This window comes from Acinetobacter sp. YH1901141, assembly GCF_013416935.1.
In the GTDB taxonomy this organism is placed as follows: domain Bacteria; phylum Pseudomonadota; class Gammaproteobacteria; order Pseudomonadales; family Moraxellaceae; genus Acinetobacter; species Acinetobacter towneri.
Genome location: NZ_VPEY01000016.1, coordinates 1 through 57,158, shown reverse-complemented (window position 1 = coordinate 57,158; position 57,158 = coordinate 1). Strand labels below are relative to the sequence as shown.

General features: G+C 42.8%; 60 protein-coding genes and 1 pseudogene (1 of these 61 running past the window's edge). 21 read left to right on the top strand and 40 right to left on the bottom strand.

The annotated features are described in order from the left end of the window. The 14 genes and pseudogenes from ssuC to ubiG form a co-directional block, all read right to left on the bottom strand. Positions 1–460: the 5' portion of an aliphatic sulfonate ABC transporter permease SsuC gene (ssuC, locus tag FTV52_RS09940; protein ID WP_131261248.1), read on the bottom strand. The gene continues 356 nt to the left of window position 1, outside the view; 460 of the gene's 816 nt are visible here — the first part of the coding sequence; its start codon is at positions 458–460; the stop codon falls past the left edge of the window. Further along, complete coding sequence (gene ssuD, locus FTV52_RS09935; protein ID WP_131261247.1) at positions 457–1,635, bottom strand: FMNH2-dependent alkanesulfonate monooxygenase; 1,179 nt, start codon at positions 1,633–1,635, stop codon at positions 457–459. Before ssuD ends, ssuC begins: the two co-directional genes overlap by 4 nt. Before the next feature lie 23 nt (positions 1,636–1,658). After that, complete coding sequence (locus FTV52_RS09930) at positions 1,659–2,654, bottom strand: aliphatic sulfonate ABC transporter substrate-binding protein (protein WP_179990746.1); 996 nt, start codon at positions 2,652–2,654, stop codon at positions 1,659–1,661. Positions 2,655–2,675: 21 nt separating this feature from the next. Next, positions 2,676–3,659, bottom strand: coding sequence for a sulfonate ABC transporter substrate-binding protein (locus FTV52_RS09925; RefSeq protein WP_179990745.1), 984 nt, complete (start codon positions 3,657–3,659; stop codon positions 2,676–2,678). A gap of 353 nt (positions 3,660–4,012) precedes the next feature. Beyond that, positions 4,013–5,359, bottom strand: a complete 1,347-nt coding sequence (argA, locus tag FTV52_RS09920) for an amino-acid N-acetyltransferase (protein ID WP_131261244.1) — start codon at positions 5,357–5,359, stop codon at positions 4,013–4,015. A gap of 144 nt (positions 5,360–5,503) precedes the next feature. After that, positions 5,504–5,887: an RcnB family protein gene (locus tag FTV52_RS09915; RefSeq protein ID WP_179990744.1), complete on the bottom strand. Its 384-nt coding sequence runs from the start codon at positions 5,885–5,887 to the stop codon at positions 5,504–5,506. A 236-nt stretch (positions 5,888–6,123) separates the two neighbouring features. Next, a complete protein-coding gene (locus FTV52_RS09910) occupies positions 6,124–6,447 on the bottom strand; it encodes a hypothetical protein (RefSeq protein WP_179990743.1) in 324 nt (107 codons plus the stop codon). Positions 6,448–6,844: 397 nt separating this feature from the next. Next, positions 6,845–7,234, bottom strand: coding sequence for an RcnB family protein (locus tag FTV52_RS09905; RefSeq protein ID WP_179990742.1), 390 nt, complete (start codon positions 7,232–7,234; stop codon positions 6,845–6,847). Between the two features lie 243 nt (positions 7,235–7,477). Next, a complete protein-coding gene (locus FTV52_RS09900) occupies positions 7,478–7,633 on the bottom strand; it encodes a hypothetical protein (RefSeq protein WP_179990741.1) in 156 nt (51 codons plus the stop codon). A 139-nt stretch (positions 7,634–7,772) separates the two neighbouring features. After that, positions 7,773–8,192, bottom strand: a complete 420-nt coding sequence (locus FTV52_RS09895) for a hypothetical protein (RefSeq protein ID WP_179990740.1) — start codon at positions 8,190–8,192, stop codon at positions 7,773–7,775. Between the two features lie 326 nt (positions 8,193–8,518). Beyond that, positions 8,519–9,085 (bottom strand): annotated as a pseudogene (gene msuE, locus FTV52_RS09890) (FMN reductase); the annotation flags it as partial. Between the two features lie 311 nt (positions 9,086–9,396). Next, positions 9,397–10,143 carry a YciK family oxidoreductase gene (locus tag FTV52_RS09885; RefSeq protein ID WP_131261239.1) on the bottom strand — a complete coding sequence of 249 codons (747 nt, stop codon included), beginning with the start codon at positions 10,141–10,143 and terminating at the stop codon, positions 9,397–9,399. Positions 10,144–10,224: 81 nt separating this feature from the next. Next, on the bottom strand, positions 10,225–10,932 hold the full coding sequence (locus FTV52_RS09880) for an HAD family hydrolase (RefSeq protein WP_131261238.1): 708 nt from the start codon (positions 10,930–10,932) through the stop codon (positions 10,225–10,227). Beyond that, positions 10,929–11,645 (bottom strand): bifunctional 2-polyprenyl-6-hydroxyphenol methylase/3-demethylubiquinol 3-O-methyltransferase UbiG, encoded by a 717-nt coding sequence (gene ubiG, locus FTV52_RS09875; protein ID WP_004974063.1) that lies wholly within the window; start codon positions 11,643–11,645, stop codon positions 10,929–10,931. The genes FTV52_RS09880 and ubiG overlap by 4 nt, the downstream gene beginning before the upstream one ends. 181 nt (positions 11,646–11,826) lie before the next feature. On the opposite strand from ubiG, the gene FTV52_RS09870 reads away from it, so the two are divergent. Continuing rightward, positions 11,827–12,447 carry a thiol:disulfide interchange protein DsbA/DsbL gene (locus FTV52_RS09870; protein WP_004974070.1) on the top strand — a complete coding sequence of 207 codons (621 nt, stop codon included), beginning with the start codon at positions 11,827–11,829 and terminating at the stop codon, positions 12,445–12,447. A gap of 114 nt (positions 12,448–12,561) precedes the next feature. On the opposite strand, the gene FTV52_RS09865 is transcribed toward FTV52_RS09870, so the two are convergent. Further along, a complete protein-coding gene (locus FTV52_RS09865) occupies positions 12,562–13,218 on the bottom strand; it encodes a TetR family transcriptional regulator (RefSeq protein ID WP_136144683.1) in 657 nt (218 codons plus the stop codon). 204 nt (positions 13,219–13,422) lie between these two features. Here FTV52_RS09865 and rph point away from each other — a divergent pair, with 204 nt between their 5' ends. Together rph and FTV52_RS09855 are read left to right on the top strand one after the other, a co-directional pair. Next, entirely contained in the window at positions 13,423–14,139 is a 717-nt protein-coding gene (rph, locus tag FTV52_RS09860; protein WP_004974074.1) for a ribonuclease PH, read from the top strand. 177 nt (positions 14,140–14,316) lie between these two features. Next, positions 14,317–14,508: a hypothetical protein gene (locus FTV52_RS09855; protein ID WP_179990738.1), complete on the top strand. Its 192-nt coding sequence runs from the start codon at positions 14,317–14,319 to the stop codon at positions 14,506–14,508. Between the two features lie 106 nt (positions 14,509–14,614). Here the strand turns inward: FTV52_RS09855 and nadC are convergent, their stop codons facing one another. Further along, positions 14,615–15,460, bottom strand: coding sequence for a carboxylating nicotinate-nucleotide diphosphorylase (nadC, locus tag FTV52_RS09850; protein WP_179990737.1), 846 nt, complete (start codon positions 15,458–15,460; stop codon positions 14,615–14,617). 177 nt (positions 15,461–15,637) lie between these two features. On the opposite strand from nadC, the gene ampD reads away from it, so the two are divergent. Together ampD and murJ are read left to right on the top strand one after the other, a co-directional pair. Further along, entirely contained in the window at positions 15,638–16,237 is a 600-nt protein-coding gene (gene ampD / locus FTV52_RS09845) for a 1,6-anhydro-N-acetylmuramyl-L-alanine amidase AmpD (RefSeq protein ID WP_004974083.1), read from the top strand. Positions 16,238–16,287: 50 nt separating this feature from the next. Next, positions 16,288–17,838, top strand: coding sequence for a murein biosynthesis integral membrane protein MurJ (gene murJ, locus FTV52_RS09840; protein ID WP_171287394.1), 1,551 nt, complete (start codon positions 16,288–16,290; stop codon positions 17,836–17,838). Positions 17,839–17,915: 77 nt separating this feature from the next. Here the strand turns inward: murJ and FTV52_RS09835 are convergent, their stop codons facing one another. The 10 genes from FTV52_RS09835 to FTV52_RS09790 form a co-directional block, all read right to left on the bottom strand. Further along, positions 17,916–18,605: an FKBP-type peptidyl-prolyl cis-trans isomerase gene (locus tag FTV52_RS09835; protein ID WP_004974089.1), complete on the bottom strand. Its 690-nt coding sequence runs from the start codon at positions 18,603–18,605 to the stop codon at positions 17,916–17,918. 56 nt (positions 18,606–18,661) lie between these two features. Continuing rightward, positions 18,662–19,366 carry an FKBP-type peptidyl-prolyl cis-trans isomerase gene (locus FTV52_RS09830; protein WP_004974091.1) on the bottom strand — a complete coding sequence of 235 codons (705 nt, stop codon included), beginning with the start codon at positions 19,364–19,366 and terminating at the stop codon, positions 18,662–18,664. 607 nt (positions 19,367–19,973) lie between these two features. Continuing rightward, entirely contained in the window at positions 19,974–20,996 is a 1,023-nt protein-coding gene (locus FTV52_RS09825; protein WP_004974093.1) for an NAD(P)-dependent alcohol dehydrogenase, read from the bottom strand. Positions 20,997–21,070: 74 nt separating this feature from the next. Further along, positions 21,071–21,640 carry a DNA-3-methyladenine glycosylase I gene (locus tag FTV52_RS09820; RefSeq protein ID WP_179990736.1) on the bottom strand — a complete coding sequence of 190 codons (570 nt, stop codon included), beginning with the start codon at positions 21,638–21,640 and terminating at the stop codon, positions 21,071–21,073. Positions 21,641–21,692: 52 nt separating this feature from the next. Beyond that, complete coding sequence (locus tag FTV52_RS09815) at positions 21,693–21,938, bottom strand: hypothetical protein (protein WP_104852758.1); 246 nt, start codon at positions 21,936–21,938, stop codon at positions 21,693–21,695. 18 nt (positions 21,939–21,956) lie between these two features. Further along, positions 21,957–22,496 (bottom strand): M23 family metallopeptidase, encoded by a 540-nt coding sequence (locus FTV52_RS09810; protein ID WP_179990735.1) that lies wholly within the window; start codon positions 22,494–22,496, stop codon positions 21,957–21,959. A gap of 60 nt (positions 22,497–22,556) precedes the next feature. Further along, entirely contained in the window at positions 22,557–23,591 is a 1,035-nt protein-coding gene (gene mutY / locus FTV52_RS09805; RefSeq protein WP_179990734.1) for an A/G-specific adenine glycosylase, read from the bottom strand. Positions 23,592–23,727: 136 nt separating this feature from the next. Beyond that, on the bottom strand, positions 23,728–24,090 hold the full coding sequence (locus FTV52_RS09800; RefSeq protein ID WP_070155794.1) for an HIT family protein: 363 nt from the start codon (positions 24,088–24,090) through the stop codon (positions 23,728–23,730). Between the two features lie 69 nt (positions 24,091–24,159). Further along, complete coding sequence (locus tag FTV52_RS09795; RefSeq protein WP_136144130.1) at positions 24,160–24,900, bottom strand: dienelactone hydrolase family protein; 741 nt, start codon at positions 24,898–24,900, stop codon at positions 24,160–24,162. A 207-nt stretch (positions 24,901–25,107) separates the two neighbouring features. Next, positions 25,108–25,266 carry a DUF1328 domain-containing protein gene (locus tag FTV52_RS09790; protein WP_004974108.1) on the bottom strand — a complete coding sequence of 53 codons (159 nt, stop codon included), beginning with the start codon at positions 25,264–25,266 and terminating at the stop codon, positions 25,108–25,110. 191 nt (positions 25,267–25,457) lie between these two features. Between FTV52_RS09790 and FTV52_RS09785 the strand changes: the two genes are divergently transcribed. After that, positions 25,458–25,910, top strand: a complete 453-nt coding sequence (locus FTV52_RS09785) for a YcgN family cysteine cluster protein (protein WP_136144131.1) — start codon at positions 25,458–25,460, stop codon at positions 25,908–25,910. 117 nt (positions 25,911–26,027) lie between these two features. Continuing rightward, positions 26,028–27,296 (top strand): replication-associated recombination protein A, encoded by a 1,269-nt coding sequence (locus FTV52_RS09780; protein WP_179990733.1) that lies wholly within the window; start codon positions 26,028–26,030, stop codon positions 27,294–27,296. Between the two features lie 114 nt (positions 27,297–27,410). Here the strand turns inward: FTV52_RS09780 and FTV52_RS09775 are convergent, their stop codons facing one another. From FTV52_RS09775 to dapA, 4 genes are all read right to left on the bottom strand, one after another. Beyond that, positions 27,411–27,623: a cold-shock protein gene (locus tag FTV52_RS09775; RefSeq protein WP_004974113.1), complete on the bottom strand. Its 213-nt coding sequence runs from the start codon at positions 27,621–27,623 to the stop codon at positions 27,411–27,413. A gap of 359 nt (positions 27,624–27,982) precedes the next feature. Beyond that, entirely contained in the window at positions 27,983–28,702 is a 720-nt protein-coding gene (purC, locus tag FTV52_RS09770; RefSeq protein WP_004974116.1) for a phosphoribosylaminoimidazolesuccinocarboxamide synthase, read from the bottom strand. Positions 28,703–28,738: 36 nt separating this feature from the next. Beyond that, positions 28,739–29,338 (bottom strand): lipoprotein-34 precursor (NlpB), encoded by a 600-nt coding sequence (locus tag FTV52_RS09765; protein WP_179990751.1) that lies wholly within the window; start codon positions 29,336–29,338, stop codon positions 28,739–28,741. A 14-nt stretch (positions 29,339–29,352) separates the two neighbouring features. After that, on the bottom strand, positions 29,353–30,252 hold the full coding sequence (gene dapA, locus FTV52_RS09760) for a 4-hydroxy-tetrahydrodipicolinate synthase (protein WP_131261232.1): 900 nt from the start codon (positions 30,250–30,252) through the stop codon (positions 29,353–29,355). 819 nt (positions 30,253–31,071) lie between these two features. On the opposite strand from dapA, the gene mhpT reads away from it, so the two are divergent. From mhpT to ppk1, 4 genes are all read left to right on the top strand, one after another. Further along, complete coding sequence (mhpT, locus tag FTV52_RS09755; RefSeq protein WP_131261231.1) at positions 31,072–32,298, top strand: 3-(3-hydroxy-phenyl)propionate transporter MhpT; 1,227 nt, start codon at positions 31,072–31,074, stop codon at positions 32,296–32,298. A gap of 196 nt (positions 32,299–32,494) precedes the next feature. After that, complete coding sequence (locus FTV52_RS09750; protein WP_179990732.1) at positions 32,495–32,896, top strand: hypothetical protein; 402 nt, start codon at positions 32,495–32,497, stop codon at positions 32,894–32,896. A gap of 47 nt (positions 32,897–32,943) precedes the next feature. Continuing rightward, positions 32,944–33,570, top strand: a complete 627-nt coding sequence (pncA, locus tag FTV52_RS09745; protein WP_179990731.1) for a bifunctional nicotinamidase/pyrazinamidase — start codon at positions 32,944–32,946, stop codon at positions 33,568–33,570. A 232-nt stretch (positions 33,571–33,802) separates the two neighbouring features. Beyond that, positions 33,803–35,866 carry a polyphosphate kinase 1 gene (ppk1, locus tag FTV52_RS09740; protein WP_131261229.1) on the top strand — a complete coding sequence of 688 codons (2,064 nt, stop codon included), beginning with the start codon at positions 33,803–33,805 and terminating at the stop codon, positions 35,864–35,866. Between the two features lie 106 nt (positions 35,867–35,972). Here ppk1 and FTV52_RS09735 read toward each other — a convergent pair whose 3' ends face one another. Further along, positions 35,973–37,232, bottom strand: coding sequence for a hypothetical protein (locus tag FTV52_RS09735; RefSeq protein WP_004974135.1), 1,260 nt, complete (start codon positions 37,230–37,232; stop codon positions 35,973–35,975). 78 nt (positions 37,233–37,310) lie between these two features. On the opposite strand from FTV52_RS09735, the gene serB reads away from it, so the two are divergent. From serB to FTV52_RS09720, 3 genes are all read left to right on the top strand, one after another. Next, positions 37,311–38,531, top strand: a complete 1,221-nt coding sequence (gene serB / locus FTV52_RS09730; RefSeq protein ID WP_004974136.1) for a phosphoserine phosphatase SerB — start codon at positions 37,311–37,313, stop codon at positions 38,529–38,531. A gap of 401 nt (positions 38,532–38,932) precedes the next feature. Beyond that, positions 38,933–39,268 carry a ciprofloxacin tolerance protein AciT gene (gene aciT, locus FTV52_RS09725; RefSeq protein ID WP_004974137.1) on the top strand — a complete coding sequence of 112 codons (336 nt, stop codon included), beginning with the start codon at positions 38,933–38,935 and terminating at the stop codon, positions 39,266–39,268. 209 nt (positions 39,269–39,477) lie between these two features. After that, positions 39,478–39,957 (top strand): hypothetical protein, encoded by a 480-nt coding sequence (locus tag FTV52_RS09720; RefSeq protein ID WP_004974140.1) that lies wholly within the window; start codon positions 39,478–39,480, stop codon positions 39,955–39,957. Positions 39,958–40,019: 62 nt separating this feature from the next. Here the strand turns inward: FTV52_RS09720 and dtd are convergent, their stop codons facing one another. Further along, on the bottom strand, positions 40,020–40,460 hold the full coding sequence (dtd, locus tag FTV52_RS09715) for a D-aminoacyl-tRNA deacylase (RefSeq protein ID WP_004974142.1): 441 nt from the start codon (positions 40,458–40,460) through the stop codon (positions 40,020–40,022). Positions 40,461–40,694: 234 nt separating this feature from the next. Between dtd and pncB the strand changes: the two genes are divergently transcribed. From pncB to FTV52_RS09695, 4 genes are all read left to right on the top strand, one after another. Next, positions 40,695–41,900: a nicotinate phosphoribosyltransferase gene (pncB, locus tag FTV52_RS09710; RefSeq protein WP_131261228.1), complete on the top strand. Its 1,206-nt coding sequence runs from the start codon at positions 40,695–40,697 to the stop codon at positions 41,898–41,900. Positions 41,901–42,063: 163 nt separating this feature from the next. Then, a complete protein-coding gene (locus tag FTV52_RS09705; RefSeq protein ID WP_167846417.1) occupies positions 42,064–42,906 on the top strand; it encodes a sulfurtransferase in 843 nt (280 codons plus the stop codon). After that, on the top strand, positions 42,903–43,754 hold the full coding sequence (asd, locus tag FTV52_RS09700) for an archaetidylserine decarboxylase (protein WP_104852745.1): 852 nt from the start codon (positions 42,903–42,905) through the stop codon (positions 43,752–43,754). The genes FTV52_RS09705 and asd overlap by 4 nt, the downstream gene beginning before the upstream one ends. 89 nt (positions 43,755–43,843) lie before the next feature. Then, positions 43,844–44,770: a LemA family protein gene (locus tag FTV52_RS09695; protein WP_158660398.1), complete on the top strand. Its 927-nt coding sequence runs from the start codon at positions 43,844–43,846 to the stop codon at positions 44,768–44,770. A 46-nt stretch (positions 44,771–44,816) separates the two neighbouring features. Here FTV52_RS09695 and phoR read toward each other — a convergent pair whose 3' ends face one another. From phoR to FTV52_RS09680, 3 genes are all read right to left on the bottom strand, one after another. After that, entirely contained in the window at positions 44,817–46,175 is a 1,359-nt protein-coding gene (phoR, locus tag FTV52_RS09690; protein ID WP_179988767.1) for a phosphate regulon sensor histidine kinase PhoR, read from the bottom strand. Between the two features lie 9 nt (positions 46,176–46,184). Next, entirely contained in the window at positions 46,185–46,895 is a 711-nt protein-coding gene (gene phoB / locus FTV52_RS09685) for a phosphate regulon transcriptional regulator PhoB (RefSeq protein ID WP_004974162.1), read from the bottom strand. Between the two features lie 495 nt (positions 46,896–47,390). Next, entirely contained in the window at positions 47,391–48,110 is a 720-nt protein-coding gene (locus tag FTV52_RS09680) for a TetR/AcrR family transcriptional regulator (RefSeq protein WP_004974164.1), read from the bottom strand. Between the two features lie 213 nt (positions 48,111–48,323). On the opposite strand from FTV52_RS09680, the gene FTV52_RS09675 reads away from it, so the two are divergent. Beyond that, the gene (locus FTV52_RS09675) at positions 48,324–49,163 is read left to right on the top strand and encodes an SDR family oxidoreductase (protein ID WP_179990730.1); all 840 of its coding nucleotides are present in this window, start codon (positions 48,324–48,326) and stop codon (positions 49,161–49,163) included. Positions 49,164–49,189: 26 nt separating this feature from the next. On the opposite strand, the gene FTV52_RS09670 is transcribed toward FTV52_RS09675, so the two are convergent. The 5 genes from FTV52_RS09670 to FTV52_RS09650 form a co-directional block, all read right to left on the bottom strand. After that, positions 49,190–50,557, bottom strand: a complete 1,368-nt coding sequence (locus FTV52_RS09670; RefSeq protein WP_096901501.1) for an MATE family efflux transporter — start codon at positions 50,555–50,557, stop codon at positions 49,190–49,192. Positions 50,558–50,671: 114 nt separating this feature from the next. After that, the gene (locus FTV52_RS09665; RefSeq protein ID WP_026438346.1) at positions 50,672–51,826 is read right to left on the bottom strand and encodes a methionine aminotransferase; all 1,155 of its coding nucleotides are present in this window, start codon (positions 51,824–51,826) and stop codon (positions 50,672–50,674) included. A 158-nt stretch (positions 51,827–51,984) separates the two neighbouring features. After that, complete coding sequence (locus tag FTV52_RS09660; RefSeq protein ID WP_179990729.1) at positions 51,985–53,313, bottom strand: DUF445 domain-containing protein; 1,329 nt, start codon at positions 53,311–53,313, stop codon at positions 51,985–51,987. An 18-nt stretch (positions 53,314–53,331) separates the two neighbouring features. Further along, on the bottom strand, positions 53,332–53,907 hold the full coding sequence (locus FTV52_RS09655) for a hypothetical protein (RefSeq protein ID WP_179990728.1): 576 nt from the start codon (positions 53,905–53,907) through the stop codon (positions 53,332–53,334). Between the two features lie 45 nt (positions 53,908–53,952). Continuing rightward, positions 53,953–54,492 carry a DUF924 family protein gene (locus FTV52_RS09650; RefSeq protein WP_179990727.1) on the bottom strand — a complete coding sequence of 180 codons (540 nt, stop codon included), beginning with the start codon at positions 54,490–54,492 and terminating at the stop codon, positions 53,953–53,955. Positions 54,493–54,810: 318 nt separating this feature from the next. Here FTV52_RS09650 and gshA point away from each other — a divergent pair, with 318 nt between their 5' ends. Beyond that, a complete protein-coding gene (gene gshA / locus FTV52_RS09645; protein ID WP_096901506.1) occupies positions 54,811–56,388 on the top strand; it encodes a glutamate--cysteine ligase in 1,578 nt (525 codons plus the stop codon). An 18-nt stretch (positions 56,389–56,406) separates the two neighbouring features. Further along, positions 56,407–56,940 (top strand): disulfide bond formation protein B, encoded by a 534-nt coding sequence (locus FTV52_RS09640; protein ID WP_131261221.1) that lies wholly within the window; start codon positions 56,407–56,409, stop codon positions 56,938–56,940. The last annotated feature ends 218 nt before the right edge of the window (positions 56,941–57,158 follow it).

Sequence of the window (57,158 nt, the reverse complement as noted above, 5' to 3'; positions counted from 1 at the left end):
TATAGACTGGGAAAAACACCCCCACAGCAACTAAAAATAATTTGGCTGTTTCATCAATACCAAACCATAAAATCACCAGTGGAATCAGTGCCAGTGCAGGAATGTTGCGAATCATTTGTAAGGTGGTGTCAAGCAGCGTCGAGGCTGTTTTAGATGAGCCGTTGAGTAAGCCTAACAGCAGTCCTAATCCACCACCAATCAGCAAGCCTAGCAGGGCACGCCCTGCACTGACTTGAACGTGTTGCGCTAATTCACCACTGCTAAGTAACGTCCAAAAGGCACTGAGTACTGCACTTGGTGCGGGTAAAATGCGGCTTTGCAAAAGGCCTGTGCTTGAGGCCAGTTGCCACAAGGCAATTAAAGCGATGGGGAACAACCACGGCAGCAGTTGTTGTCCAATCAATGTTCCACGTGAAACCTTTTGCGCTTTGCCTAAACTTGAGGGTATTTGCTGACTCATTCGACTTGCTCCAGTTTACGCTGTGCAGATGTATGAGCAGCAGGTACATATTGATTTGCTACAATTTCACCAAAAGGACCAGTTAAATTAGGTTGAGCCAGTTTCTTTTGGGTTTCCAGTGGTAACAGTGGGAAAACCAACTCAGCAAAGCGAATAGACTCTTCCAAATGCGGATAACCAGAGAAAATAAAGGTACTGATGCCTAAGTCTGCATATTCCTGAATGCGAGCTGCCACCGTTTCAGGGTCGCCTACCAAGGCTGTTCCTGCACCACCACGGACCAAACCAACACCTGCCCACAGGTTAGGCGATACTTCCAGCTGGCTACGATTCCCTTGATGCAATGCCGCCATGCGACGTTGTCCAACCGAGTCCATAGCTTGGAACTTAGCCTGTGCTGAGGCAATGGTGGCATCATCTACATATTGAATCAGGTCTTCTGCTGCTTGCCATGCTTCGGCATTGGTTTCACGAACAATCACATGCAAGCGAATGCCGTAATTTAAACTGCGTCCTTTAGCAGCTGCCTTGGCTTTTAATAGTTCAAGTTTTTCTTTGACTGCAGCAGGTGGTTCACCCCAGGTTAAATAGGTATCCACCTGTTCACTGGCCAGCTCAATGGCTGCTTCAGAGGAACCACCAAACCATAGTGGCGGATGTGGATGTTGTACAGGTGGATATAGCAATTTAGCATCATCAACCTGTAAGCGTTTGCCATGAAAACTGAACGACTCACCTGAATGTGAACGGCTTAAAATTTCACGCCAAATATGGGTGTATTCTGCCGCTGTTTGATAACGGGTGCTGTGATCTTCATAGAGTCCATCACCTTTGAGTTCTTGTTCATCGCCACCGGTGACCAAATTCAGTAAAAGGCGACCATGTGACAGTCGGTCAAAAGTTGCAGCCATGCGTGCCGCTAACGCAGGTGTGGTAATACCCGGACGTAATGCTACCAAAAATTTGAGCTTTTGTGTGGCGTCAATCAGACTGGCTGCGGTAATCCATGGATCTTCACAAGAACGGCCAGTAGGAATTAAAACCCCTTCATAACCCAAATGTTCAACAGTTAGTGCGATTTGTTTCATATAGGCATGATCGACTTGGCGAGCGCCCTTGTTGGTACCTAAATAACGACTATCACCGTGAGTAGGAATAAACCAAAAAATTTTCATCTTAATATCCTTGTTGTGTATGTTTAAGGTGTAATGTTGTGCTGGTCTTTCCAAACCACACTTTGAATTTGGATAGACTGCGGAATCAGTTGGTCTTGCTGAAAGCTGTTGGCAATGTGTTGTTGCGATTGAATGACCTGATTGTTCAGCGGGTAAATTGGAGAGGGTTTTAAGCGTTGCTGAAATACGGGTGTGGCAATGTGTGGTGCTAAACCTGTACTTTGGGTGTAAATAGACAAAGCCTGATCTTGATGCTTAAGAATCCATTGATCTGCAGCATTCAAGCTTGCTAAAACCTTACTGACCGCGTGAGGGTGCTGCTGTATAAATTTAGGATTGCCAATATAGAAGGCATAACTTTTAGGAAATGCTGTGCCATCAATCAAGACCTGCGCTTGCGCATCGAGCTTGGCAGCACTTAAAAATGGATCCCAAATGACCCAAGCATCAATGCTGTTTTTATCAAATGCTGCACGTGCTTCCGCAGGTGCTAGCCAAATAGGTTGAATATCTTTCCAGCTCAGTTGGGCTTGCTTTAATATCTTGCCCAATAATTCATGTGCACTAGAGCCTTTTTGTACGGCAATGCGTTTGCCTTTTAAATCGTGCACAGATTGAATCGGACTGCCTGTTGGAACAACCAAAGCCTGCGAATTTGGGGTCACCACTTCATAACCGACATAGCGAATATCTTTGCCCGCAGCTTGGGCAAAAATTGGTGGAGTGTTGCCCACGTAGCCAAAATCGACAGCACCCACCGCCAAGGCTTCTAACATTTGTGGGCCAGCAGGAAACTCTTTCCAGTCAACTTTGACATTGGGCAGCTGCTGCTCAAATAACTTTTGTTGACGAGCAACCAGTAAATTTAAAGCAGACTTTTGGTAGCCAATGCTGAGATGTTGTAGAGGGGCAGCAGAACTTTTTGCTGAATCAGCATTGGCTGAAATTTTTTCACAGCCTGTGAAGCCCAGACTGAATAGACCTAAACTGAATAATGTGAATGTTTGTAGCGCTTTCATTTAACTGTCCTAATTTTTGTTTTATGGCGATGTGCTTGTTGTGGGTTTTAAAATTGCAGCTTGAATGTCAATTTTTTGTGGAATTAACTTTTGCTGATAGAAGGCATCTGCAACTTGCTGTTGTTGTTGAACCACTTGCGCAGAAATGTTTTGCACTCCAAAGCCCATACGGGCAATAGAACGGCTCAAAATATCGACCGATAAACCCGTCGGTTTTTCTAAGAGTTGTGCAGCCTGTTGTGGATGTTGTTGAATCCACTGTGTGGTGGTATTCAGTTGCTGCACCACTGTGTTTAACAATTCAGGATGGGCTTCGGAAAATTGACGATCTGCCAAATAAAACTGATGATTGCTCACCAAGTTTTGCCCTGTGGCCAGAACACGTGCACCGAGCTGTTGTTCTGCCGCAGCAAAGAACGGATCCCAAATGACCCACGCATCGACCGCACCACGTTCAAATGCAGCGCGAGCATCGGCAGGGGGTAAATACACCACATGAATATCTTCAAGTTTGAGCTGATGCGCCTGCAAAACTTTTAACAGCAGATAATGCACATTGGAGCCTTTATTGAGTGCAATACGTTTGCCTTTTAAATCTTGGACAGACTGGAGGTTTGAATTTTTGGGCACAATCAGCGCTTCAGCCAAAGGTGCAGCAGGCTGATTGGCCACGTAGACCAAGTTGGCTTGTGCTGCCTGAGCAAAAATAGGCGGTGCTTCTCCTGCTTCCCCAAAAACCACACTGCCTACATTTAAGCCTTCTAAGAGCTGAGGGCCTGCAGGAAATTCCACCCAATTAATTTTGACATTCTGATTTTTAAGGGCGTTTTCTAGTACGGCACGTTCTTTGACAATTGGCAAAATACCGTATTTTTGATAGCCAATATTTAAGGTAATTTGCTTGGCAGCTTGGTTTGGAGTACAGCCTGAGAGCAGCATGATTCCGACCCAAGCCGTAGATGTAAAAATCGTTTTTTTCCAAAAAGATGTCGAAATTGGGTACATGCAAATGTGCTCCTGAAAATAAACCCCAACGGGTGTAGCGGGCTGGATGACACATACGCTAAACAGGTTTGTTTTTTGAAAAAAATAATAAATCGGAAATTTCTAAGCAGAAATTGAGATAAATAAAAAAGTGCAAACCTTATGTTTAAAACTGCACAAATTGTAGGAGGATAGTCAGCAGTATTTATTTTTAAGTTTATGATTTTTATTGCTTATTTTTATTATTGAAGTTGAGAGATAAATATAGTGAATTTACAGCTAAGGCTTTGTTTTCAAAATAGAAGTATTTTTTTGAACTGGTTGCATAAGCTTATGCAAAATTGAGCTATATCGCCTACAGGCAAAAAGTCACTTTATAGTGACTTTTTGCAAACAATGGAGTTGCGTTGATAGTTATATAAGGCCTGACGGGCATCGGGCAGTTCATCGACACTGGCAGGGGAAAAGCCTTGTTCTAAAAACCAATGTGCGGTGCGGGTAGTCAAAATAAACAACTGCTGAATACCCATGGCTTTGGCTTTATCTTCTAAATAATCCAGAATTTGGCGGCCACGGTTCGATTTACGATAAGCAGGATGCACGGCCACGCAGGCAATTTCAGCAGACCTTAATTCATTGCCTGTGGTAGGAATAGGGTAGAGTGCTGCACAGGCTAGAATCATGCCATCTCGCTCAATCACTGCAAATTGCCCAATTTCATTTTCCAGACGTTCACGTGAGCGATACACCAATACACCTTCTTCTTCTAAAGGGCGTAATAGTCGAATCAGACCGCCAACATCTTGAATATTGGCTGTACGTACTTCTTCATAATGTGCATCACTGACCATCGTGCCTGAACCATCGCGGGTAAATAGCTCTTCTAATAATGCACCATCATAAGCATAAGAAATCAGATGTACACGATGCACGCCGTTGAGCGAAGCCTCTTGTGCTGCATTTAAGTGTAGTGCCAATTCAGGATGATGCTGTTGCGCAGCCTGAATATATTGATTTAAGTGTTGTGGGTGAATTTCACGTTGCAATTGCCTTTCGGTATTCACTAATCCGTGCTGTTCGCCTAAGAAAATGAGCTTATCAGCTTTTAAATGAATGGCAGTTTTGGTGGCGACTTCTTCTGCCAAAAGATTAAATACTTCACCTGTGCTGGAATAGCCTGTAGGCCCTAACAACACAATATTGTGGTTTTCTAAATGGCGCTGAATGGCATCGGTATCGACACTGCGGACTTCACCTGTGAGTTGGTAATCGACCCCATCACGGATGCCATACGGTTTGGCGGTAATGAAGTTACCCGACACCACATCGATACGTGCGCCATACATGGGAGAGTTGGCCAGCCCCATCGACAATAAGGCTTCAATTTGCAGACGAATTGAACCCACCGCATTCATCACACAGGATAATGACTCACGTGTGGTGACACGACGTTGCAAATGAAAAGGGGTGTCAATTTGGCTGAATTTCAGATTTTGATTAATTTGTGGACGTGCGCCGTGGACCAAAATCAGACGAATTCCCAGCGAATGCAGCAGGGCAATATCGTGAATAATATGCTGAAAATTTTCATGCAGCACCGCTTCGCCATCGAACATGATCACGAAGGTTTTATTGCGATGGGCATTGATATAAGGCGCAGAATGTCGAAACCAATGCACATATTGTAAGGTTGTGCTGTGAGGGTTTTCTGCTGAAGTCATGCGCTGGCCTATTTCAATGATCGAGTGCTGTCTTTGATTCTAATCAAAAAAATCTGTAGCGGAAGTCTAAATATAAAAAAACACCTGAATGGTGATTCAGGTGTTGGGAATATGCGAACTCATCGTTGAGGCTGAAATATGCTTTTAGCCAATAATGCGAATGATACGATGCGTGCGTTCATTGATCAGGACATAGTCACCATTGATTTTGTACCATTGTTGGTAACGACCTGTATTGGGTAAACGACGTGCTTCACGGTCACTGACTTTATTGCGTGAAATTTCATAGCCACGTGGGAAGTTTTGACCTACACGCCAGTCACGGCTTGGATTCACACGTTTCTGATTATAACGTTTTTGCTCCCATTGCGTATGCTGACGTTGATTGTCCCAGTGGTTGCTGTGATGCTTATATGTGGCATTTGCTTGATGGCGACGGTCATCATAACGGTGGTCTGGTGCAGCCATTGCAGAAGTTGTCAGGATGGCCGTTACAGACAGGGCAAGAATGCTGAGCGCTTTTTTCATGAGTGTTTACCTTCGGTTTCTTTTGAATATTGAGTTGATGCATTCAAATTAATGCAGAACTCAAGAGAAACGATGGTGGATAGTTGGCTGAATTGTGAATTTGATGGAGAAAACTAGGAGAATGGATGTACCACTTTGCAAGATGAGAAACCAAGATGTGCTTGGTTATCTATTCTTTTGAAGGGATTACCGTGGAAAGTAAAGAATCCATAAAGCTCAGGTATATTATTTGGGCTTTATGGTTTTCTAAGATATTGAGTAATATGGGGTAAATTGAGATTTCGTATGGGCTGATTATGTGAGGGTGTAAATAATTCTGTATAAATCACATTCTCGCCAACAAGTACAACCGATAGACCACCAATTTTTCTTGGTGTCGCACTGGCTTTCACGAGACCATCCTGTTTAGTTTTAGATCCATTGATAGCAAGGGAATCTGTTGTTTTTGGGTGATGCTGAAAATATGGTTGTTCATCCTTTAAAGTTTGATCAATATTTTCTGGAGACATTTTTTTTAATTGTTCTGCTGGCAATTCATGCAGGCAAATTGTACTTATCATTTGTTAATTTCACATATTATTTTTATCTAAGTATTGAGCATAACAAAATTTTTAAATTATAGGAAAAGCATGCCAAATACTTCGCAAATCTAACCCCATCTAAAATAATAGTGGTGATACGCAATTCAAGTAAATATTTTATAATAATCAATCTGTTAAAAATAAACCATGATCATAAAATCAAGAAAAATCCAATTTTGAAACAAGTCAGTTTTTAGACAGTTTTGATAGGTCTTACTGATAAATTTAATTAAATCATAATCTTTGGATGCTTTTTAAAGCGTCCAAGTAAGTTAGGAATATCAGTTTACTTTTTCGTGAGAATGAGTGCCCATAAAAAAAGCCCAAACTCTAGATTGGGCTTCTCGATAAAATTCAATTACACATTCATGTGGGTTTATGAACCTGCAATACGCAAGATATGATGGTTTTCCAAATCGACTAAAATATAGTATTGATTGATTTTATACCATTGTTGCTTGCGTTCAGGTCTAGGCAGGTCGTGATCTTGATAATCGACCTTATAGCCATTACCACGATAGTGCTGCGGCATAACATAGCCCGTTTGCCACTTATGTTGCTGCAAGCGTTTTACACCACGTTCTTCACGCATACGACGCTTGTCTTGTACACGCTCTTCCATATTGGCCCGAAATTCACGTTTATTTTGTGCCTGATAACGAGGGTGTTCCGCATGATCCCGATCAAATTGAGGAGCAGCAGTCGCTAAATTACTGCCAAGTAAAGCACTGAAAGACATTGCCAGAACTGTCAAAATCTTTTTCATGTAAACCCCTCATTTCTCATCTCTATTTCACAGTTCATACTTTAGCCATTAAATGCAGAGAAACTGTGAAGAAAGCACATGAATTTTTTAAATAAAGCCTGATGCTACAGTTTAGAGTCTATTCTATTATGCGACAAAAAAAGCATTTTGAATCTATGTGTGTGCAGAAAATATAGGGGAAGGGGTTGGGATGTTATATTTTAGATCGAGCATGACCATAGCAGCTCACTGCTATGGGATGCATCAGTTCCACTGTTCTGCTAAACCTTGTAAAGACTGCACTGCGCTCGCTACACATTCGGCTTTTTCTTTGTCATCTAAGGCAACAATCAAATGTTGGCTCAGTTGTAAAGTTTCAATACTTTGAATCACGGCTGTTTTTCGTTTCATATCCGTCATCGCAATCTACCTCAATACTGTTGAAGATGAGTTTAGAATAGATGACTTATATAGATTTGAAAAACAGTTTAATTTTATAATTTCAATCCAATAAAGCGATTGATGTATTGACCCCGAGTTTGGCAGCTTCACTGGATTTTTAGTAAGCGTAGTTTAAGTCGGTATAGTCGGTGAGTGATTTTTGAATATGTGCATTAATAAATTCACGTACATCTTCAGCTGTCATCGGTGCACCTTGTTTGGTAATCACGTGTTCAATTTCAGGTTGCCCTTCAATTTTAATACGATAGACAAAGTTTTTAACCACGTGATAGCGATCATCCAACTTTTCAATGCCAGTGACATAGTGGTAAGCGTGTTCAAAATTGAGATCGGTATGTGAAAACACAAACTGATCAAACAATTTGATTTTTTGGCCGTTGTCGAGTGCTTGAATATCATCCACGATGCTGGCTTCAAACTTCACGCCGTATTTTTCAGAAATAGGCTGACCATCAATCAGTAAAGACACCATGCCATCATCTAGTGGGGTTACGGTGATGTTATTTAATTCAGTCATGTTGTTCTCTGCAGCGTAAGAGTGGAATAGAAAGGCAGAAGCGTAGCGAGTGAATTCTGTTTATGCAAGATAGACACAGACAATTACTGCGGTGGCCTTTAAGTGCTTATTTTACACAAGATGAAGGTCTGAAAACTGGCAGTATGCTACGTAACCTGCATAAAAAAGAAAGCTGATCTGAATTTGCTGCAGCACTGGCAACAGGAAGGCTAAGCCATGTGTGGGATAGATATGTATCTCCTATATCTATCCCGTGTGGGTACGTTGTGATCAAGCTGTGCTATGTGTGGTGGTCATTAAGCCACTTGTGTTTGAACGATATTGTACTGTGATTTGGCTGCCTCCCATTGCAAAACTGGAACTGCACGGGTAATGGCCAAATTGATTCGCTCATTAAGCAATTCGCTTTGTACGGTATATTCAGGGCTAAAATCTCGGTCTGTGGCATAGACACCAATAGGCAAGGTTTGTGCTTGGAAAAAACTGAATAAAGGGCGCAATTGATGTTCTAAAACCAGTGCATGTCGCTCGCTGCCACCAGATGCAGCCAATAATACTGGCACATCAATCAGTGCATTTTGTTCAACAAAATCAAAAAAATGTTTAAATAAACCTGTAAATGACGCCCGATAGACAGGTGTTCCTACAATCAGTGCATCTGCATTTTCTACAGCAGCTAAATCGTCTTGCACTTGTTGAGGCAATTGATTGCGGTAAATTGCACCGCCTAAAAGTGGTGCAATTTCACTAAATTTAATGAAATGTACCTGAATCGGGATTGCTTTGGCCAAACGCTCTATCAGGGTCTGTAACAGCGCTTCTGTTTTAGAAGGTGCATTGAGCCCCCCTGAAATGGCAACAATATTGAGCGGTTTTTGCTGAGAATATGACATGTGTTGAACAACCTAAAAATAAATTAATTTGGAATGTTGCTATTAATCATGATTGGGCTGTGCACTGTAAAATAAGCAAAAGCTGTAAAGTTATCTCATTTCTAGATATGCACTCTAGGCATGGATTGGGGCTAAAAATAGAAGCATAAGTTGTTAAAATTTATATTTATATTTTATATAAATAAGGTTTTTCGTTTATAGATGGCGTATATATAAAAAAGTGATGCGTATTCAAGCAATTTTAAAAAGTCGAAATATGGCGATTTTTCGCACAAACGTAGTATTAAAAAACGGGAAGCAGAAGCACAGGATTAATCCTGTGCATCAATACTTTGACCGTTCATGTGTAAGCTGTCATCGCCCATTAAATATAAATAGGCAGGCATGATTGCATCGGGTGTTGGTAAGGTTTTTGGATCTTCATCTGGATAGGCTTTGGCACGCATGGCTGTGCGGGTCGCACCTGGATTAATGCAGTTGTAGCGAATATTCGGGTGAACTTGCTCTTTGGCAAATAATTGGCTGACTGCTTCAATCGCAATTTTAGAAACTGAATAAGCCCCCCAGCGTTCACGTGCTTCACGGCCAACCCCTGAACTGGCAAATACCACCGAGGCATGTTCTGATTTTGCCAAGAGCGGCAATAATTCCTGAGTCAAGACAAAAGGCGCACGTAAATTTACCGCCATGACATCATCCCAGACATCTGCAGGGTAATTGGCCAGCTCGGTGCGTTCACCTAAAATGCCCGCATTGTGCAAAATACCGTCTAAACGTCCGAATTGTTTCTCTAGAGTATCGACCAGCAACTCATAGTCACGTGGCGAAGCGCTAGACAGTTGCAGCGGTAAAATAGCAGGTTGTGGTGCACCTAAACTTTCAATTTCATCATAAATGACTTCAAGTTTATTGAGGGTACGACCATGCAATACCACAGTGGCCCCATGCAGGGCATAACTGAGGGCAGCGGCACGTCCAATACCATCTCCCGCACCGGTAATGAGGATAATGCGATCTTTTAACAGATCGGGGCGAGGTTGATATTCTGAGTATTTCATGGTCATCCCTCCTATATTGATTTTTTATTGGTCATGTTTTAAAGGTGATATTCGTGCTTTGACAGGTGTTATAGAATCAACTCAGGCATTGGCATTCAGGCTGCTTGATAATGTTGCGGCTTGCAGCACCAATTTGTCTAAAACCGTATGTAATTCAGCGACTGAATCCACTATACAATCTGCTTGCCACGCTGTTAAGTCATCTTTGTGTTGTAACGGTAAATAACCGTAAGCGGCCAGAATGGTGTACATATTGGCATTGCGGCCTGCATCAATATCACGTGGATGGTCGCCCACATAAATACAATCTTCAGGGGCAATTTCAATCTGTTTGGCTGCCAAATACATGGGTTCTGGGTCAGGTTTGGTGTGGCTGACATCTTCAGGGCAGACCAAAACCGCACAGCGGTCAGTTAAATTCAGTGCCTTGAGTAAGGCTTCACTGAGCCAGCGCGGTTTATTGGTGACAATTCCCCACGGAATTTGATGCTGTTCTAAAGCTTCGAGCAGTGGATACATGCCCTCGAACAAATCGGTTTCTACCGCAATATCAGCGCCGTACAGGTCTAAAAAGCGTTGTCGATGCGCAAGAAATACAGGGTCATCTACTTCAAGTTCTGGATAGACCAGTTTTACCATAGCCCGTGCACCTTCAGACACCTGCGTGCGAATGGCTTCTGCTGCCACAATCTCACAGCCTTTATCGTGGCACATGTCTTGAATGATGCGAATAAAATCTGCAGCGGTATCAATTAAGGTGCCATCGAGGTCAAATAAAACCGCCTTCATTCTGTTGCCTCATTGACCGTGTAGACCATGTAGTTCACATCAACATTAGGTGCCAACCAATAGCGTTTAGTCAGTGGGTTGTAGTGTAAACCCGTCATATCTTTAAGTTTTAAACCCGCTTGGCGAATGTCGTGTGCCAATTCAGACGGTTTAATAAATTTATGATAATCGTGTGTGCCTTTGGCTAACATGCGCAGCACGTATTCTGCCCCAATAATGGCAAATAGGTATGATTTAGGGTTGCGGTTAATGGTCGAGAAAAATACATGACCGCCCGGCTTGACCAGTTTTTGGCAGGCTTGAATAATCGAGGCCGGATCAGGTACGTGCTCTAACATTTCCATGCAAGTCACCACATCGTATTGACCAGCTTGCTCATCTACCAATTGCTCAACAGGAATTTGGCGATATTCAATATTGTGTACGCCTTCTTGTTCTGCATGCAGGCGTGCCACGTTTAAAGGTGCTTCGCCCATATCAATTCCAAGCACATTGGCACCGCGACGAGCCATGCTTTCTGCCAAAATACCACCACCACAGCCGACGTCTAGCACTTTCTTGCCTGCCAAGCCGCCTGCGTGCTCATCAATCCAGTTTAAGCGCAGTGGATTAATCATGTGCAGGGGACGGAACTCGGAATGCTGATCCCACCATATGGCTGCAAATGCTTCAAATTTGGCAATTTCTTGTGGATCAACATTCAAATGCGACATGGGTGCCACCTCAATTGGGTCGTGATAATTGGAAAAATAGATATAAACCCTAGTGTAGCGTTAATTCTAAAAAAAGCGATAAAAGCTGTAAAAAAGTTCACAGAAGGAAAACGAAATCAGCATAATTGATTTATAGTGTTGCCATACACTAAACAGAATGATTTAGAGGATTATAAACGCAATGAAAAAATTCCTTTTAGGTAGTTTGGCAACGGCCATCTTTGCTATTTCTGGTAGCACTATGGCGGCAAATTTTGTAGCAGGTAAAGATTATAGCGTTGTCGCCAACCCGGGTAAGGTTGATGTACCGGGTAAAATTGAAGTGCGTGAGTTCTTTTGGTATGGCTGTGGTCACTGCTTTACTTTAGAACCATATATGCAAACATGGTTACGCCAGTTACCTAAAGATGTGAATTTTGTGCGTACTCCTGCAGCCATGAATCCTGTTTGGGAAATGAATGCACGTGGTTATTATGTGTCTGAAGCTTTGGGTGTGCGCAAGAAAACTCACTTGCCACTTTTCCATGCCATTCATGACAAAGGTCAGCAAATTTTTGACCAACAATCACAAGCTAAATTCTTTGTGAAATATGGTGTACCTGAAGCAAAATTTAACAGCATGTTTAACTCGTTTGCGATCACCTCTAAAATTTCACAAGCTAAACAATTGGCGCGTCAGTACCAATTGACAGGTGTACCTGCGGTGGTGGTGAATGGTAAATATATCGTTCAAGGCGATAACGGCAAAGTGATTCAAGTAGTGAACTACTTGGTTGATCAAGAGCGTAAAGCTAAGAAATAAGCAGATGCAATAACAAGATGATGCAAGGCTGAATCAGCAGCGCATCGCTAAAAACCGCAATGATTGCAACGTCATTGCAGTTTTTTTAATGCAGGTTAAAAGTGTGTTGTATGTTTAATCTGCGACAGGCTGCGGACGTTGCCAGTGGCAAATGCCACGAAATAATAAATGTACTTGAGTAATGGTTTGTTGAATAAAACGCTGCTGTTGTTCAGGTAATTTTTCGGCTTCAAATTGGCGTTCTAAACCAATCCAGCTCATTGCCCAATTTAACGATAAATTAATTAAAATATTGGCCAGAATGTGAAAATCTTCAGCATGCTGAAAATGTTGTACGCTTTCGACCCGTTGTAAATCATTAGCTAAATCTTCAATTAAAAAATCAATTTCACGGGCGATGGCTTGCCGTAAAATGGTCGAACCGCCCCAGCGTTCGGCAATTAAAAAAATCCATTGTTGTGGATGTTGATCGACAGATTTAAAAAATAGGGTCAATGCCTTTTCGGTCTGTGCATCGGGTTGGTATAAATAAGCTTGTCCCAACTGATACAAAATACCTTTAATGTGCAAGGCAACTTGATCGACCAAATCTAGCCCCAACTCATCCATATCTTGAAAATGCCGATAAAATGCGGTGGGCACCAGTCCAATCTGTCGTGAAATTTCTCTTAAGCTAATGCTGCTAAATGCACGTCCTGCGCTGCTGAGTTGCAGCACTGCCTCCATAATTGCCTGACGACTTTGTTGTTTTCGTTCTTCCCGAATCGACATTGTATTTCCTGATTCTGCCAGTGCCGCGCAGTCTAACAAAAACCTGTGTTTCACGATAATACTAAAAGATGAATGAAGCCACTTTGTAAAAATACAGGCAAAATTTACCGAAACAGCACACGTCAAGCTTTGGAAAAGCGACCTGCGCTGTGGCATCTGTTATACTTGCGGGCAATTTATTTGAGCCAAAAATAAGGACACATTATGCGTATTGACCAACGAGCTTTAGATCAATTACGTGAGGTAAAAATTACCCGTAACTATACTCGCTATGCTGAAGGTTCAGTGTTGGTAGAGTTTGGTCATACCAAAGTTTTGTGTACCGCAAGTATTGATAACTCTGTACCGCGCTTTTTAAAAGGGCAGGGACAAGGTTGGGTAACTGCAGAATATGGCATGTTGCCACGTTCAACTCATACCCGTAGTGACCGTGAAGCGGCGCGTGGTAAACAAAGCGGACGTACACAGGAAATTCAGCGCTTAATTGGTCGTAGCTTGCGTGCCATGGTCGATTTGAAGAAACTGGGTGAAAACACCATTACCATTGACTGCGATGTGATTCAGGCCGATGGCGGTACCCGTACTGCAGCCATTACAGGTGCAGCAGTGGCATTGATTGATGCTATGAATGTGTTGCTGGAAAAGAAAAAAATTAAGCATGACCCATTAAAGGGTTTGGTGGCTGCAATTTCTGTGGGCATGTACCAAGACCAAGTGTTATTGGATTTGTGCTATGAAGAAGATTCAAATTGCCAAACTGATTTAAACGTGGTGATGACACAAGCAGGTGAATTTATTGAAATTCAGGGTACTGCTGAAGATAAGCCGTTTAATCGTGTGCAATGTAATGCCATGTTGGAAATGGCAGAAAAAGGTATTCAGGAATTGGTAAAAAAACAGCAGCAAGCTTTAGGTTGGTAAGCTAAGCTTTTTGATGTTTTTCTGCTGTTTAAGAGCGCATCTTCGGATGCGTTTTTTTATGGATGAGATTTAGATTGCGATAGGAAGCGTGAAGCAAAAAGCTACAATATTGCAGGATGCGTTCTTTTAAGATGGAAAACTGTATGCAAAGAGCCTGAATGAAAAGAGGAGGAAAGCATGAAACTATTGATTATTTTAATGTCTGCCATGATGTTGTTTTTAACTGCATGTGATTCACGTACTGAGCGTGAAAATGAAGACAATCGTAGTGTACTCGGTCAAGCTTCTGACAACGACAACGACAACGACAACGACAACGACAACGACAACGACAACGACAACGACAACGACAACAAGGACGATGATTAAATTCAAAATTGAGGCATAAAAAAAGGAGGCTCATTTGCCTCCTTAAAATCAATTTTTGGAAAAAATTAAGGGTGCAGATTGCACCCTTAATTTTAAAAGTAATCGTTTACGCATTAAAACGCATTGATAAATCCACAGCTTTGACATCTTTGGTTAAAACACCCATCGAAATATAATCTACGCCTGTACTAGCCACTGCACGTAAATTTTCAATGGTGATGTTGCCCGACGCTTCAAGTTTACAACGACCTGCCACATGCTTGACCGCATCAATCATTTGTTGCTGGCTAAAGTTATCCAACATCACAATATCAGCTTTGGCTTCAAGGGCTTGATTTAGTTCATCCCAAGTTTCCACTTCAACTTCTACAGGTTTGCCCGGAGCAATGGCATGTGCTTTGGCAATTGCCTGAGTAATGCCGCCTGCTGCCATAATGTGATTTTCTTTAATCAAAAAGGCATCAAATAAGCCTAAACGATGGTTTTGTCCACCACCGACCGTGACAGCATATTTTTGTGCAATGCGTAAACCCGGTAAGGTTTTACGGGTATCTAGCAGTTTGGTATTTAAGCCTTCAAGTTGTTGCACATAGGCTGCGGTTTTAGTCGCAACAGCAGACAGGGTTTGCACAAAATTCAGCGCAGGGCGTTCTACCGTTAACAGGCTGCGTGCAGAACCTGCCAATTTCAAAAAGGCTTCATTGGCAGCAACGTGGTCGCCATCATTTTTTAACCACGTGACTTGCACATTGGCATCGTATGCTTGAATCAGGGCATTTACCCACGGTTGACCTGCCAAAATCATGTCTTCACGGCTAATAATGGTGGCAGTGGCCTGCTCATCTTCAGGGGTCAATAATGCGGTAATATCACCATCGCCAATATCTTCTTGCAAGGCTTGCTGAATATTGATTTGGATGGATTGTTCAAGCAAAGCTGGAGAGATGCTCATAAGATTTTCCGTGTCGATCTTGCCCATGAAAATTGCGCGTTATATTAACACTGTTCTGCGTCAGGATGTGTTTTTTAGCCACGTTCGGGTGTAATTTAAGATGTTCATTGTCACGCGTTGGCATTAAACTGAAATTTCTGTTCTATTTTTCTATTCTAATGGTTTGGGGATTGCCTTATGCAGCATGTGCCGTCGTTTCAGGTGGTTGAGGGTCAATTACAAGGGGCAAGACAAGTCCCATCTCCGAATTTCAACGCCCGTCCGACAGACCAAGAGATTCAATTGCTGGTCATTCACAATATTAGTTTGCCGCCGTCACAATTTGGTGGTGGTTATATTGAGCAATTTTTTCAGAACCAAATGGATTGGTCGCAGCATCCTTACTTTCAGACCATTCAGGGCCTGCAGGTTTCGGCACATTTGTTGATTTTAAGAACAGGCGAGGTGCTGCAATTTGTTAATTTTGCAGATCGGGCGTGGCATGCGGGGCGTTCTAGTTATTTGGCACAGCCTGAATGTAATGACTATTCAATTGGGATTGAATTAGAGGGCAGTGATGACTTGCCTTTTGAAACAGCGCAATATCAGAGTTTGGTGCAGGTGGTACACAGTTTGCAGCAGGCCTATCCGAGTATTCAACAGCATATTGCAGGACATTCCGATATTGCACCGGGACGTAAAACTGATCCGGGGCCGTATTTTGACTGGCAGTATTTTCGTGAACAGTTATCTCAACTTAAAGCTTCGACATCACAGGAAAAATTGATCAATCAATAACAAAACTTTGTTGATGCTTTGATTACAATAGCGACTAAATTTTTAATTGGGTGGTAACGATGGCGCTTTGGCGATCGACCTTTATTGTCAGTGCAATGACCATGCTGTCACGGGTGCTAGGATTAGTCCGTGATGTGGTATTGCTGAATGTGTTTGGTGCAGGTAAAGATTTCGATACCTTTGTGGTAGCGTTTCGTATCCCCAACTTTTTCAGGCGACTGTTTGCCGAAGGGGCGTTTTCGCAGGCATTTATTCCTGTATTGACCGAATATAAAACCAGCCGCACTCATGCCGAAGTACAAATTTTAATTAGTCGGGTTTTTGGCTGTTTAATGACGGTAATGACAGGGCTAACCTTTACCGCCATGGTGGCTGCGCCTGCGGTGATGTATATCTACGCACCGGGTTTCCATAGCGACCCTGAAAAGTTTGCGCTAGCCACCGATATGTTCCGCCTGACCATTCCTTATTTGTTGTTTATGTCGCTGACGGCATTTGCCAGCAGTATTTTGAACAGCTATGGCTCATTTACCACGCCTGCCTTTGCGCCTGTATTGCTGAATGTGGCGATGATTGCAGGTGCATTATGGCTCACACCGTACATGGCAGAGCCGATTATGGCACTGGGTTGGGCGGTGATTATCGCGGGTGCTTTACAACTTGCGATTCAAATTCCAGAACTATGGCGTAAAAAGCTGCTGATTCCCCCTAAAGTTGATTTCAAGCATGAAGGGGTGGATCGGATTATGAAGCTGATGCTGCCTGCTTTATTTGGGGTATCGGTCACGCAAATTAACCTGCTACTCAACACCATTTGGGCATCTTTTATGCAGGATGGTTCGGTGTCGTGGTTGTATAGTGCGGAACGTATGACAGAGCTACCTTTGGGCTTAATTGGTGTAGCGATTGGGACGGTCATTTTACCGTCACTGTCTGCGCGTCATGCAGAACAAAATATGGATAAATTCCGCGGCATGATGGACTGGGCTGCACGGGTGATTATTTTGGTAGGTGTCCCTGCCAGTATTGCACTGTTTATGTTATCAACGCCTATTATCCAAGCCTTGTTTGAGCGTGGTCAGTTTAGTTTTAAAGATACGCAAATGACCGCTTTGGCCTTGCAATGTATGAGTGCAGGGGTGATTTCATTCATGCTGATTAAAGTCTTTGCACCGGGTTTTTATGCACAGCAAGACACCAAAACACCAGTACGTGTGGGTTTAATGGCTGTGGCTGCCAATGCGATTTTAAACGTGGTGTTTATTGGCTTCTTTAAACTGATTGACTGGCAAGCTGAACACATGGCATTGGCACTGGCATCATCAGGTTCGGCTTTGGTGAATGCAGGCATGTTGTATTTCTATTTGCATCAACGCAAGATTTTCCGTTTTGGTGCGCACTGGAAAAAACTCATGGTGCAGTTTGCAGTGGCAAATGCCGTGATGATTGCTGCGTTGTGGTATGCCTTAACTTGGTATAACGGTGATGTATCACAATGGATGCGTGTGGCAGAAGTCACTGCGCTGTGTGTGGTGGGCGTAGTGGCCTATGGAGTTGGATTGTTGGCAACGGGTTTTAGACCACGTCATTTAAAACCTTAATGAAGCGAAGTTGATCTGAAAAAATACCGCAATTTAAATTGCGGTATTTTTTTGTTTAAAGATGATGCGGCTTTGGATTATTTTACAATTTCTAAAAGTTCCACATCAAAAATAAGCGTGCTGTTTGGCTCAATTGCATCGCCTGAGCCAATTTGACCGTAGGCTAGAGCAGCAGGAATAAAGAAGCGATATTTGGCACCAACTTTCATGAGTTGTAAGCCTTCAGTCCAACCTTGAATGACTTGGCTGACCTGAAATTCTGCAGCTTGATCGCGGGCGATAGAACTGTCAAATACCGTACCATCAATTAAACGACCTTCATAATGGACTTTAACGGTAGAGGTGGCTTTGGGTGATTTGCCCGTACCTGCCTGTAAGACTTGATATTGCAAGCCAGACTTGGTGACTTTGACCCCTGCCTTTTTGGCATTATTGTTTAAAAAGGCTTGCCCAATTTTAGCATTGCTATCGGCTACTTTTTTAAGCTCAATCAGTTGTTTGGCTTCGGCTTGCTTTTTGAATTGAGTCAGCACTCGTGCCATTTCTTCATCGCTTAAACTGGCGGCTTGGTCTTGTGTTGCCATTTTTAAGCCAGCAATGAAGGCTTCGAGATCAATATCTTTTAAGGTTTCCGCATTGCTGCGCCCCATTAAATAACCAAAGCTATAACCGACCTGATCTGCAACAGGACTTTTATTGGTCACGGTTTTGGCAAAACTGCCACTGCTGAGCAGTGCGATACACACAAGGGCAAGGTGTTTTTTCATTCTTTTCGTCCTAAGACCATACAGGAGAGCCAAGCTCTCCTGAAAGGGTGATGTTGTTATTTCACTTCAATCAGTTCAACATCAAAAATTAAGGTGCTGTTGGCAGGAATCATGCCTGGTACACCTTGTTCGCCGTAGCCCAGTTTCGATGGAATATACAGCGTAGCTTTACCGCCTTCCTTCATGAGCTGTAAACCTTCAGTCCAGCCCGGAATGACTTGATTCAGTGGGAATTCAATTGGCTCACCACGTTGTACCGAGCTGTCAAATACTTTGCCATCGACCAGTTTACCCGTGTAGTGCACTTTGACCACAGAGCTTGCCGTTGGCTGTTTGCCTGTGCCTTCTTTAATCACTTGATATTGCAAGCCAGAAGCTGTGGTTTGTACGCCTGCTTTTTTGCCATTTTCAGTTAAGAATGAATCACTGGCTGTTTGTGCAGCTTGCGCTTGAGTGGCTTGTTTTTGTTGCAACTCTTGCTGGAATTGCTCATAGGCTTTTTGTAATTCTTCTTCGGTGTAGGCAGGTTGTTTACGCGCATGACCTTCACGCACACCTGTTACAAAGCTGTTGATGTCTAGCTCTGGTGGGGTTTGATGTGCCACTTCATAACCCAAAGCGTAGCTGATTTTTTCAACCGCAGAAGCATTTGCCGACGCTTTAGAGGTCGCCACTGCTGGGTTTTGAGAGGCATAATAAACAGGAACAAGTGCAGCACCGCCTAAAATTACAGCAACAGCGATGGGTAAGGCTTTACTCATAGGTTTTCTCAAATTCATTTTATAGTTAAAAAAGCAGCATTCATCTTAGCAGACTTTTTCACAGACTTTTCTAGTTTGGCACGTGGCTTTGCAGCCTGTGTCGATTCAACTTTTTTAATATATGCTGCTTACGCAGTTTATTCTATAACAGACTGAATATCTAAAACATTTTTTATACATAAATCTTGTCGATTCAGGACTAGATGTGAGTCATTTAAGAAAAGTCAGATTTCGTTTGGTTGTCGGTAAATTTTCATTGTAATCGCATAAATGATCAAGATAGTGTCCTGATGGGTTGTTGTCCAATAATAGGATTAACCTTCGGTTCGACCCACTTTACGAAATATACTTCTCATTCGGCAAAATGAGAAGTTGAAAGCACCGCAAGAAAACTATCTTGCGATGTTGTGCTATTACCACTTATTTATTCGCCATATTAGAACTATTCATCCACAGTTGACTTGCGCTGCAAACAAAGCAGTGCTTGTTTTTGCTCAGGTTGTGGATGACACTTCCGAGTATCCTCATGTGATCTAGGTTTTTAGATGAGCGGTTTTACCTAAATAAAGATAGAAATATATTTGACTATCATGACTTATCTTAAAAGTCAGTCAAAGTCGGCCTTTAACACAACCCGATAGCGTGCCTTGCCCTGATGCAAATGTTCAATTGCCTGATTGATCTGTGACATCGGAAAAACTTCCACCTGTGGGGCAATCTGTTTGCGTGCGGCAAATTGTAGTAATTGACGCAGCGCTGCAGGCGAACCTGTCGATGAACCAGTAACCGATTTTGCACCGCCAATTAAGCTGCCCGCCTTAATTTGCATGGGTTCTAGCGCTACACCTAGCATGTGAATAGTGCCATGTGGTGCAAGCGTACTTAAATAAGCATTCCAGTCCAAGCTTACGTTTACCGTACTTAAAATCAGGTCAAACTTGCCACGCTGGGTTTTAAGGGCAGCAGCATCACGGCTGTTCACTACATGGTCTGCACCCATAGCCAGTAATTCTGCGGTTTTGTCTGGATTGGAACTGAACGCCGTAATTTCACAGCCCCATGCTTTTAATAATTTGATGGCGATATGCCCCAAGCCACCAATACCAATCACCGCAACATGATGTACTGCCTGAATTTGATGTTTCAAGATCGGATCAAATACGGTAATTCCACCACAGAGCAAAGGCCCTGCACTGACAGGATCGACCTCATCGGGTAATGGAATTACCCATTGCCAACCTGCACGGACTTTATCGGCAAAACCACCTGCATGTCCCACAATGGTTGCGGTAGTGCCATTGCTGCACAGCACTTGTTCGCCTGCAATACAGGCATCGCAGTGTTGGCAACTGTCTGCAGTCCAGCCAATGCCTACACGTTGCCCCACGGTTAAGCCTTTGGCCTCACTGCCTAATTGGGTAATCGTGCCAATAATTTCATGTCCTGCCACCACAGGATATACCGAGGAATGCCAGTCATTTTGAATGACTGAAAGATCGGAATGGCATAAGCCACAATATTCGACTTTGACTTCTACCTGATGCGCCTGCAATTCACCCGCATCAAATTGATAGGCTTGCAGGGCTTCACCTGCCTGCATTGCGGCATAGGCTCGAATGGTATTACTCATATTGCACCGTCCTTGTCATCGACTGACTGTATTGATTGGTGATCTTGCTGTTATGGGTTGAGCAGTTTTGAATACTAAAGCTTGGATGTTGTTTTAAAGTGACAGTGATTTTCATGGTCATCGACCATGCCCACAGCCTGCATAAAGGCATAGCAGGTGGTCGGGCCTACAAATTTAAAACCATTTTTCTTTAAGGCTTTCGACATGGCAACACTAGCGTCGGTTTGTGCAGGCGCAAGACGATAGTCAGGTACATCATTCCTAATAGGTTGCTGTGCAACAAAACCCCAAAGCCATGTCACGACGTTTATATCGGCGTCTTTTAGTTTTTGCCATGCACGTGCGTTGTCACGAATTGCTTGTAATTTACCTCGATGTCGAATCAATCCAGCATCTTGTAATTTGAGCGCAATATCATCATCACTGAAGGCGGCAATTTCAGCAATGCTGTATTGGAAAAAATGCTGACGATACGCTTCGCGTTTTTTTAATACAGTAATCCAAGACAAGCCTGCTTGCTGTCCTTCCAAACACAGCATTTCAAATAAATGCGCTTCGGCAAATACAGCTTGTCCCCATTCTAAATCATGATAGGCAATATAAAGCGGATCATCGGAACACCAGCCACAGCGTTGTATCGTCATGGGTCATGCTCCTTGTTGAATAGATAGCTGAATAGATGTGAATGGGACGGACTTAAAGCTGAAATGCTGCCCATTGGTCATGTTGGTTATCCCAATAATATAGTTCTGCCTGTTGCAGATCGTGAAAGGAAATCCAGTTGTCTTTACCAACTTTATCTGAATAACCTGTGCTGATGAGCAGGGCATCTTCAGTAATTTCCATGACCCAGCCTTGATGGACTTGTCCTGCCAATACAATTTTTTGTTGATTGCCAGATTCTGCAAATTCCACCAATCGATTTATCAAGGCTTCAGACATGAAATGTTCCTAACAAAATTAACGTAAATAAGGATAAGGATTGACCGCACCGCGTCCTTTACCATTTAAATAAAGTCCGTAATGCAAATGTGCGGCAGTGTGTCGGGCGTTGCCTGTATTGCCGACATAGCCAATATGCGTTCCTGCCTTGACATAATCGCCCACGTTTAAACCGCGTTTATGTCCATCCAAGTGTGCATAGTAATGCCAAGTGCCTGCAGGCCCTAATATCCAAATTACTTTACCACCTAAGCGATTATCGCGTAAGTCTGCAATTAAACCTTCTGTAGCGCTATACACTTTGCTGCCTTTGGCGGCAAGAATATCAATGCCTTCATGCAAACGTCCGCTACTACGAGATGCACCCCAAGTGTCATTCAACTGATGCGCTTTAATGCCCTGCACAGGAATGGGCAAGCGAGTTTTTAAACTCATTTGATTGAGTTTTTGCACCAAGGTAGGCGGGAGTGGGGTACTGGGACGTTTCGGTGCAGAACTACAGGCCGCAATCAATAAGGTAAAGAGTGACAGGCTTAAAACAGCAATCCATCGAAACATAAGACATCCTTGTAATGGCAGTGAAAGCAAAGATTTCATTCATCACGACGCTTGACTATGTCACAGATTGATTGCCGAGATCAATTTTTTCATGGCCGTCGGAATGCCCAAATCGCTGGCTTGTTGCGGACTATACCAATCTGCATTCAGTTCTATTGCCAAGTGTTCTTGTAGATCAGCATCGACCTGAAAACACAGTGCTTCAAGCTGCCAAGTGAAATGGGTAAAGCTATGCGAAATTTGTGCGCGTTGCTGTACCTGTTTAAGGCTTAAGCTTTGACACAGTTGCTCAAAAGCCTGTGCATCTTCAATAACAGGCAAACACCATAGCCCGCCCCAAAGTCCTGTATTGGGACGTTGTTGCCACAACCATTGATCTGCACATTGCAGCACCAAGACTTGTGCAGATTTAACAGGCACGGCTTTTTTGGGTTTTTTAAAGGGCAATTCCTGCTCTAAACCTTGTTGATGTGCTTTGCAGTGTTGTTGCATTGGGCAATATAAGCACAGTGGCTTTTTGGGGGTACAAATGGTGGCGCCCAAATCCATAATGGCCTGCGTATAGTCATGATTACGTACTTCGGGGCAGAGTTGTTCTGCCAGTTGCCACATGGCACGTTCATGCACAGGTTTGGATAAGTCATCGTCAATAGCAAAAAAACGTGCTAAAACCCGTTTGACGTTGCCATCCATAATGACGCCGTATTGGCGTAAACCCAGCGACATCATGGCACCACCCGTAGAGCGACCAATGCCCGGCAAAGCCATCCACTGTTCGAGCGTACTTGGAAAATGTCCTTGCTGTGCCACAATGGCTGCGGCTTTATGCAAGTTGCGGGCGCGGGCGTAATAGCCTAAACCTGCCCAATACGGTGCAACTTCATCCCAAGTTGCACGTCCTAAATCTTGCACTGTCGGAAAGCGCTGCAAAAAACGCTCAAAATATTGCAATACGGTTTTGACCTGAGTTTGTTGCAGCATGATTTCAGACACCCACACCGCATAGGGATCATCGGCGACTTGCCACGGCAGGTCATGGCGTCCGTGTTGATCGAACCACGTGAGGAGAGCATCGGAAAATGAAAAAGCAGTCATGCGAACCCAGTTTGTAAAGTAGCGGCTTAGTATAGCCAAACTGGCGTGGGAATTACGTGCATAAAAAAAGAAGATGAGCGTGCATCTTCTTCTTTAGGTTTGGTTTCACTTGGTTTGGGATAAAACGAGTCGTGGTTTAAATTTGACCGCTCATACCCCAACGGTTATCCAATTTTAAGGTCTGACCTTCATAGCGTGGAATAATGTGGATGTGTAAATGCTCAGATTTAGCATCAAACACATCGCCATCATTAAAACCCACATGGAAACCTGCAGGTTGATGACGCAATTGCAACTCATTGCGCGCCAATTCTAATAAAGACAATAAACTTTTACGTTCTTTGTCTGTAATGTCAAAAAAAGAGCCGACGTGACGTAGCGGAATGATCACGCAATGTCCTTTAGACAGGGCATTGGGTTCAGGCAAAATTACCCCAAATTCATTTTTTGCCAAAACATCATAATCATCAAAATTGCAATAAGGGCATTGCTCAGTCATTGTTATATCCTCTTCTTTAAAATTTTCTTGGCTTGCGTTGAGTATATGCTGCGTAATGTGAACAGCAGATTAATCTGCTAAACGACGATCCAACACTTCATACATGGCAGCTAAACCTTGTTGCTCTGCCGATGCGTTATAGCCTAAATCGACCCCATTGGCTTTGGCACGTTCATCGGCTTGAGGGTTACTAAAGCCGTGTTTGGCATCTTCAAAAATAATCACTTCATGCTCTACTTGAGCCGCGTGCATTTCTTCACGGAAACTTGCGACGTCGTCTAAAGTCACCATGCTGTCCAGTTCACCATGCAACACCAAAATCTCGGCTTGTACCTGACCTTGTTGTGCAGGGGCTTTCGGGCTGAGGTTGGCGTGGAAGGTCACCACTGCTTTTAATGCTGCGCCAGAACGAGCCAAATCCAGAACGACTTTGCCGCCATAACAGAAACCAATTGCAGCGAGTTTATCGCGATTTACTTCAGGTTGGGCAGCTAAAGTGTCCAAAGCTGCAGACGCACGAGTCACAATTGTGTCAGCATCTGCAAAAGTTTGCATCATCCATTCATTGGCTTGGGCTGCGGTGGTGGTGACTTTTTTATCGCCATACATATCAATCGCTAAGGCTGCAAAACCATGTTCAGCCAATTCACGCGCGCGTTGTTCGGTATATTCGTTACGTCCCCACCATTCAGGTGCGACAATCACCCCCGCGACAGCTTGTGCTGTTTCTGGTGCAGCAAAATAACCGATCAGTTTGCTGCCATCTGCAGCCGTATATTCAATTTCGCGAGTTTTGATTGCTAAAGCCATGCCTTATTCCTTATCGTTTTCAATGCCATGATTAAAGCATAATAATATGGCACGCATTTTTAAAAACAGGGTAAATACTGCCTATAAATGTGAGAAAATATTTTTAAAATAGCCAAATTGGCATTTGTTGCGTAAAAAGCGGACATAAAAAAAGAAGGAAAAATCCTTCTTTTTTATCTGATTTTTAGGAATTTATAGACGAGGTCACTAGATTTTTCCGCGAGAGAGGAAACCAACAATTGCCAAAATCACAGCAATCACCAATAAAATAATGGCAAAGTCTTTGGATAAACCTGCGACACCACCAAAACCAAGTAAACTCGCGATTAACGCAATCACTGCGAAGATTATAGCCCAACGAAACATAATTGTTCTCCATGTGTTTTTATAGCTTCTGAATTTAGTATAGGGAGCTGAACGCAGCACACTGTTTTGTTTTTGTGTATTAAATGTTCAGTTGTTTGAGTTAAGTGTTTGATTCATTTAAAGACTAAACAAAAGCAACAAGTTGAAACAAGGCTGTTATAATGACGCAGTTTTGTTATTTTCTGTGCGCTATGTCTGATCAATTACGACCTGAATTTTGGAAAAACTATCCGCTGAATGCCTTAAATACTGCGGAATGGGAAGCCTTGTGCGATGGTTGCGGTTTATGCTGTTTGGTCAAACTAGAAGATGAAGACACGCAAGAAGTGGCCTATACCAAAGTGGCGTGCAAGTTACTGGACTGTAACACAGCACGTTGTTCAGATTATGCCAATCGCTTTGACTTTGTGCCCGATTGCATTCAACTTACCCCCGAAAAACTGGAAAAAATTCACTGGTTGCCGCCAAGTTGTGCCTATCGTCGTTTAAAACAGGGCAAAAATTTGCCATCTTGGCATTACTTAAATACGGGCTCACGCCAAAGTGTGATTAAAGCCAAAAAATCTGCGGCAGGGCGTTGTATTTCAGAACTGGATGTTGCAGAAGAAGATATAGAAGATTATGTGGTGCGTTGGGTGCGTTAATTCATACTGCAGAATAAACTTTGAATCGTGTTTTAGCGATAAATCGGTACGATTAGAAATACTCCAAAGCTTGAGATCATAGTAGACTAGGTTGAAGTCAAGTATAGAAATAACAAGATGTCAGAGAGTCATATTCCACTGCCTGAGCGTTTGCGTCCACGCGATTTATCGCAAATTATTGGTCAAGATCATCTTTTAGGTGAGCAAGCGCCGTTACGCCAAATGATTGATCAGGGGCATTTGCCTTCAATTATTTTCTGGGGGCCACCAGGGGTGGGGAAAACCACCATCGCTTTGCTGTTGGCGCAGGCGGTAGATCGTCCTTTTATCAGCCTTTCTGCCTTGAATACTGGGGTCAAAGAGCTGCGTGAAATTATTGCCGAAGGCGGCGATTTGCTCACACCAGTGGTGTTTATTGATGAAATTCATCGCTTTAATAAGTCGCAGCAAGATGCCTTATTAAATGCGGTGGAAAAGGGCAAAATCACCTTAATTGGTGCGACCACTGAAAATCCATCTTTTGAAGTCAATAGTGCGCTGCTTTCACGTTGTCAGGTCTATACCTTAAAGGCTTTAGATGCCGATTCGATTCAGACTTTGCTTACTCAAGCCATTCAGCAAGATCAATTCTTAAAAGACCGTTATATTCAGATTGAAGAATTTGATGCTCTGATTCAGTTTGCTGCAGGTGATGCACGCAAGGCTTTAAACCTACTGGACTTGGTGGCAAGCACCTTTGAACCCGAGGTGGAAAATATCATCACCAACGCGATTGTGGTCAAGGTTGCGCAACAAAACATTGCCCGTTATGACAAGTCAGGCGAGCAACATTATGATTTGGTATCGGCTTTTATTAAGTCAATTCGTGGCAGTGACCCCGATGCTGCATTGTATTGGATGGCGCGCATGCTCAAAGGCGGTGAAGCCCCGAGCTTTATTGCGCGTCGCATGTTGATTGCTGCTTCGGAAGATATTGGCAATTCAAATCCGAATGCCTTGTTATTGGCAGGCGAGTGTTTCCGCTCGGTACAAGTGCTGGGTATGCCCGAAGCGCGGATTATTTTAGGACAATGTGCAGTATATTTGGCGACCAGTGCCAAAAGTAACAGTACTTATTTGGCAATTAATAAAGCCATGGATTTGGCTGAAAAAACCGCCAACTTACCTGTGCCACTGCATTTGCGTAATGCACCGACCAAACTGATGAAAGAACAAGGCTATGGCGTAGATTATTTGTATCCGCACAATTACCCAGAGCATTTTGTGCTACAGGACTATTTGCCGCCTGAACTGAAAGGCACAAAGTTGTATGAGTCGGCACGTAATAAACGTGAAGTGGAAGGTGAGCGTTTACAACAACGTCGTTGGCAGCAGACTCAATCCTAAGCGATTTGGTATAGCTGAAAAGATATTTGTAAAAGTATTGGCATAAAAAAAGCTCAAGAATCAACTTGAGCTTTTTTAGATTTGTTTGCAGCCTTGAGTGCTGCATTCAAAGGCTTAAAGCGGTTTGATGTTTACAGCATTCGGGCCTTTTTGACCTTGCGCAATGCTGAATTCAACTTGCTGACCTTCGTGTAAAGTCTTGAAGCCTGAGTGTGCGATTTCGCTGAAATGCGCAAACACATCTGGACCAGATTCTGGTTGAATAAAACCAAAACCTTTAGTTTCGTTAAACCACTTTACCGTGCCTTTCATTGTCGGATTTGACATAGGGAAATATCCTGCTGAATTTTAATATGTTGCAATCTAAAAAAGATTTGGAATAACTGGGAAAAAGATGCGACTTAAAATCTGAACAAACGAAGGATTACAAAATAAAACTACGGACTTAGACGATTAAAACGAACTTCATATTTTTCTAGTATGACAACAAGCATACACGGAATTGCAGAATACACAATTTAAATTCAGATAAATTTAAAAATAGGCAGACAGACTGGGCATTGTGGATGGGGCGATTTTTTCAAAGATTTGGTTTGTAAACCCTGTTTGGTCTACAGCAAAATACAAAAAACCGAGCAATGTTGCTCGGTTTTGGGAATTCAGCTTTTAAAATTGAAAAGCTTGAATTAGATATTGTCTAAGTCGATGCCTAAACGTGCAGCAACTTCTTCATAAGCTTCAACCACACCGCCTAAACCTTGACGGAAACGGTCTTTGTCGAGTTTCTTCTTGGTGTCTTTGTCCCATAAACGGCAACCGTCTGGAGAGAACTCATCACCCAACACAATACGGTCGTGGAATACACCAAACTCAAGTTTGAAGTCGACCAAAATCATGTTACCTGCATCAAACAATGCTTTTAATACATCGTTGACTTGGTAAGTTAATTCTTTCATTTTTGCCAATTGTTCAGCATTGGCCCAACCTAAAGCAATCGCTTGAGATTCGTTTACCATTGGGTCGCCAAGAGCGTCATCTTTAAAGAACAATTCAAATGTAGGTGGGGTCAGTTCTTTACCTTCTTCTACACCTAAACGACGGCAGAGTGAACCTGCAGCGTAGTTACGAATAACGCACTCTACAGGAATCATGTCTAACTTTTTCACCAATACTTCGTTTGGTGTAAGTAGTTTTTCAAAGTGAGTTTCGATACCCGCTTCAGCCAATTTTTCCATGATAAAGGCGTTAAAACGGTTGTTCACCTTACCTTTACGATCTAGTTGTTCGATTTTTTCGCCATTGAACGCAGAGGCATCATCACGAAAGACTAAAATCAGGTGGTCTGCACTGTCTGTGGTATAAACAGATTTTGCTTTACCAGTATAGAGCAAGGTTTGTTTTAACATGAGGGAACCTTTTTCAAAAAAAAATGCCTAGTACGGCTAGGCTGGCCAATTTTGGTAAATCTGGGCCAACAGATCTGCAGCTTTTTCTTGATCTGCAAAGCTGTTATCGGCATTGAATACAGCTAGGTTGTTGCTCGAACCGACAGAGGTCAATCTTAAGACATAAATCTGTTGATCGACCTTAATGGTTGCCTCGTAACGGTTCTTACTTTGACCAACAATGCTGTAATTCAGACTGCTGAGGGTGGCAAGTGTGTATTGCCAAATTGTAGCAGAATTTCCATCAATTTTGAGCAACGGATTTTGGTTTCCGTCAACTACGGGTTGAGGACGTCCAATTTGCGTACTGTCTTGAACTGTGTTGCTGCTGGCTTGCATGGCTTCAGGACGTGGCATCGCAAAACGGTTGCCACGTGCATTTTCAAGCTTAGGTGCATTTGCCGTTGCTAAAGGGTCAACGCTTGGTGCAGGATACAACGGTGTTGCAGGTCGAACCACAGAACCTTCTGGATATTGAAGTGGTGCTAAAGTAGCGGCGTCTTTATAGTCCAATGAACCATTATTGATGGCAAGAGAACTACAACCAGCCAAACTCAATACTGAAAGTGCGGCGATCAAACCAAAACGTAATTGCATCATACTAAGCTCTTTTATTGAATGACACCCGCAGCCTGAAGGGCTTCGCGTAACGGTGCACGATATTGTTCTGCAAGCGGAGTTAATGGCAGGCGAATTCCTGTACCAATTAATCCCATTTCATGAAGTGCCCATTTCACAGGAATTGGGTTCGATTCACAAAATAGAATATTGTGTAAATTTGCAATCGCACTGTTTTGTTGCTCTGCACCTGCAGCATCACCTGCGATTGCAGCCGCGCAAACTTGGCTCATGGCTTTTGGTGCAACATTGGCAGTTACAGAAATATTGCCTTTTGCACCGTGCAGCATCAATTGATATGCCGTAGCGTCATCGCCTGAATACACCACCATGTTTTTGCCTGTTAAGCCAGCCAATAATTGCTGACCACGTGGCACATCGCCCGTTGCATCTTTTACGCCCACAATATTTGGGATGTCTGCAAGACGGATGACCGTTTCATTTGACATATCTACACCAGTACGACCCGGTACATTATATAAAATGATAGGTAAATCAACTGCTTCTGCAATTGCTTTATAGTGCTGGTATAAACCTTCCTGAGTTGGCTTATTATAATAAGGCGTTACCAATAAGGCCGCATCTGCGCCCAATTGTTGTGCTTCTTTGGTCAGTTCGATGGCTTCATGCGTTGAGTTTGCACCAGTACCAGCAATGACAGGAATACGCTTATTTGCGACGCGAATAATTTCTGCGATCACTTTGGTGTGCTCTTCCATACTTAAGGTCGATGCTTCACCAGTTGTACCTACAGCAACAATACTGTTGGTACCTTGTTCTATGTGCCACTCAACGAGCTTCTCGAGACCTTTCCAATCTACGCTGCCATCTTCTAACATTGGGGTGACAATTGCGACAATTGAGCCTTGAATGGTCTGTGCTTGCTGAGTCATTTTTTAAAAAGATCCTATTTTTCCATCCACAGAGGTGTAGAAAAGGTAGATGTGGATGGTTGCAGTATTTTGATTTGGGTCAAAATTCAATCAAATTGATTAAATAATGCTTAGCCAAATTATGACTGATTCAGTGTGTCAGAACAATATGCTTTCGTCAAAGCAATCATAAACTTTGTTTAATTTAGTATTTTAGGATCAGCAGCTTGTTGTTCAAAATAAAAAAATAATAACCATCTCCTTTGTACCCAAATTTTCATTGATATGGCGCAACCCTCATCAGCACTTTTTTAGCCACAGCCTTTCAGGGCGAGCATATTTTTTGCTGCTATTGCGTTATGTGCCAGTCATTTAGAATGACTAAATTTCCTGTCTCATGCCTTATATCAGCTAAAAAATCTTGCGAGATATATCTCTCACGTCGCAAACATAGATGAATTGTCAACAGACCCTAGATATTTATATAAAAAAACGCTCAATTCAGACCTTATAGCTCTTATATCTGACTGTTTTAATCGGGATATTTTGATTTTTGATTCTTAAGAATAATAGCTTTTAAGTCTACCTATGTTGTCGCTGACTTCTTAAATGGTGAGAAATCTTGCGCTGAATTTACTGCTTTAAGCGGGAAAATAGCGTGTAATTTGCCAGATTTATTGTTTTTTTCGCTATGTTTTTTTCTACATGCTGCGCAACACGTTTGCGCTGATCTGAAAAAATTCACTTTGGTCTAACACTTATTGATAGCTATTGCTGCAGTTTAAAACTGCGCAAGATGCAGGCTTTCACATGGCTATCTAATTCTAGTAGAGGGACCCAATGGATAGATCAACACAACATAGCGATCAGCGGCATGCGGTTATTACCGTCGCGATCTGCTTTTTAATTGCAGTGATTGAAGGTCTGGATATTCAGGCAGCAGGTATTGCTGCGGCAGGTATCCGTGAGCATTTTGGTTTAGACAGCTCGCAGCTTGGGGTATTTTTTAGTGCGGGTATTTTAGGTTTATTGCCAGGTGCTTTGGTTGGCGGACGTTTTGCAGACCGTATTGGTCGTAAAAAAGTATTAATCTGGTCTACAGCAGTCTTTGCTTTATTTACCTTATGTACGGTGTGGGTGAATAGCTTTGAAAGCCTATTGGCGGTGCGCTTCTTGGCAGGTGCGGGTTTAGGGGCAGCCATGCCAATTTTAATTACTTTGGCATCTGAAGCTGTTTCGCCACAAAACCGTGGTCGTGCTGTGGGCTTGATGTATTGTGGTATGCCTGTGGGTGCAGCCATTTTATCTTTAATTGCCAGTACAGATTTTGGCTCAAACTGGAAAAACATTTTCTATTTGGGTGGTTTGCTGCCATTTATTGTCATTCCATTGATGATGTGGTTATTGCCAGAATCACGTGAATTCTTAAAAGCACAAGCGGCAGGTAAAGATGTCACAGCACAAAATGCTGCGCCAAAAGCATCTTTTAAAGATTTGTTTAATTCACAAAACTTATTGCGTACCTTATTTATTTGGGTGAGTTACTTCTTTACCTTGATGGTGGTTTACATCATGTTGAGCTGGTTACCATCTTTATTTATGGAATTAGGTTTCTCGCGTAAAGAAGGCAGTACTGCACAGTTCTATTTCATGGTGAGTGCGACAGTCGGTACTGTAATTTTGGGTATGCTGACCGACCGTTGGAAAAAAGCCTACGTGATTTTATTGATGTATGGTGGTATTTTGGCAGGTTTATTTGCTCTAAATGCAGCGGGTTCACTCATGCAAATGTATATGGCTTCAGCTTTGGTCGGTGCTTTTGTGATTGGCTGTCAGGGCGTGTTATATGCTTTTGGTAGTATTGTCTACCCAACCGAAGTACGTGGTACTGGGGTCGGTGTTGCCTCTGCTGTTGGTCGTGTAGGCGCAATGCTTGGCCCTGCTATTGCAGGTCAGTTGTTGGCAGCAGGCTTTGGTGCGGCTGGGGTTATTTCAGCAGCCATTCCATGTATTATTATTTCAGCCATTTTCATGTTGTTATTGGTACGTCGTATTCAAACTGTTTAAAAGGATGAGAACAGTTGAAAGACCAAATAGCCTGCACCTGCAGGCTATTTTTTTGTATGTTGATCGCTGATTTTTGAGAGAAAATGCTCGAATGAAGTGTGACAAGTACTGTCGCAAAGCTGCCTGTTCTACTGGGTGGCAATGACGCAAGCAGGGTATAATAAGTCCTAAAAAACAGTAAATATAAGAGTATCATTTGAAGCAGAAAAAATTGATTGCAGAATTTCAGTTGGATCAACAGCAGTTTTCGCTGTATCTGATTGAATATGAATTTATTTTAGAACTGAAACGCCATTTTCGAGCAACACGGACTTCTCCAAAACAAAACGCGTGGCTGGCGTTTGCAGATCAAGCCACTTATGAAGATGTCAATGCTGGGATTGATGCCTTTCAGGTCATGTCTTTAGCCCGACAACATTTGGTGAATTATTTGACTCGGCATCCACTGCCTTATTTTTATTTCCATGCTGCCACAGCACGTAAAGCCAAAGTCTATCCGCGTTTTGTACGGCAGTTATTGTCACAATTACCTGTCTATCAACATTGTGGGGAACAGGGTTCTTTTTATTTTTATCAAAGTGATACAACTCAGGTTTAAATTTCAGCTATGCTGATGGCAGTGTTTAGCTTTGAAAAGGAAACAGCATGCAGCAGGTCAATAGCGCCCTGATTGTGGTGGATGTGCAAAACGGATTTTGTCCGGGTGGAAATTTGGCCGTTGCCGACGCCGATCAAATCATTCCCTGCATTAATGCGCTTGGGCGCGTGTTTCATAATATTGTGATTACGCAAGACTGGCATCCTGCAACGCATGTATCCTTTGCGGCAAACCATGCGGGCAAGCAAGCTTATGAACAGATTCAGCTCAGCTATGGTGAGCAGGTACTTTGGCCTGTGCATTGTGTGCAAGGCACAGCTGATGCTGAATTACACCCAGATTTAGATTTGCCTACAGCACAATTGATTATACGCAAAGGTTTTCACGAGCAAATAGACAGTTATTCTGCCTTTATGGAAGCAGACCGCAAAACCACCACAGGCTTGGCGGCCTATTTAAAAGCCCGTGAAATTGATACGGTTTATATTGTGGGCATTGCCACCGACTTTTGTGTGGCGTGGACGGCAATAGATGCCTGTGAGTTGGGTTTTAGCACCTATGTGATTGAAGATGCCACCAAAGCGATTGATTTAAATGGCTCTTTAGAACAAGCATGGCAACAGATGTTGGCACAAGGAGTACAGCGAGTACAAAGTCAGCACTTACTTGGCTAAAACTAGATAACGAACTGGCCGCGAAAGGGAAGGGCGAAATCTTCCTTTTTGCTATAAAAATAGATTAAATGTAAAATAAAATAAATAAAAATCAATTTTTTACATATACCCAATTTTGACGAAATGTTCTGCGATTGATCGTGGGTGTAACATGATTGTCATAATCTCTACCTACCATGCCTTGCACAGAGGCGAAATAAGCAGACTGTCTTAAAAACAGCATAGAGAAGATATGGAACACTTTCAGCATTCATCTGATACTTATTTTAATCGTGAACTCTCTTTAATTGAGTTTAACCGTCGGGTCTTGGCGCAAGCTTTAGACCCAGAGTTACCTATTTTAGAGCGACTCAATTTTTTAATTATTTTTTCACGTAATTTAGATGAGTTTTTTGAAATTCGCGTTGCAGGTTTAATGAAGCAACTCGATTTGAATGCCATTACCCGTACCCCAGATGCCATTCCGACTGAACAGGTCTTGGTAGAACTGTCTGATAAAGTGCATCAGGCGGTGAAGCAGCAATACGACACTTTAAATTATGCCATTTTGCCGCAGCTGCAAAGTTTAGGGATTCACTTTATTCAATACCATGACATTGTGGATAAACATAAAGCGTGGATTGCCGATTATTTTGCCCGTCAGGTACAGCCTGTTTTAACGCCAATTAGCCTAGACCCATCGCATCCATTTCCGCGTTTGGTCAATAAAAGTCTGAACTTTATTGTCAGTTTACAAGGCAAAGATGCTTTTGGACGTGAAATTGAAATGGCGATTGTGCCTGCGCCACGCTCTTTGCCACGTTTAATCAATTTGCCAAAAGAAGTGGCAGGTAGTGCGACTGAACATATTTTCTTGACTGCGATTATTCAGCAGCATATCAATGATCTGTTCCCAGGCATGAAAGCCACAGGTTGCTATGCGTTTCGAGTGACCCGCAATGCCGACCTGATTTTGGCCGAAGATGTCGATGATTTGGCAGTTGCCTTAAAAGATGAATTATCGTCACGTCGTTTTGGGCGTGCGGTACGTTTAGAAATTGAAGATGATTGCCCGCAAGATATTATTGATTATTTGCTCAGAGAGTTTGATTTAGATGAGCAGCAATTATATCGGATTAGCGGGCCGATTAACCTGTCGCGTCTGACCAGTAGTTTTGACCGACCTGAATTGAAATATCCACCTTTTGCACCTGTGATTCCAAAAATATTTCGGAAGCAAAAACCGATGTTTGAGATTCTGAAAAAGCAGGATGTGTTGCTACATCACCCATTTGACTCTTTTCAGCCGGTGATTAATTTACTCAAAGAAGCGGCGAAAGACCCAAATGTGTTGGCGATTAAGCAAACGCTGTATCGTAGTGGCCCAGATTCTGAAATTGTGCAGGTACTTGCAGAAGCCGCACGTAATGGCAAAGAAGTCACTGCCGTGATCGAGCTACGCGCACGTTTTGATGAAGAATCCAACATTATGGTCGCCAACGTCTTGCAAGAGGCAGGCGCAGTGGTGGTGTATGGCATTGTCGGCTATAAAACCCATGCCAAAATGATTTTGATTGTGCGTCGTGAGCAAGATCAGTTGGTGCGCTATGTGCATTTGGGTACAGGCAACTATCATGCGGGCAATGCACGTATGTACACCGACTATGGTTTGATGACCACACATCCTGATATTTGTGAAGATGTGCATCGGGTGTTTCAGGAACTCACAGGCATGGGCAGATCGGCAAAATTAAAAAACTTGCTGCATGCACCATTTACCTTGCACAGTGAATTGCTCAAACTGATTGAACAAGAAATCGGGTTTGCACAAGCAGGCAAAGCTGCCCGAATTATCATTAAAGTCAATGCATTGACTGAGCCTGAGTTAATTACGGCTTTGTACCGTGCTTCGCAGGCAGGGGTACAGGTCGATTTAATTATCCGCTCGATTTGTTGTTTGATTCCAAAAGTGAAAGGTATGTCTGAGCGTATTCATGTCCGTTCGATTGTGGGACGCTTTTTGGAGCATACCCGCGTGTATTATTTTGAGCATGGTGGTGCAAAAAAATTGTACTGCGCCAGCGCAGACTGGATGGGGCGCAACTTATTTTCACGGGTGGAAACTTGCTTCCCTATTTTGGATGAGAAAATTAAACAGCGTATTGTAGAAGATGGCTTGCTGAGTTATTTGCATGACAATCAAAATGCGTGGGAGCTACAAGCCAATGGCGAATGGCAGAAAGCTGCTGTGGTGGGGCAGGCTGCTGTACACAATGCGCAAATGTATTTGGTCGAGCAGAAGCAGTTGAATGTGTAAATTGGGCTGCAGTAAATGGATGTGATCTAGCATCTGTGAGTATAAAAAACCTGAGTATGTGTGCATACTCAGGTTTTTATGCTTTTAAGGCATCTCATGGATTATTTTAAGAAGCTCTTGAATGTTTGCCTTTTAGAATTTCAGTTCGCAGGCTTTGCGCCAACTCAGCCGATTGGCTGTCCATGCCATTAACCATAAAGGCATGGCGCATCAGCACATTGGTCGGATTTGGCATACTCACTAATTCATAATGCGTAGACAGTTCATCTAGTAATTCATTCGGTAAATGCACTGCATTTTCACGAGCAGATAATTGATGCACCAAACGCTCTGCTGCCTGCACTGCAGATAACTGCATGGCTTCGACTGCGGTTGATAAACCACTGCGAGTTTGCAACACAAAACGCTTTTCTTCACGATAACGCTTATACAGCACTTCAGACAATAACTGGAACACCGTGCCAATCATGGCCATACAGGCTGCTGCATTTGGTGTATTGGCTGCAATACTGAGTGTTGCGCCATCTTCATGGAATGGTTGTACTGTTTGAATGTCGGAACGGTTTAACTTGTAGTGTTGTACGCACAGTTCAATGCTTTTGTTCAGGAAAATCTGACATAAGCTAAAATAAGGCACAGACACACTTTGCGTGACCGTGTCTAATAATTGTTTCGGGTCATAAAACTGAATATTCAGCGCAATGTTGTTTTGCTCTTGGCTTTGCTCAATGGCTTTGTTTGCTTTAGGCGACATCACAGGTTTAGGCTGTTGCTGTGCCTGCGCAAGTGCCAAAGCCGTTTGATGTTTTTCTTGTTCAAGGGCTTGCGTCAATAATTGTAATTCGTGTTTAAGGCGAGATTCATTATTAATGCGTGCTAAATATTCACTACGACTTGGACGGGCAATCGCGCGATAAGCCAACCATAACAAGCCATGAACCAATAATGATAAAAGTGTCGCTAACCATTGGGTACGCAGAATTTCACCAATACTTGGCTGAATTAAGGTAATTTCAATGCTGCCGACTTTCTTTTCATTGATGATTGCATCGCGGACAAAGACTTCACCTTCACGGGTACGTGACTGTCCACCTGTCGCCAAGACCTGATTTTGCGCATCTAAAATACGAATAGAAGCAATGCTTGGATTGGTGGCATAACGATTCACCAATAATGCCAGTGATACTGTATTGGCAGGTTCCAGCTCAGAAAGGCTGTCTGTGACCAGTTGGCTGGTCATTAACTGCCCCTGATTGGCGCGGTTTTCATTTAATTGGTGTGTTGTTGCAAGCACCAATAAAAAGGTGTGAAAAGCAAAACTTACAATCAATAGGCTAGCAAATAGCCCTTGTCTAGGCGCATTCAAGGTAAAACTTCCAAGGCATTTATATTCAATTTAGATTATGATTCTCACAATAGTTGTAGCTCAGACCCGAGTCAATTCATGCGAGAAATCATTCTTATATCATTTTTAGGACCTGACCAACCTAATCAGTTTACTCGATTAATGCAGGTATTGTCCGCTCATTCCTTACAAATCTTAGATGTTGGCCAAGCTGTTATTCATAATCAACTGACTTTAGGTATTGTTGTTGCATCAGAAGACCAGACTGCAACTGCTTTAGCCATGAAGGAGATTCTGATTTTAGCACATGATATTGGCTTAACTGTGCGTTTTAAACCAATCTCTGCAACTGAATATGAGCAATGGGTCAAAGAAGGCGGTCGTACCCGTTATATCGTGACTGCACTGGCACCAGAGCTGAATGCCTCACATTTACAGGCGGTCACGCATATTGTATCTAGCCAAGGTTTTAACATTGAAACTGTAACCCGTTTGTCGGGTCGCCCACAGCTTAATGTAGCCGAAGATGAACCTAAACGTGCTTGCATTCAGTTTGGATTAAGTGGACAAATGCTAGATGCAGTTGCCATGCGTGCTGCGTGTTTAAGCCTGTCGAATGAACTGAGTGTGGATGTCGCGGTACAAGAAGACAATGCCTACCGTCGTAACCGCCGTTTGGTGTGTTTTGACATGGACTCAACGCTCATTGAACAAGAAGTGATTGATGAGTTGGCGATTGAGGCAGGTGTGGGCGATCAGGTGGCGGACATTACCGAACGTGCCATGCAGGGTGAACTGGATTTTCAGCAAAGTTTCCGCGCGCGCGTAGCATTGCTCAAAGGTTTAGATGCTGCTGTGTTGCCTAAAATTGCCGAACGTCTGACCGTGACCGAAGGTGCTGAACGCCTGATTTCAACCCTGAAATCTTTGGGTTATCGCACCGCTATTTTGTCGGGCGGTTTCCAATATTTCGCAGAATATCTGCAGGAAAAATTGGGGATTGATGAAGTGCATGCCAACATTCTAGATGTGGAAAATGGCATGGTTACAGGCGAAGTAAAAGGTCACATTGTGGATGGTGCGCGTAAGGCATTATTGCTACGTGAACTGGCAGACAAAATGGGGATTTCTTTGGAACAAGCCATTGCGGTGGGTGATGGTGCGAACGACTTACCAATGCTTTCTATTGCAGGTTTAGGTGTGGCGTTCCGTGCTAAACCGTTGGTACGTCAAAACGCCAATCAAGCCATTTCAAGCGTGGGCTTAGATGGTGTGCTGTACTTATTGGGCGTGCATGACAAAGACTTGAACCGTGCCTAATATGACAATTCAATGAAAAAAACGCAGCAGTCATGCTGCGTTTTTTGTTTGTATAATCAGCAGATAACGATGAACGGTAAACAAAAACTGTCGATAAAAACCGCAACAGCATTGAATGAAAAAAATATTTTTTAAGGCAAAAAAATAAGGTGTTTTTTTGTAATGACACGCGAATAAAGAGCTAGCTTAGCTTCCCGAAAACTACAAAATTTAAAAAATGTAATGACAATATAATATTGCGACAAGGTGTGTCGCTTTATAAAAATACAAGTCTTTTTTTATCTAGAAAACGCAGCATAATGCAGACATAGAATTTAAATCGACATCCATTATTTATTTAAACGGTATTTGAAGTCGCAGACCAATTCAAAAAGAGGCTGCATCTTTAGACGGAGGTTTTTATGCTAACAGCGAATTTAGCGACCATTGTAGGCTTAAGCCTCGTCGCAGCTGCGTTGATTGCTGTTTTCTTTTCGCCTTATCGTCGCTGGTTAAACTTTATGTTGGCAGGTATGGTGTTTTGGGGTTTATTGGAAGTGGTGCGCTACAGTGTGCAAAGCGTATTTGAACTGCCAATTACCTACAGTTACTTGTCGGCAATTTTCTTGGCGATGACTTTGGTGACTTTATTATTATTACGAGAAGACCGTCGGGCAGAGCGTGCTTTGGCAAAACGTCGCTATATCGAACATACCCCAGTCTATGAAGACGATCAGCAGCAGTGCTCAAGCCGCTAAATCGTACAGACTAAATTCAAAAACTTTAAAAAGATGCAACTGGTTTGCATCTTTTTTGCTTTATCTGTACGGCAGTTTGCGCCATCCAAACAGCGACAAAATTTTAACACCCTCCTAAAGATTGTTATACAAAGCCTTGCAGCAAAAAGCGGGAGTTGTGATAGGATGAGTCTGTTCATTATCCAACAATTACAATAGGCTTTACTGTCATGAAACTTTCTGCAATTCCTGTGGTCAAACTTCCTTTGGTTGATGTCAGCACCGATCCACTTGACCTTCTCGTGGCAGGTTTGGCATTGCGTATGAAACAACTGGCACGTACCAGTCCAAAATTTATTGAGTTGGTGCATGAACGCCAGTTCCGTATTCAAATTGGCACAGACTTGGGTATGGCGCGTCAAATTATTGTCAACAATGGACATATTGACACTGTGGCAGGCGATGCAGAAAAAGCCGATTTTATTTTGCAGTTTGCAGACAGCGAGCAAGGCGTAAAAACCTTAATGAAAGGTGATCCAACTGCATTTATGACAGGCATGCAAAATGGCAGCATTAAAATGGAAGGTGATTTTGGCTTATTGGTGTGGTTTAACCAAGCAGCGAAATTGATTCCACCTAAACTACCAAAACCTGTAAAAGAAAAAATTAAAATGGCACGCCAGTTTATTAAACAAAAAACGGGTAAATAAGCTGCTCAGACCCAAACAAAAACCTCTGATCAATTTTTGACAGAGGTTTTTTTATATGTGATTTACTCGACTTCCAAACAAAAAGTCACAGGCCCGTCATTTACCAAATGCACTTTCATATCGGCAGAGAAAATACCTGTTTCCACCCTGTCAAACTGACTTTTGGCATAGTCCACCAATTGTTCATACAGCGCTTTGGCATCGTTTGGGGGCATCGCAGGGCCAAAATCAGGACGTAAACCTTTTTGAGTCTGTGCCATGAGGGTAAATTGTGAAACCAATAACACACTGCCATTGGCCTGACTGACATTCCAACCCATTTTGCCTTGTTCATCATCAAAAAAACGATATTTTAAAATTTTATCAATCAGCTTTTTGCCTTTCTCAAAATTATCGTCTTTGCCTAAGCCCAAAAATACCAAAATACCCTGTTGAATCTCGCCAGTGATTTCACCATCGACCACGACTTTGGCTTCAAGAACTCGTTGTAATAATGCGCGCATGGGGGACTAATTTTCTCAGTGTGGGGGATGGCTGCAGATTGTAGCAAACTTAGGCACTTTGGCGTGCATTAACATCAATCACGAAAGCATCAGAACGGTAGCTGCCCGCAGAGAGGTAAAATATCTTGGGAAGGCTACACTTCAGCAAAGTTGTAACAAGATTGTCGATAAAAGCCCTTTTTTGCTGAATAAAGTATGCTTTAATGCAAGAAGTACCGCGAAATGATGATCCCTATGACCCCCATTATTCAATCTCTGCTCGATACTGATTTATATAAATTCACCATGTTACAGGTGGTGCTGCATAAATTTCCGCAAACGCACAGTGTGTATCAATTCCGCTGCCGTAATCTTGAAGATACCGCGTATCCACTGAGCGATATTTTAGCTGAGTTGAATGCGCAGCTTGATCATTTGTGTCAGTTGAAATTTAAAGAAGATGAATTGCAGTATTTGCGTAATTTACGCTTTATTAAAAGTGACTTTGTCGATTATTTAGAATTATTTCAGCTCAAGCGTCGTTTTATTCACGCCAGTATTGATGCGCAAGGTCGTTTGGATATTCGGGTAGAAGGCCCGATGGTACAGGCCATGATGTTCGAGATTTTTGTCCTGGCAATTGTCAATGAACTGTATTTTCAGCGCATCCGTAATGATGAGGTTTGGGCAGAAGGTGAGCGCCGTTTACAGCAAAAAATTGCCCTGATTCAAAGTTACCAACAGCAGCAACTGCCTGAAGATCCACCATTTTTGGTTTCAGATTTTGGTACGCGCCGCCGTTATAGTTTTGCATGGCAAAAGCACGTGATTGCGGCTTTTCATCAAGCTGTACCTGAAGTGTTTCGTGGTACTAGTAATGTACTGTTGGCTAAAGAATTAGGCATTACCCCAATTGGGACAATGGCACATGAGTTTTTACAGGCATTTCAGGCGCTAGATGTACGTTTACGTGACTTCCAAAAAGCCGCACTAGAAACTTGGGTGCAAGAATATCGGGGTGATTTAGGCATTGCCTTGACTGATGTGGTCGGGATGGATGCTTTCCTGCGTGATTTTGATTTGTATTTTGCCAAGTTATTTGATGGCTTGCGACATGACAGTGGCGACCCGTATGTGTGGGGCGATAAAGCTTATGCACATTATAAAAAGCTAAAAATTGACAGTAAAACTAAAATGCTGACCTTCAGTGATGGCTTAAATGTCGAAAAAGCATGGGCCTTGCATCAGTATTTTAAAGACCGTTTTCAGGTTAGTTTTGGGATTGGTACCAACTTAACCAATGATATGGGGCAAACTGCGCTAAATATTGTGTTGAAATTGGTGGAATGTAATGGTCAGTCGGTGGCGAAATTGTCCGATAGTCCGGGTAAAACCATGACCGATAATGACACCTTCTTGGCATATTTACGCCAAGTTTTTGAAATACAAACGCCTGTTTAAAACCTGAGCACATTGAAAAAACCGAAGAAAATCTTCGGTTTTTTTCTAGATTAAAGCATGTGATTGTTAAAATTCTGCGAAAGTTATGAAAAAAACAGCATGCTATCAAAAATGACCTATACTAAGTTAAAGTTGATTGCCAAACAGACTGAACCGCATAAAAATGAGCACTTCTCCATTCAATTTTGGACTGCTGATTGAAGCAGAAGATTTAGTTCCCTTTTTAGGGCATGAAAAATTGCGCATTGTCGATTTGAGCCGCAATTCGGTGTACGAGCAATTGCATCTTCCGCATGCTTTACAGGTCAAACCGAGCATGTTGCTACGTCAGGATGAAGATACATCGGGTTTATTGCCTGAACCCGAGGCTTTACAAGACTTGATTCAGTATTTGAGTATTTCCCCTGAGCATCATGTGGTCGCCTATGACGATGAAGGTGGCGCATGGGCAGGGCGTCTGATTTGGAATTTACACTGTTTAGGCTTTGAAAATACCAGTTTACTAAATGGTGGGATTCACGCATGGTTGGCAGCAGGTTTTCCAACTACTTCTGAGGTTGAACCGCTAACACCCGTCAGCATGCTTGTTCCTGTTGCCGAGCAAAATCAGTATAGAATTCAATATGATGAGCTATTAGAAAAGTGCCAAAACCAGTCGGTGCAACTTTGGGATTGCCGCACCATAGATGAATATACAGGGCTGCGTTTGGCTGCACGACGCGGCGGTCACATTCCTGGGGCATTGCATTTTGAATGGAGTACTGCCCTTAATCGTGAAAATCATTTAAAATTGCATCCCTTAGAACGCACACGACAGCGTCTGGAACAACTCGGATTCAATTTAAACGAACCTGTAGTGGTGTATTGTCAGTCACATCACCGTTCAGGTTTGGCCTACATTTTAGGGCGTTTATTGGGTTGGAAAATTCAGGCCTATGATGGTGCGTGGAGTGAATGGGGCAACCGCCCTGACAGTCCTGTTATTACTGGAGAGTTGCCGTCTTGAGCCTCACATCACGTTTAAAAAAACAAATTTTCATTCAGGCACAACGCGTTGTGCCACAACATCAATTATCACGTGTTGTGGGTAAACTTGCAGCCAGTGAGCATCCTGTGCTCAAAAATGCGGTCATCACTGCATTCAAGGCGCAATACGGCATTGATATGTCTTTGGCAGAACAAAGCAATGCCTTGAAATATAAATCTTTTAATGAATTTTTTACCCGTTCTTTAAAGCAGGGTGTGCGGGAAATTGACAGCAATCCGAACAGCATTGTATCGCCTGCAGATGGGGCGATTTCACAGTTGGGTAAAATTGAAGATGGGGCAATTTTTCAGGCCAAAGGTCAGCAATTTACTGTTGAAAACTTAATTGCCGACCCGCAATTGGCTGAACCATTTAAAAATGGTCAATTTGCAACCGTGTATTTATCTCCGCGCGATTATCACCGTGTACACATGCCTTTTGCAGGCACACTCACCGAAACTTTATATGTGCCAGGTGAGTTGTTTTCTGTCAATCAAACCACAGCCGAAAATATTCCGGGTTTATTTGCCCGCAATGAGCGCATGGTGTGTTTGTTTGATACCGAACTGGGGCGTATGGCAGTTGTTTTAGTGGGTGCCATGATTGTAGCGGGCATTGAAACCGTGGCGACAGGCAAAGTGAAACCATCAGGGCGTTTGGAGCTGAATCAGCACCAATTATTCCTTGAAAAAGGTGCAGAATTAGGACGTTTTTATTTGGGTTCAACCGCGATTGTTTTGTTTGAAGAAAATAAAATGCAGTGGGATGCCGAATTCAAAGCCAACTCTGTGGTGGAAATGGGGAAAAAGTTAGGCTTTTTACTTTAATTTTCAATTTATAACGTTACAATTATCCCTCAATATTAAATATCTGCCTATTTTGTAGGCAGATGCATTATAAAGTGAGGGTTTTATTTATGTGGTTATGGATTTTACTTGCCTTAATTGCAGCGATTATTTATTTGGTTCTTACTTCTTATAATTCGCTGCAGCGTAAGGCGCATGATATTAAAGAGTCTTTATCCAATATTTCTGTCTCAATTAGTAAAAAAGTTAATTTAATTAATCAGCTTATGGATGTTGTTCGAGGTTATCAAGAAAGTGAGCAATTGACACATTTAACAGTAGTTAAAGAAACAGGAATGAATGCTATCTATTCTAGTTATCAAGATAGTAATATGATGTTAACGAACTTACAGGGTATGGCTGAGAGATACCCTGATTTAAAGGCAGACCAACAATACCATCGCTTAATTACAAATATTGAGCAATGTGAGCATGAAATTTCTCAATGGCGCAATGAATATAATGCTCGCGTGAAAGCTTATAACTCACATCGTTCATCTATCCCTACGATTTTTGTTGCTAACGGGATGGGTTTTTCTGAAGCACCATATCTTGATTTAACAATAGAAAATGCAGAACAAACTATTTTAAAAGATTTTAAAATGGATGATGGAGAGCGTTTGAATGCTTTATTTAAATCAGCAAAAGATAATATTGTAGATGGTTCTAAAGCCTTAGCCTCAACCTCTAAAGTTGTATTGGATAAAGCAGCAGATACAAGCAAAAAAATTGCGTCTAGTGAACAAGTACAAGGAATTGTAGATAAAGCAAATGTTTATATGGGGAAGCCAAGTACAACTAAATTCTTCTATTTATTATCTGATTCGACACCAAAAGGTCCTGTAAAAATAGAAGAAATTATTATGTTGGCTGAAGATCCAAATTGGGTTGAACAAGTCCGTTTATCAGAAGTCGGGACAGAACAGTGGATGAGCTTTGAAGAATGGACTACGCTTCATACACAACCAACACTGCAATTACAACAACGTGATATTTAACTTAAATAGACTCTCCCTTCTATTATAAGAGGGGAGAGTTTTCCTATTAAATCTCGTAATACAAACGCTCTTTCGGGAACACAGCTTTGAATATAGAGCCTTGATTTTCTTTAGATTCGACTTCTAAGTGTGCATTATGCTGCATCAAAACGTGCTTCACAATTGCTAAACCTAAACCTGTGCCGCCTGTTTGTCGGCTACGCGCGCTGTCTACACGATAAAAGCGTTCAGTTAAGCGTGGTAAGTGTTTCGGATCAATCCCGATGCCAGTATCTTCTACAGTAAAATAGCCTTGATTGCCATTATCATGCCAGCCAATGGTAATCGTCCCGCCTTTTGGGGTGTATTTAATTGCATTGGTGATTAGGTTGCTAAAGGCGCTGGCCAATTCTACATCTGAACCAATCAGATCATAATGACTGTCAATATTTAAGTTGAGTGTATGTCCATAATCGACGTTATAGGCATGTGCATCGTCAAATAATTGATTCATTAAACTTGGCATTTCAATAATTTGATTTTTGGCGATGGTTTTTTCATTTTCCAGACGTGACAGCAGCAGCAGGTCATTTACCAAAGCGTTCATGCGTCGGGTTTGTGACTGCATTTGCTCAAAAGCACGTTTCCAACGCGGGTTAATATCTTCCTGATCGGTAAAGGTTTCGATATAACCACTCAGCACCGTTAGCGGAGTGCGTAATTCGTGTGAAATATTATCGACAAAGTCTTTACGCATTTGTTCTAGGTTATGCATACGCGTCATGTCGTAAGCAAATAACAAACGGCTATCGCCACCAAACTGAGTCATTTTGACTTGCACATATTGCCCTTCATGCACGCTAGATTTCATTTTTAAACCGTCAGGTGCTTGATCAATATGATTAAAATATTCAATAAAACTAGGTTGGCGCAAAATAGTGAGGATGTTGCGTCCACGGTCTAAAGGCTGAATACCCAATAGCTTTTCAGCAGCAGGGTTCCACCATTCAATTTGATGATTTTCATCAATCAGCATCACGGCTTCATCCAACGCGACCAATGAAGACTGGGCGCGATCAATCAACCCGACCATTTCGGCCTGAACGATACGTTCCTGACGTTGTGAGCGATAAACATTGAACAGTAATGCACCCCAAATACCATGCAGATTTGGCGGCACATCATAAGGACGATTGGAAATCCAATCATTAACTAAATAGAGGGAGCGCATTTGCTGAAGAAAAAACAGCAAAAAGGCGAGGCTAATACAAATCCAAAAATACCCAATCCCAAAACCAATCAAGCTTGCAATAATTAGGAAAAAGGCCAATAAACGAAAATCTTGTTTGGCAAAAGTCCATAAACTGCTGTAACGAACTTGTTTGAGGTCACGGGCGAGTTCAGGGACTGGGTAAGGTTCGTACATAAAATAATTTTAGCCTAAAGCAACATCCGCACGTGTCGAGAAGCGATAGCCTGTACCACGTACCGTTTGTACAAAACGGTCTACGCCATACGGTTCTAAAACTTTACGTAAACGACGAATATGCACATCAATAGTTCGGTCTTCAATATATACATTGCCGCCCCAGACTTGGTCAAGCAATTGCGCTCGGGTGTAAGCGCGCTCTGGGTGCGTCATAAAGAACGCCAATAGACGATATTCGGTTGGGCCCATTTCTAAAATATTGTCACCAAAACTGACACGCTGGCTGACTGGGTCCAAAATTAAACCGTTGGCATCAATAGTTTTTTCACCGCTTAAGGCATTGGCACGACGTAAGACCGCTTTAATACGTGACACCAGTTCACGGGTCGAGAACGGCTTAGTCATGTAGTCGTCCGCGCCAGCATCTAAACCTTGAACTTTGTGATCTTCTTCGCCACGTGCAGTGAGCATAATCACAGGAATTTCAGCAAGGTTGTCATCGCGTTTTAGGCGACGGCACAAGTCTACACCGCTGACACCGCCTGGCATCATCCAATCAAGCAAGATAAGCGCTGGACGTTGATCGACAATCATCTGATGAGCTTGTTTTGCATCTTCTGCTTGTAAGCACTGAAAGCCTGCCATATCTAAAGAGGTATGGATCATCTCCCGAATTGGAAGTTCGTCATCGACGATTAAAATGTAGTCATCTTTCACAACGCAATATCCTATAGATGTTAACGGTGGACCGTTTTATTTATGACAGGCTTATTACAAAGATTAATTATGACAGTATCATTGCAGAAAGGGTTGAATGGGCTATTTTTGCAATAATTTGTGACAAAATAGTGTCGATTTGATGAAAAAACTGAATAGATTCAGTCAAAGTAAATATTGTCTGCTGACACTTCGTCTATGTTTGCGACGTGAGAGATATATCTCGCAAGATTTTTTAGCTGATATAAGGCATGAGGCAGGAAATTTAGTTATTCTAAGTGACTGACTCATAACGCAATAGCGGCAAAAAAATATGCTCGTTCCGAAGGACTGTAGCTAAAACTTTCTCAGATTGCGTTATGAAACTTGGCAATAGACCCACTATTCCCTGCGTTTCATGCCTGATCTGCTCAGTTTTAGCCTACAGCGCAAGCCATTTATGAAATGTCAGCAGACCCCTCTGAATTTGAAAAATATTATGAATATTTTTCGATTTTATGACAATGTCGAAGAATCTTTCACAAAAGCTTGCTCTTTTTCCGAAAAGGTCTGTAATAACGATAAAAATACAATACGGCAAGAAGACAAGACATCTTCCATGGATTGTTTGAAATCGCTCATCACCCAGCGAATCGCAATTTGGGTGACATAACCATTTAAGCCTGTCGCTACCAGTGAAATTTCTCGGTTGGGGCGGTCTAAATGCGGCATCATCAGCATGACAAAGGCCTGAATCATGCGGTCAAAACGCGACATAGTTTCGTGAATGGTGGCTTGGTTATGTAGTTCTTGCACCAGCATGGCATCAATATAAATAATACGTGCCATTTGCGGGTTATTTTTTAGCGTGGTCAGTAAAGCAGTCAGTCCTGCATCAATCATTTTTTTAGGATCAGCCGAGGCTTGCATAATGGCTTGCATGACATTTTGCTGTAATTCATCAATCAATTTTAAAAAAATGGTCTGAAACAGTTCTTCGCTTTTTTTAAAGGATTCGTAGAAATAGCGCTCGGTTAGTTTGGCTTCGGTACAAATATCTTTTACGGTCACGGCAAAAAAACCATGCGTGCCATAGGCTTGAATACCTGCCTCAATCAGTTTTTCACGACGCGCCTGTTTGCGCTCAGTTAAAGACAAGCCTTTAAACTGACGTTCTTTTTGTTGTTTCTGGGTGGTTTTTTCTGTTTCTGCAGTCACGGGCAGTTGTTCTGTCATGTTCAGTTAAGCCAAATAAGAACCGTAATTAGGCTTTATACTAGCAATAATTATCTGTTAAACCTATGTTTTCAGATTCATTTGCGATATTCGTACTGGCTTATATTGACAATACTTATTGTCAAAATTATATTTAAACCACAGCGCATCGCACAGCCCTACAAAACAACAAGCAGGTCTGAACTGTGCACGCCACATACTCAAGGAAATCACATGAAAAATTTTAAAAATAAAGTTGCCGCAATTACAGGCGCAGGCTCGGGTATTGGGCAGCAATTGGCTGTTCTATTGGCGAAGCAAGGCTGTCATTTATCGCTCAGTGATGTGAATGAACAAGGTTTGGCGCAAACAGTGGATTTGCTCAAAGACAGTAATGTGCGCGTGACCATTAAAAAGGTGGATGTTTCTAAATTAGAACAAATGCGCGAATGGGCAGCTGAAACTGTGCGAGACCACGGCTCGGTCAATATGATTTTTAATAATGCAGGCGTGGCGTTGGGTTCTACCGTAGAAGGTGCAAGTTACGAAGAGTTGGAGTGGATTGTTGGTATTAATTTCTGGGGTGTGGTCTATGGCACCAAAGAATTTTTGCCTTTAATCAAACAAACGGGAGATGGTCATATCATTAACATTTCCAGTTTATTTGGTTTAACTGCACAGCCAACGCAGTCGGCTTATAACGCAACCAAATTTGCGGTGCGCGGTTTTACCGAGTCTTTGCGTCAGGAATTGGATTTGGAAAATTGTGGTGTGAGTGCGTTGAGCGTGCATCCAGGCGGGATTCGTACCAATATTGCCAACAATGCTAAAATGAACGACAGCATGCGCACTTTGGGCATGAATCCTGAAAAATCGGCACGTGCTTTTAATAAATTATTGCGTTGCCCGCCTGAAGAAGCGGCGCGCCAAATTTTAGGAGCGGTACAAAAAGACAAGCGCCGTTTATTGATTGGTAATGATGCCAAAACTTTGGATTTAATCCAGCGTATTGTTCCAACGGGTTATCAGAAAGTTACCGCATGGGCGACTAAGTTGGGCAAGAAACGCGGTTAATCTAACTTACAAATATAACAGACCATTCAGACCAAAACCTGAATGGTTTTTTTCTTCCAGACAAATTGATAATACGCACCTTGACCGATGCACAGACTCACAAATGCCAAGGCATAGGCATACCAAATTCCTTGCAAACCCCACCACTGACTGAAGAAATAAGCACACGGTACTTCAATTAAAACAATCGCTAAAATATTGATGATCATTGGAACATTGACCGTGCCACTGGCGCGCATAATGGAGGCAAAAATTGCACTGGCACCAAAAAATAAAATGGCCCATAACACAATAAATAAGAGCTGCTGACCCAGTACCACCACCGCCGGATCGGTAATAAACAACGCCATCAGATATTTAGAAAATAAATAACCCAAGGTGACTAAAATACCTGTAATCAGCAAATTCATGCCTAAGGCTGTACGGGTCACTTTAGCCAGTAATTCGGCTTTGCCTGCACCAATGGCTTGTGCAGCAAAAATTGAAGCGGCAATTGCAATAGATAGCGCAGGAAATTGAATATAGTTCAACACCTGATTAACTGCGCCATAGGCGGCAGTGGCCTCAGCACCATGCCGATTGACCAAACCAACAATCACCAAACCCGCCATAGAGGTGGTGACCATTTGTAAGCCTGTAGGAATCCCTAAGCGTAAAATCACCTTGCTTAAATTGGGTTGATGCCGAATTTGACGTAGTAGATGCACATCCATTTTTAAGGGATGATTCTTTTTATTCAGGTAAATCACCAAAAAAATTAAAACAGCCAGATAGCCCAGAATGGTGGCAATTGCAGGGGCAATAATGCCCAAGCGAGGAAAGCCAAAATAACCTGCAATCAGGATGGGGGTAATCACCAATCCCATTAAACTAGTCAAACTCAGGGCAATGAGTGGCGTAAGGCTATCGCCCACTCCACGTAAAATAGAGGTATAAATAATATAAACAAACAGCAGTGGGCTGCCTGCCAACATCCATTGCACATACGGCAGGGATAGATGCATCACTTTAGGGTCTGTGCCTAATAATATTAAAATTTGTTCGGCAAAAATCACCCCCAAACAGGCAATGAAACTGCCGCCAATTAGGGTCATAAATAAAGTCGAACCGACAATACAACGCACTTTTTCGACATTTTGTGCGCCCCACGCTTGCCCGACCAACACGGTCGATCCTGCCGAAAGCCCAATCACAAAGGCCATCAGGCAAAAAATAATGGGAAAAAATACCGACACCGCAGCAATGGCTTCCACACCGAGCATTTGCCCGACAAAAATCGTGTTAATGGTGCCCGAAAGATTTTGCAAAATATTGGTGGCAATCAGTGGCAATAGAAACACCAAAAAGGTTTTCCAAAGCTGAGGGTGATCGACCAGTGCCTGAGGTCTTGCCATGCCAAATCCTGCGCTTCAATATGCGGTTGTTTGAAATTTCACCCTAGCATGATTTGGTCATAAAAAGCCTTAGCTTTTCAGTAACTCAGTGACATTTCAGTGGAGCTTCATCGCTTAAATTGCCGATAAAATTTCACCTGCACGCAACAGGGTTTCGGTTTTTTTAGCAAAGCAGAAACGGATTAAACGTAAATCATCGGGTGGGGTTTGATAAAATGCAGACACAGGAATACCGACAATGCCGTGCTGCTCGGCTAGAAAATGGCACATATCGACAGCATTTAAGCCGGGACGGATATTGCTGTAATCTAAATTTTGAAAATAAGTGCCTTGTGCAGGGCTGAATTGAAAGCGTGAATTGGCAATGCCTTGATTAAACAAATCACGTTTGTCCTGATAAAACTTTGCCAGTTCTGCAATATGTTCAGGGTGCTGCTGCATATAATTTGCCAAAGCCACTTGCACAGCGCTAACTCCGCAGAAATTAATAAATTGATAGGCTTGGCGAAAGAGCTGCATTAAGGCAGGTGCAGCCGCACAGTAGCCTGTTTTCCAGCCTGTGACATGAAAAGTTTTACCAAAGGAACCCACGACAAAACTGCGTTCCCTAAGCTCAGGAAAAGACAGTGCAGAGCGGTGTTGATGCGCATCAAAGACCAAATGTTCATAGACTTCATCGGACAGCACCACAATATTATGTTCCTGAATAACATCAATTAAATGCTGCCAATCTTGCGCTGACCATACTGTGCCTGTGGGGTTATGTGGTGTGTTGATGATGATCATGCGGGTTTTGGCATGAATCGCATCTTTGACCATATTCCAGTCCACCTGAAAATGTGGAGCCTGCAGCGGAATATGAACGGCTTTTGCACCCAACAATTTTACACAGGGTGCATAACTGTCATAACTTGGATCAAAAATAATGACTTCATCGCCTGCCTGCAGCACGGTTTGCATGATGCTAAAAATAGCCAGTGTTGCCCCTGGGGTGATGGTAATTTCACTGATCGGGTCAAGCATTAGCTGATCACGCTGTAAAAATTGCTGTGCCAGTTGTTCGCGTAGTGGCAAGTAACCATCGCCCGAAGGATATTGATTGAAGCCTGCGTGTGTGGCTTGGCTTAAAGCATCCAGTAATGCTGCAGGTGGGGGAAAGTCGGGAAAACCCTGCGATAAATTTAAGGCATTCAGTTGTTGTGCCAAGTTAGACATGGTACTAAAAATACTCAGACCTTGAGCAGGCAGTTTCGCGTGAATATCGAGCATAGTGGGGTTCTGGTTGTGGCAGCAGCTTGTTTTACATCGTAGCGTTTTCAGGGGGGAATGCAAATGGGGTAAAGGGTGATGATGTGGCTTGAATAGATCGTTCGAGGCGTTATTTTTGATTGAACACCTCAAGATCGACTTATCAAAAAAATTTCATCTCAAATCAACTCCACCAATGCCCGAATAATCCCCAATCCCAGACCAATAAATGCACCTACCACTACACCATTGACCCGAATCATGTGTAAATCACCACCGACTTCGTTTTCAATTTTGCCAATCATTTCGCGCGAGTCCCATTCATGAATGCGCTCACTAATAAAGCGAATTACTTTTTCACTATATTGATCTGACAAGTTCACCGCAATCGTACTCATTTTTTCATTCAGTAATTGACGTACTGCGGTATTGGCAATGATATTTTCACCGACTTGCTGAATAGCAACACGCAGGTTTTGTGCAATTCCCGAATCAGGTTTTTGTAAATCTTCCTTAATCGCATTGCAGAGAATCACCACTGCACCACTGATAAAATTCAAGACTTGTGGACTGTCTAATAGGGCATTTTTAGTGTCATTTAGACGTAGACTGGCACTGCTGTTGTTATCTGCCAGTTGTAACATCAGTTGTTGCCCAGCCTCTTCAATTTTTTGTCGCCAAGGGTGTTCAGGGTCTGCCAACATAGATTCGACCCGTTGCAGTAAAGAATCTATAGTGCGTTGCTGCACATCAATTCCAATCCAGCTCGCACCTTTGGCCAGTTTCCACACGCCAAGTTCTTTAAATAATTGACGGGTCAATTCACGGCTTTTTTCAGGATGTTTCAGCATCCAGTCATGGGCAAGGTCTAAACCGTGTTGCAGCACATCCTGATGGAAGTCATTTTCCAAAACCGCACGCAGCATTTCACTGGCCAAGTGGTTGACCTGAGTATTGCGAACCCATTGCACACTGTTGCTTTGAATAAAGCGCCCAATTTGTTCTTGCCCGACAAATTCAAAAATTTTCGGTACAGTTTGCTGAATGACTTGGGTCACTTGCGCATTATTTTGCGGATTCGCCAACCATTTACCCACGGCTAAGGATAAGTCAGTGCTATGCAGGCTTTTTTGTACCACTTGGGGCGATAAAAAGTTTTCCTGCACAAAGCGCCCCATCGACTCGGCAATACGGTCTTTGTTGCGTGGAATAATTTCGGTGTGATCACGTAAGAATTTAGGAATTGGCATTTTGCCAAAAGGATTGCGAAACAGCACCGTAATCGCATACCAGTCTGCTAGCCCACCCACCACGCCTGCTTCGGCAGACAGCATTAGAATGTGAATCAACCACGTATATTCAGGCAGTAATTTTGCGGTCAGCATTAATGCCAGCCATGCCAGCACGGCAATCACTAAAGCAATGGTGGCAAAGCGTTTACTGCGTTGCAGGCTCGGAGAGCTATGCTGCGAGCTGCTCGCTAAAGTGTGGTCAGACGCTGTATTCATGCAGGCATCCTTATCTCATTAGGGCGCGGCAGGGGCAGAGGTTGGTGGGGGTAATGGTTGTCCTGTGGGACTTAAACCATATTTTGCCCCCAGTGATTGTAAAATTAGGCTCGCATCAAAGGCATCTTCAGGTGCAGATTTTTGATCTTTAAAACACTGAATGGTGTAAGACACTTGAGTCGGATCGAGGGTCACCACTTGCGGCATATCATAGAATGGGTCAGGCCAGAATGGTGCGCGACGATGATAATATCCATACGGCGAATAGCTATACGGATAGTAACTTGGTGCAGGGTAAACCACGGCTTGTCTAGGTGGTTTCTGGCTACGGTTACTCGGATCATCTAAAACTTTAAAAAAGCGAAAACCGTGTTGCAGCGTGGTTTGTGCTGCTTTCACCAAAGTAATTTCTTCTGCTGTGCCAAAACTCATGTTATGACCCGCTAAAAAACTAATCCGATAGGTTTGCGCATTGAGCGGTGTGGTGCTGTATTGCCCCAACTGTTCAAAGCTGAGCGGTTTAGAGGGTGTCGTGGCACAGCCTGTAAACAGCAAACTGCTGGCAAGGGCAAGACCGAGTAGGGAATATTTCATGTGAAAGCTCCTGTACACATCAACCAGCCAAGACAAGCTCGCCAGTTAGAAACTGCTATTGGGTTGGGTTAAAAACTCAAGTTCTTCTGCACTCGAAGGACGTCCCAACACCTGATTCCGATGCGGATAACGCCCAAAACGGTCAATAATCACTTTATGTTTCAGTTCATAGCCCAACACGGTGGGGTCATTCAAACTTTCAAACAGCGTCAATGCGACTTCGTGAATACGTTTGGATTCACTGTGCATAAACGGCATATATAAAAAACGGCGTTCGGTTGGGTTTAAGTCCTGATCCAATTTTAAGTGAATCATTTCCTGTGCCAACACCAAGGCTATTCCATCTTGGGCAAAGGCACGCGGGTCATTACGGTATAAATTACGTGATAATTGATCTAAAACAATGATTTCAGCCAAACGACCTGCGGGTGTTTCGCGCCATGTCCATAGTTCTCCTTGTGCCGCTTGTTGCAGTACATCGGTAAATTTTTCTGCAAGCACGGCATCAAACTCTGCGCTTTTGACAAACCAGTTCGGTTCAGCAGCAGGAGAAAACCAAAAATCTAAAAAATCCTGATAATTCATACGCTTTATTATTTACCTCTGTTCTTTTGATTATAAAATCACAAATTTAGCATGTCTTATAGTGCAACTTTGTGATAAAAAATTGCCAAATTAAAATTTATTGACGTTGACCACTTTATTAAATGTCAGCATGCCCCAAAATCATCATTTTGTTAGAAAAAACAGCCCAAGCGCATGTGCTGATGCCAAATCAAGTTATACTTGAACGGTAGCAATTTCATCTCAGATCATCTGCATGATAGAGAAAATTGCCACCGACCCAAAATCAGCCTGTGGTTTATGTCGTATTTGTAGTGTATTGGATTAAGCGAGAGTGTAATGAGTCAACCCGAACCAAATGCGCAAGATGTTCTACCAACATGGGTAGACGCTGCGTTGCTTCAAGGGATGTTGCGCGGGATTGAACGCGAAAGTCTGCGTATGCAAAGCGATGGCTTCTTGTCGCAGCAAGCACATCCTCAAGCCTTGGGTTCGGCACTCACACATCCGCATATTACTACGGACTATTCCGAAGCGTTGATGGAGTTCATTACTCCACCGCAAAGCAGCATTCAACACGCGCTTGATTATTTGCGAGATATTCATAGCGTGGTGCATCAGCACTTAGGCGAAGGTGAAAAACTTTGGCCGCTGTCGATGCCATGTATGCTTGATGAAACCGATGACGGTATTCCACTGGCGCAATATGGCAGCTCCAATATTGGGCGCTTTAAAACTTTGTATCGCCGTGGTTTAGGTGTGCGCTATGGTCGCCGTATGCAGACTATTTCAGGGGTGCATTATAATTTATCCTTCCCTGAACATTTATTTGCCGCCTTGCAACAACATGAAAGTGATGAGCAGCTCAAAGCACTGAGTTTGCAAGATTATCGTAGTCATCGTTATTTAGGTTTAATTCGTAACTTTATTCGTTTAACGCCATTGGTGATGTTTTTAGTCGGTGCAAGTCCATCGGTTTGTCAGTGTTTTATGACGGGGCGTGAACATCATTTGTTGCCGTTGTTAAGAGGCACGTTGTATTTACCGTATGCGACTGCGTTGCGTATGGGTAACTTTGGCTATCAAAACTCGGCGCAGAAAAAACTTGGTATTCATTACAATGACTTAACAGGTTATTTAGATGGTTTGCAAAAAGCCGTGAAAACCCCGTACTTGCCATTTAGCCGCTTAGGTTTAGATGATGCTACGGGTGAGCCAATTCAAATTAATGACCATGTGCTGCAAATCGAAAATGAGTACTACAGTTTGGTGCGCCCAAAACAAGTACCACAAGAAGGTGAAACCCCATCTCAAGCACTTGCCAATCGTGGTATTGGTTATGTCGAATTACGTGCGGTAGATGTTAATCCGTATAGCCCAATTGGGATAGATGAACATACCGCAGGCTTTTTGGAAGTCTTAGCATTGTATTGTTTGTTGCAAGACAGCCCAGCCTTGTTAGATGCGGAACAAAGCATCATCGAAAAAAATCAGGCCGAAGTGGTCAATCGTGGGCGTGCGCCAAATGCGCACATTCAAGAGAGCGATGTTAAAACCCCAATTGAAGCGTGGGGACAGCAGTATGTCACCGCCATGCAACCTTTGGCTGCTTTACTCGACCAAAGTTATGCGACGCAGCTGTATTCTCAAGCTTTAGAACGCATGATGGTGCGTTTGCATGAAGTCGATGAAACTCTGTCGGCACACATGATTGCCGATACTATTCGTCATGGTGGTACGTGGGGCTTTGGCAGTTATATGGCACAGCAACATGCACATGCGTATGAACAACATACGCTTCGTCCTGAAACACAAACATATTTTGATGAAATTGCAGTGCAATCTATTCAGCAACAACAACAACTTGAACAAGCACAAGGTCTGAGTTTTGCAGACTATGTCGCACAATATAGATAACAGTTCAGGGATTTAAACATGCAATTGAGTTATCGTCTGCTAAGTGGTGTTTTATTTTTAGCCAGTGTCATTGGGATGACATTTGCATTGTATTTGGAGCATGTGCAAGGTTTAGCGCCGTGTCCACTGTGCGTTTTTCAGCGGGTGGGCCTAATTGCATTGGGCTTGGTTTCACTGATTGCCTTTGTGCATAACCCTAAATCTAACGTGGTTAAGCGTATTTACGCGCTGTTCGGCAGTATTGGAATTTTATGGTCAGTGGGTGTGGCAGCACGGCATGTGTGGCTGCAAAACTTACCGCCCGATCAAGTGCCAAGCTGCGGTCCAGGGCTAGATTATTTGGTAGATGCCTTACCCATGAAAGCCGTATTGCAACAAGTACTGTCGGGTTCAGGTGAATGTGCTGTGATTGACTGGACGTTCTTAGGGCAGTCTTTACCTGTGTGGTCATTGCTGTTCTTTAGCGTGTTGGCGATCATTAGTTTATGGCAATTGCTGCGTAACTATCCTTTTGTGGCATCGACTACATTTGGCAAAGTGAAGAAAAAATAAATTCCGGGAGCCTACCCACTGAATTGATAAAAATGCGTCATCCATAAAATTGCGATGGCGCATTTTTTTTGTGTATCTGTTGATAATCTATCTATAGTCAAACTACTTTATTATTCATACAAGATTCGAAAAAAACTCGAAATAACTCATCGACTGAGTCGATCAACCATTCTTTACGCTTACGTTTAACCCATGCCCACATCTGTTCTATAGGATTT

Bases quoted from the DNA above. Each gene is read 5' to 3' on its own strand.
- ssuD (WP_131261247.1), bottom strand. From the start codon at position 1,635: ATGAAAATTTTTTGGTTTATTCCTACTCACGGTGATAGTCGTTATTTA.
- FTV52_RS09930 (WP_179990746.1), bottom strand. From the start codon at position 2,654: ATGAAAGCGCTACAAACATTCACATTATTCAGTTTAGGTCTATTCAGT.
- FTV52_RS09925 (WP_179990745.1), bottom strand. From the start codon at position 3,659: ATGTACCCAATTTCGACATCTTTTTGGAAAAAAACGATTTTTACATCT.
- argA (WP_131261244.1), bottom strand. From the start codon at position 5,359: ATGACTTCAGCAGAAAACCCTCACAGCACAACCTTACAATATGTGCAT.
- FTV52_RS09915 (WP_179990744.1), bottom strand. From the start codon at position 5,887: ATGAAAAAAGCGCTCAGCATTCTTGCCCTGTCTGTAACGGCCATCCTG.
- FTV52_RS09910 (WP_179990743.1), bottom strand. From the start codon at position 6,447: ATGATAAGTACAATTTGCCTGCATGAATTGCCAGCAGAACAATTAAAA.
- FTV52_RS09905 (WP_179990742.1), bottom strand. From the start codon at position 7,234: ATGAAAAAGATTTTGACAGTTCTGGCAATGTCTTTCAGTGCTTTACTT.
- FTV52_RS09900 (WP_179990741.1), bottom strand. From the start codon at position 7,633: ATGACGGATATGAAACGAAAAACAGCCGTGATTCAAAGTATTGAAACT.
- FTV52_RS09895 (WP_179990740.1), bottom strand. From the start codon at position 8,192: ATGACTGAATTAAATAACATCACCGTAACCCCACTAGATGATGGCATG.
- FTV52_RS09885 (WP_131261239.1), bottom strand. From the start codon at position 10,143: ATGAAATACTCAGAATATCAACCTCGCCCCGATCTGTTAAAAGATCGC.
- FTV52_RS09880 (WP_131261238.1), bottom strand. From the start codon at position 10,932: ATGAAGGCGGTTTTATTTGACCTCGATGGCACCTTAATTGATACCGCT.
- ubiG (WP_004974063.1), bottom strand. From the start codon at position 11,645: ATGTCGCATTTGAATGTTGATCCACAAGAAATTGCCAAATTTGAAGCA.
- FTV52_RS09870 (WP_004974070.1), top strand. From the start codon at position 11,827: ATGAAAAAATTCCTTTTAGGTAGTTTGGCAACGGCCATCTTTGCTATT.
- FTV52_RS09865 (WP_136144683.1), bottom strand. From the start codon at position 13,218: ATGTCGATTCGGGAAGAACGAAAACAACAAAGTCGTCAGGCAATTATG.
- rph (WP_004974074.1), top strand. From the start codon at position 13,423: ATGCGTATTGACCAACGAGCTTTAGATCAATTACGTGAGGTAAAAATT.
- FTV52_RS09855 (WP_179990738.1), top strand. From the start codon at position 14,317: ATGAAACTATTGATTATTTTAATGTCTGCCATGATGTTGTTTTTAACT.
- nadC (WP_179990737.1), bottom strand. From the start codon at position 15,460: ATGAGCATCTCTCCAGCTTTGCTTGAACAATCCATCCAAATCAATATT.
- ampD (WP_004974083.1), top strand. From the start codon at position 15,638: ATGCAGCATGTGCCGTCGTTTCAGGTGGTTGAGGGTCAATTACAAGGG.
- FTV52_RS09835 (WP_004974089.1), bottom strand. From the start codon at position 18,605: ATGAAAAAACACCTTGCCCTTGTGTGTATCGCACTGCTCAGCAGTGGC.
- FTV52_RS09830 (WP_004974091.1), bottom strand. From the start codon at position 19,366: ATGAGTAAAGCCTTACCCATCGCTGTTGCTGTAATTTTAGGCGGTGCT.
- FTV52_RS09825 (WP_004974093.1), bottom strand. From the start codon at position 20,996: ATGAGTAATACCATTCGAGCCTATGCCGCAATGCAGGCAGGTGAAGCC.
- FTV52_RS09820 (WP_179990736.1), bottom strand. From the start codon at position 21,640: ATGACGATACAACGCTGTGGCTGGTGTTCCGATGATCCGCTTTATATT.
- FTV52_RS09815 (WP_104852758.1), bottom strand. From the start codon at position 21,938: ATGTCTGAAGCCTTGATAAATCGATTGGTGGAATTTGCAGAATCTGGC.
- FTV52_RS09810 (WP_179990735.1), bottom strand. From the start codon at position 22,496: ATGTTTCGATGGATTGCTGTTTTAAGCCTGTCACTCTTTACCTTATTG.
- mutY (WP_179990734.1), bottom strand. From the start codon at position 23,591: ATGACTGCTTTTTCATTTTCCGATGCTCTCCTCACGTGGTTCGATCAA.
- FTV52_RS09800 (WP_070155794.1), bottom strand. From the start codon at position 24,090: ATGACTGAGCAATGCCCTTATTGCAATTTTGATGATTATGATGTTTTG.
- FTV52_RS09795 (WP_136144130.1), bottom strand. From the start codon at position 24,900: ATGGCTTTAGCAATCAAAACTCGCGAAATTGAATATACGGCTGCAGAT.
- FTV52_RS09790 (WP_004974108.1), bottom strand. From the start codon at position 25,266: ATGTTTCGTTGGGCTATAATCTTCGCAGTGATTGCGTTAATCGCGAGT.
- FTV52_RS09785 (WP_136144131.1), top strand. From the start codon at position 25,458: ATGTCTGATCAATTACGACCTGAATTTTGGAAAAACTATCCGCTGAAT.
- FTV52_RS09780 (WP_179990733.1), top strand. From the start codon at position 26,028: ATGTCAGAGAGTCATATTCCACTGCCTGAGCGTTTGCGTCCACGCGAT.
- FTV52_RS09775 (WP_004974113.1), bottom strand. From the start codon at position 27,623: ATGTCAAATCCGACAATGAAAGGCACGGTAAAGTGGTTTAACGAAACT.
- purC (WP_004974116.1), bottom strand. From the start codon at position 28,702: ATGTTAAAACAAACCTTGCTCTATACTGGTAAAGCAAAATCTGTTTAT.
- FTV52_RS09765 (WP_179990751.1), bottom strand. From the start codon at position 29,338: ATGCAATTACGTTTTGGTTTGATCGCCGCACTTTCAGTATTGAGTTTG.
- dapA (WP_131261232.1), bottom strand. From the start codon at position 30,252: ATGACTCAGCAAGCACAGACCATTCAAGGCTCAATTGTCGCAATTGTC.
- mhpT (WP_131261231.1), top strand. From the start codon at position 31,072: ATGGATAGATCAACACAACATAGCGATCAGCGGCATGCGGTTATTACC.
- pncA (WP_179990731.1), top strand. From the start codon at position 32,944: ATGCAGCAGGTCAATAGCGCCCTGATTGTGGTGGATGTGCAAAACGGA.
- ppk1 (WP_131261229.1), top strand. From the start codon at position 33,803: ATGGAACACTTTCAGCATTCATCTGATACTTATTTTAATCGTGAACTC.
- serB (WP_004974136.1), top strand. From the start codon at position 37,311: ATGCGAGAAATCATTCTTATATCATTTTTAGGACCTGACCAACCTAAT.
- aciT (WP_004974137.1), top strand. From the start codon at position 38,933: ATGCTAACAGCGAATTTAGCGACCATTGTAGGCTTAAGCCTCGTCGCA.
- FTV52_RS09720 (WP_004974140.1), top strand. From the start codon at position 39,478: ATGAAACTTTCTGCAATTCCTGTGGTCAAACTTCCTTTGGTTGATGTC.
- dtd (WP_004974142.1), bottom strand. From the start codon at position 40,460: ATGCGCGCATTATTACAACGAGTTCTTGAAGCCAAAGTCGTGGTCGAT.
- pncB (WP_131261228.1), top strand. From the start codon at position 40,695: ATGACCCCCATTATTCAATCTCTGCTCGATACTGATTTATATAAATTC.
- FTV52_RS09705 (WP_167846417.1), top strand. From the start codon at position 42,064: ATGAGCACTTCTCCATTCAATTTTGGACTGCTGATTGAAGCAGAAGAT.
- FTV52_RS09695 (WP_158660398.1), top strand. From the start codon at position 43,844: ATGTGGTTATGGATTTTACTTGCCTTAATTGCAGCGATTATTTATTTG.
- phoR (WP_179988767.1), bottom strand. From the start codon at position 46,175: ATGTACGAACCTTACCCAGTCCCTGAACTCGCCCGTGACCTCAAACAA.
- FTV52_RS09680 (WP_004974164.1), bottom strand. From the start codon at position 48,110: ATGACAGAACAACTGCCCGTGACTGCAGAAACAGAAAAAACCACCCAG.
- FTV52_RS09675 (WP_179990730.1), top strand. From the start codon at position 48,324: ATGAAAAATTTTAAAAATAAAGTTGCCGCAATTACAGGCGCAGGCTCG.
- FTV52_RS09670 (WP_096901501.1), bottom strand. From the start codon at position 50,557: ATGGCAAGACCTCAGGCACTGGTCGATCACCCTCAGCTTTGGAAAACC.
- FTV52_RS09665 (WP_026438346.1), bottom strand. From the start codon at position 51,826: ATGCTCGATATTCACGCGAAACTGCCTGCTCAAGGTCTGAGTATTTTT.
- FTV52_RS09660 (WP_179990729.1), bottom strand. From the start codon at position 53,313: ATGAATACAGCGTCTGACCACACTTTAGCGAGCAGCTCGCAGCATAGC.
- FTV52_RS09655 (WP_179990728.1), bottom strand. From the start codon at position 53,907: ATGAAATATTCCCTACTCGGTCTTGCCCTTGCCAGCAGTTTGCTGTTT.
- FTV52_RS09650 (WP_179990727.1), bottom strand. From the start codon at position 54,492: ATGAATTATCAGGATTTTTTAGATTTTTGGTTTTCTCCTGCTGCTGAA.
- gshA (WP_096901506.1), top strand. From the start codon at position 54,811: ATGAGTCAACCCGAACCAAATGCGCAAGATGTTCTACCAACATGGGTA.
- FTV52_RS09640 (WP_131261221.1), top strand. From the start codon at position 56,407: ATGCAATTGAGTTATCGTCTGCTAAGTGGTGTTTTATTTTTAGCCAGT.